Below are 56067 nucleotides of genomic sequence, written 5' to 3' on the forward strand. Positions count from 1 at the left end.
GTAGTTCGGTGCCATGGGGCGCGGCCGCGCCCCATGGCACCGAACTACCCCGTCCCCCTTGGAGACAGCCCTCCAGATCGCTACGAGAGAATGGTGTTGAGACGGGCGGTGAGATCCTTCACGGTCTGGGCGGTCTCAGTGCAGGAGAACTCGCCCGAGGGGGCAGCGTCAACGGCGGCCTCCTGCGTGAGACCCGAGCTCTCCATCAGGTAGCGGGACACCCGCGGCCAAGTGTCGACACCCTGGGCGGGAAGCTCGGCGAAATTCCCGGAATCGCTCACGCCAAAGCAGCTGCGGGCGCGCGAGCCGTTCACGTCGGTCCCGCCGACGTACAGGCACGTCGCGCCGGTCTCCGGATCGCTCACGTACTCGATAAACGGCCAACCATCATCTGTTGTCGCGGGCCGGGTCTGGCACACGAGCGAGGCCGCGTCGGCCTCCTCGTCGTACTCCCACACCTCGACGCGATAGCTCTGCACGGTCGGACCGACGTCACCGTCGCCGGCAGAAGCCTCGACGGCATCGGCGGACGCGAGGTCCCTGTCGGTGCAGTACGCGACGACCAGGCGCTCGACGCCGTCGCCGAAATCGACCAGCTCCGCGTAGCTCACGCCGGCAGTCCATGCCAGATAGCGATCGTCGTCCGCCTTCAGCACAGTCAGCGAAGCGTCGCCGAACGAGTCAATCAGACCCTGGAGCTTATCGCGAAAGCACCGGTACTTGCCGGACACGGAGAGGGCATCGGGGTCGGTCACCCCGGGCGCCGGCTCCACGGTGATGCGGCCCGCCGCGTTGGCTTCGTCGGTACGGCCGACGACCACGGGCGGCAGGTCGCGCTCGACGCCGTCCCCGTCCACCACGGTGAACAGGTAGGTGCCCGCCGCAAGCGTACCGAAATCCCCGATCGCGAAGCCATCGGACCCCGTGACCTCGAGACGAGGGACATCGACGATGTCGATTGGTTCATCGGCAGCGGAATCGGCCTGCTTGGGACGCACGATATAGCCCTCGAGCGGGTCGTCTTCCCCGCGCAGGGGCACGATACGGGTCGCGCCATCGACCGCGATCGGCGTGTCGTCCAGATACGAGGCGGTCACGGCCCTGCCGCCGAACAGCGACGCGATGCGGGCGAAACCGCCGGTGGACCCAATGGCTGCCGCGATGATGAGCACGACCGCGACGACAGCGACCGAGGCGACGGTGCGCCCGATACCGCGACGGCGCGGCTCGCGCTCAGCTGCGCGGCGGCGCCTGACGGCAGCGGGCGATGCGGACAGGGCGGAAGACCTTGTGCACCGACCCGCGGGCAGCGGCGGCTCGATACGCGCGCCGGTTGCGGACGCGGTGGCATCGGGCGCGGCCTGCGTGGAGGGCATGACGGTCGTCGGCAAGGGAGCCTCCGGCGCCGGAGATTCCGGGGCGAAGGGCGCGGACTCGACGGCGCGCCCGGCCTCGGGAGCAGATGGCGCGAGCTCGTCTGCGCATGCGGTCCCGGAAACATCGGACGCGGCAGACGGCTCCTCTTGCTCGGAAGAAACGACCGGCTGCGGCTGCGGCATCTGGTGGTCAACCTCAGCTTCCGGCGAACGCTCCGGCTCGCCGTCGAAATCGGGCTCCTGCCCGGGAATCGATGCGAACGCCGCCTCGGGTGCCAACGCTGGCACAGGCTCACATTCAGGTTCCGGCGCGGGTGTGAACGCGTCGCCCGCCGCCGGACTGGACTCCGCATCAGCATCGGACTCGGACGTCGGCTCAGGCTCGGCAAAGGACGCTTTCGATGCGGAATCAGCCTCCAGCATGGATTCAGCCGTACCGGCAACCTCAGCTTCCGCCCACGCCGGGACAACCGGCTGCGTGAACAGCGCTGCCGCGCCATCGCCGAAGGACTCCGGCCCATCCGGCAGATCGTTAGCAGGCTCGGGCGCCACCGCGCTCAAAGGAGCCCCGCAGGATGTGCAGAACGCCTGGTCGGCCTCCACCGATGCGCCGCATACGGGGCACACATCGGCAACGGGCACTGCAGAGGCTTCCGGCCCGGGCTCGAAGCCCAACTGCTCCACCTCAGTGCCGCAGCACGTGCAGAACCGTGCACCATCGGGCAGCTCGGCCCCGCACCGCGTACAGAACATAATTCCCCCTTCACCCATCGCGCGGCACACGCCGGCGAGCTCCTTCGGTCTTTGCGCCCGTACCTTACCGATCGTGCAGGAAATACGATGCGCTCACGTCGGTCCCCACGAGCGACTCGTCGTTAAACGCCCACACTACGATCTCCTTCGCGCCCGACGAGTACGGATATCCCATCGCGTACTCCGGCAGAAACAGCGTGATGCCTTCGGGCACCAGCAGATAGGTGGCGTCTCGCACGATCTCTTCGGCCGCTTGCCGCAGCTCGTCATCGCTCGCATAGGTCACCCCGCTGGGATGGGCCCGCACGTACGCCACGAGGGCATCGACCGCCGCCGCATCCAGGCGCTCCTCACTCGTATCGGCGACCTCCCAGATGGGAATGGGATCGCCGGTCTCGAGCTCGAAAACCACACTGCTCATAGACAGCATAGCGCGACCCGTCCACGACGTGCGTCGCATCTCTACGCGCGTACCGAGCACGCTCCCCTTGTTGTACGTCAGGGCCGAACGGTATGACAGGCACTCGGCCGCGCTCGCCCCGGGTTCCCACGAGAGCGTGGCGCGCTTCTCGTCATCGTAGGCCGCGCGAAGCCTCTCGTTCACGCGCGTGACGATATCGGCGTCCACAGCATCGGGATCGGCCGTGAGCTCCAGGCACCCCCAGGTGTAATCCGCCGACCCGGCGGCGCCGTCCGTCCCGTCCTCGTAGGTGGGCACCGACACGGTCTCGCACACCTCCGAGCCGCTCACGCCCGCAACATCCTGCTGGCCGTCGACGGCACCCGGCCGCGCAGCACCCAGCGCATCGACGCACCCCTGCAGCTCCTCAACCGTGCGAGAAGCCCAGTCGACCGCGGCGCGCGGATAGTACGTGCCGTCGCCGCTAACCGCAATGCCCGGCGAATCGCTCGGCTCGCCGCGCTCCGCCTCTGCGCGGCTCGCGAACGCGTTCGTGAAGCTGATGTAGCGTCCGCCCACCTGGTAGGAGTTCGTGAACATGCCGTCCCAGATGTCGTCGGGATCGGCCGGACCGATATCCTCGCCGTCGAGGATCATCGTGTGGCCCGGGTCGTTGGTGCTCACGAGTGTATGCAGCAGACGGAAGGTGCCGGCATCGTCCAGCCCGTAGTAGGTCATCTGGGTTCCGCCGTCGACGAGCCGCTCGAACCACATGATGTTGGTGCCGTTCGCGAGCGAGGAGATCGAGATCGTGTCCGTCACGCTCGGATGCAACAGCGGGTCGGCGCCCACACAGCAGACGAGGGCGTCGGCTTCGGCATCATAGCGCCACACCTCGATGTTGTAGCTCTCCGGGTTGGGCACGCCATACGCGTCGTAGTTGTCGCCGCTGTTGTAGGCGACGAGCAGGCGCTCGACGCCGTCGCCGAAGTCCATGAGCTCAGCGTAGCTGAGGCCCGTGGCGGACAGGTGCACCTCGGAGCCGACGTTCTGGAGCTCCGTATCCGGCGCACCGTACGCGTCCTCCACCTCGCGCAACTTGGCGAGAAACAGCGTATCGGCACCGAGCGGAGCCGTTGGATCACGCACGACGCCAAGGGCGTCAGCGGACGCGTCGGAGGCGACCTCGAGGGGCGGCAGCGCCAGCTGGACGCGGTCGTCGCGCTCGATAACGAGGTAGTAGGTGCCCGGGACGGGGTTGTCGCCCAGCAGGCCCTGTACGGTGAACCCATCGGTAGAGCCGATCTCGAGTGCCGCCACGGACGACACGTCGATGCCGGCGCTCTCGCCGTCGATGGCATCCTTCACGCGCACCGTATAGTGCGCAAGGGGCCTGCCATCGTCACCTGCCGGAATGATGGGAGCTGACGGGGCCACGCGCTGCGTCTCCTGCGTCAGATACGCAGCGGCACGCGGGGCAACATCGACGGACAGCTTGGGCTCCGGCTCGGCCGTCTGGGCTGCCGAACCGGCTGCCACGGGAGCGGCGAGCTTCGTGAAGCCGCCGCTGACGGTGAAGATGCCCGCTGCCCCGCAGCCCACGACGAGCACGCCCGCCACAGCAAGCACGACGCGGCGGCGAGCAGTGCGGTGGTGCTCCCGAGGACGCACTGCAGCGTGGGTGGGCGCGTAGGGCACGGTATCGCGGTCGGCGGCGACAGCGTCGGGAGACGCGCTCGCGGTCGACTCGGGCGCGGCGTCGCCCTCAGCGGAGGCCTCGGGGTCTCCGTCCGCAATGGCATCTGCGTCACGATCGGGTGCGGCGAGGTATTCATTCACAGAAGTATCGAGAGCATCGCCGGACACGGACCCTTCCTCCCGGGGCGCTCCCGCGGCGTCGCCGTCGAAGCGGGCGGCGAGCATCACGGGAGCCTCGGACGCCCATACTTCGCACGGGTCGGCCGCCGTATCGACCGTCGGCATGGTCTCCGACGCCGGCGCAGCAGGCGAGGCCGCCGGAACAGATGTCGCATCCGGCTGCCGCACCGGGGCACCACAGACCGTGCAGAACCGTGCGCCCTCATCAATCTTGCTTCCGCAACGCGTGCAATACATCCTTGCCCTCCCAAGCGCCCGCCCGTATCGGCCAGCGCCCTCAGTTTCTCGTGTGAGTCCATCCTACCGTGCGCGCAGGGCGCTCTATTGCGCAACTGTTGCAAGCGCCGCGCGCATAGCATCGGCCCCGGTCAGACCGCCCACCGCGCTATACTGGTGCAATCGGCCGACCCCCACCGCGGGCAGCGCGAACGCGTGAGCGCATGATCGGGAGAGATGCATTGGAACCCATGACACCGAGCGCGTATCTGTACGCGGATCTCAAGATATTCGGCGGCATCAAGAACCAGGAGGCCGCGCAGATTCTGCTTACCGACCGGCCCGTCGCCAACGGCGAGTCACCGCGCGAGCGCGCCCGTGAGCGCACCAGGCTCTCGCGCGAGTACGTCAAGAGCGCCCCGGGCGACCTCCCCGCCTCGTTTTTCGCAGACTTCGCGGTGAGCGCGCTGCGCATCGCGAACCACATGATCGCGCACCTCGACACGGCGGACGCCCATGAGCGCATCTGCCGCCACTACCGTGAGGACACCGTTTCCGGCATGGTCTCCGCACTCGACGCCTATGGGCGCCGCGGCCAGCTCTACTCCAACGCCGTCGGCCATGTCGCCACCATGCCGCTCGCCAACGAGCGCAGCCGCTGCTCGGTCTTCATCCTGCTCTTCATCGTCACCGGGTGCCTGGGCGACCCCGCCTTCGCCGCGGCAGAGGCGGAGCGCTTCGCCGAAAGCAAGCTCAACGGGTCGTTCCGCACGCAAACCGCGCAGACGATTCCGAGCCTGACCGAGCCTAAGGCCGAACCCGATGGCGACAACCTACTAGGCCTGCAGCGTGTCGTGGGCGGCAAACTCAAACCGACGGTCCACCCGCTCGACCCCGCAGGAACCGTCGTGGGCGCGCTGGCGGACGGCATCGCCGACATCACCGATGTTGACCCGGACGTCTCCCGCCGCCACCTGCGCATCTGGCGCGACCGCAACCGGTGGCTCTGCGAGGGGCTCTCCTCCACCAACGGCACCGCCATCATCTCGGGCGCCGACAAGCGCGTGCACGTGGTCGAGCCGCCGCGCTCCACGCGCCGCGTCGACTGGATCGCGCACCCCTGCGAGATCGCCCCGGCAGACACGCTCTGCCTCGGCGCCACCACGCGCTTCATGGTCATCCCCATCGTCAAATAGCGCGAGGTGGGAGAAGATCATGGCGGGAACGGACCTGCCCGGCGCTGCGTCGGGCGATGAGTTCGACATCATCGAATTCGACGACTTCACCCCGGCGGCACCCATCGCCCCGCGGGAGAAGGACCGTTCCGCACGCCGCTTCATGACGCTGTTCGTGTCAGAACGCTCGGCGCGCGCCGTCGGGAGCTCAGGAGTCGTGTATCGCGCCAAGAATGTCTTGGGCGAGCAGTTCGCCTTAAAGCGCCTGCGCCCATCGTGGGACACCCCGGCGGGCGCCGCGCCGGATGAGAGCCGGGACGCAGGCCGCATCGAGGCGTTTCGCGAGGAGTACCGCACGCAGTTCGCCCTCTCCAACCTACCGGGATTCCCGCAGCTCTTTGGGTACGGAACCATCGGCAGCTGGCCCGCCATCCTGATGGAGTGGGTCGAGGGCGAGACGCTCACGCGCGCCCGCGCCGAGCTTGCTGTCGAGCGCGACGAACAGGGGCGCCTCCGCATTCCCGCCCGCGCCGTGGCTGGCATCGGCGTGGCTGCGCTCGACGCCCTGTTGCTCGCCGGCCGCGCACAACGCAAACTCGTGCACCGCGACCTCTCCCCCAACAACATCATGCTGCGCACCTCCGCGCGCCCGATCGCCGACCAGCTGCTCGACGGCACGTTCGACGTCTGCCTGATCGATTTCGGCAGCGCAACCCTGGTGGAATCGGCATCGGCGCGCTCGTTTACGGTCGCCACGAGCATGTGGCGCGGCGGCACGCCCGAATACGCCGCGCCCGAGATGCTCACGAATGACATCGCCGGCGTGGCCGCCCTCCGCTCGTCTGCGAGCATCGACGTCTACGCCCTGTGCAGCGTGCTGTACGAACTGTATGCAGGCCATACGCCGTTCGGCATCGGGCAGCGAGGCAACGAATCGCCCTACCTCATCAAGACAACGCAGGCGCCGTATCCCCTGGTGCCGCGTACCGAACAGGACCGTCCGCTTGTAGAGGCACTATGCGCCGGCATTCGGCCTGCGCAGGCAGATCGTATCTCGGCGGCGGACCTGCGCCGCGCCCTGGAACGCTGGTTGGAAAGCGCGGCGCTCATCAAGCCTGCCGCCGATGAACGTGCCGCGCATATCGACACGGCGGACGAGCCGAGCGGCGACCCGCTTTCCGGCGCTGCCGGTACCCCGCTGACCATGGTCTCCGTGGAACATGGCGGCGGGCGAGCCGCCGGAGCGGAAACGGCCCAGGTGCCCGCCGGCACGCCGACGAGGGAAAGCACGACCACGCCGGTCGCCACCCCGGGCGACGGGGCGGCGGGAAAGCATGCGGCCCGCGGACGGACCCATACCCGCCGCGCCGTTGTTCTGGCCGCCTGCGCGCTCGGCGGGCTTGCCGCAATCGGCGGTGTGGTCGGTGTGCGTGCGCTGCTTACCGGTGACCCTGATGGCGGGGATGCCGAGGAACCCGGCATCGACCTTTCCGAACTCCCCGTGGGCGAAGGCTCGCTGCCTTTCTTTAAAGCGCAGGACCAGCAAAGCGAGCGCTGGGGATACCTGACAGCGGAAGGGTCCTGGTGGCTCCAACCCGTGCTCGACCATAAGCCGGGACCGTTTGCACAAGGACTCGCCGCCGTTGCCGACAACGGGGACGATGCGCTCATCGGCTTCGTCAGCGCCCAAGGCACCTGGGCCATTGAGCCGCGCTTCGCCGAGGCGCTCCCCTTCTCGGAAAACCTCGCTGCCGCGCGTGAGCCCGACGGCTCCTGGGGCTTTATCGACACCGAGGGCGCTTGGGCGGTATCGCCCATGTTCGCCGCCGTAGGGCCATTCTCCCAAGGCCGCGCCGCAGCCCGCATGGGAGAGGACGGCGCCTGGGGATACATCGATGCGAGCGGCGCATGGATGCTTGCGCCCACGTGGATCCGGGCGTGCGCGTTCGCCGAGGGTGTCGCCGCCGTCGAAGCGACCGATGGGGGCACCTGGTCACTTATCGACCAGGCCGGCACCGAGGTTGCCTCTGGGTTCGCCTGGAGCTACGCACGTCGGGCGAGCGAGGGGCTGCTTGCAACACAGGATGCCGCCACCGGCCTCTGGGGATTCTTCGACACGGCGGGCGCCACAGCCGTACCTCCGACGTTTCGAGCCTGCCTATCGTTCTCAGGCGGTCGCGTGCCCGCGCAGGATGACGCAAGCGGCCTGTGGGGCCTTATCGATACGAACGGCGCATGGATCGTGGCCCCCACGTTCGAGGAAGTCGGCCCGACGCAAAGCTCCCTGTTCGCCGCGCGCGACGCCGAGAGCAATCTCTGCGGCTACCTCAACGCAGACGGATCCTGGGCGATCGCACCGGAATATCTCGGGGCTGAGTTCTCAGACGCGGAGTAGCGGGCGCGCGCTTTCAATGGAACGCTCGCGACTGGCGTCGGCATGCACGTCTTTCCGACGTCGCAGCTCCATTCGGCCCCCGGCCTTCCGCTTCCACATAATTGCGCAACAACTGAGCAATCGCCGCACGGACCATAAGCTCATGGTAGTCCGCTGCGATTGGAGACCCATGAACGTCGATGAGCTCACATCTGCCTTCTTTTCCGCGCGCGATGACGCCGAGCGCCGCGCGGTGGCGCTCGAGCTCGCCGACCATTGTCGCGACCACGCGGAGCCGGTTGTCTACTTCGGACAAAACACATCCGAGGGCGACTGGATCGCCTCGGCATACTCATACACCGATCCTGACGACCGGCCCGAACGCTATCGCCTGGCGCGGCGCGCAGCAGCCTGGTGCTGCAGCAACGGCGAGCAGATCCGCTATCGCGGAACATGGCTTGATGAGGGCGCCTGGCTCGCTCTCGCCTACCGCTCCTGCGACGACGACACGGGGGCGCGCGAGCTCGCCTTGCGCCTTGCAGACCTCTGCCTGGGCGGGGCGGTATCCTACCGCGTCGGGGGATCGTGGCTGAATGCCGGCGACTGGCTGGCGCGCGCCTACGAGCACGCCCAGGGCGGCGAGGCTACGCGCATTGCCGGCCGCATTGCGGACTGGTGCGATGCCAACGGCTGCGCCGTCCAGCTCTGGGGCATCTGGCACGACGCCGCGTGGTGGCGCAACGCCAGTAGATAGAACTACCCCGTCCCCAATGGAGACACCGCGGCCCGTCATGTAACCAAATGTGTACAAGCAGATTTTCGGGAACTCCTTCTAACCAAAGCGCTATGGTGGGGTGCGTACGCTGGTCCATAAGTCCGCGGAAGAAAGAAGGAATACCCATGTCTAACGGAATCACCAGCCCGGATATGCCCCTTTACCAGCGCGAAGGGGACTACATCCCGCGTGTCGCCGCCGTGCACGACCTGTGCGGCTACGGCAAGTGCTCGCTTGGCGTCGCCATCCCCGTCCTGTCGGCGGCCGGTTGCGACGTCTGCCCTGTGCCCACCTCGCTTTTCAGCTCGCACACGGCATTCCCCGGTTGGTACATGCACGATACGACCGAGATGCTGGCCGATTATCTGAAGGCATGGGGAAACATCGGTGTCGAGATCGATGCCATCTACTCCGGCTTCCTCGGTGCGCCCGAGCAGGTCGATCGCATTCGCGACCTGTACCAGATGTATCCGAAGGCCCTGCGCGTGGTCGACCCCGTCATGGCGGACCACGGCCAGATGTACGCCACCTATACGCAAGAGCTCTGCAACGCTATGGCCGAGCTCGCTCAGGGCGCTGATATCCTGACGCCGAACCTAACCGAGGCCGCCATCATCCTCAAAGAGCCGATCGGCGGCGCCTGGGTGGGTGAGAACATCTCCGATGATGAAGCGCATCGTCTGGTCGATGCGCTGCTCGCCAAGGGCACCCACACCGTTGTCCTCAAGGGTATCCAGCGCGAGGACGGGCAGATCCGCAACTTCGTGGGCACCGACGGCGGCGCCTTCTTCGAGGTCAAAAACGAGCTGCTTCCCTACATGCTCCACGGCACCGGCGACCTGTACTGCTCGTGTTTGCTCGCCGCGGTCATGGCGGGCCGCACGCTACGCGAGTCCGTGGAGTTCGCCGGCGACTTCGTCCACGACGCCATGATCGTCTCCTCCAAGCAGCCGCAGTTCCAAAACCGCGGCGTGTCGTTCGAAACCATGCTCGGCCGCATCGCCGACCTGCTGAAGTAGGCTTGCGGCACACAGCGGACAGCCAGTCCGTTCCATAGCAAACAGATAATCGCCCCACATCATCATGTGGGGCGATTGCTTTATCGCGGGGGCCAGATAGGCCTGCTTTGAGGGGCTGTATCAGAAGTCGTTCTGAGAAAAGCCCGTGGAGGCGGCCTTGAGCTGACCGTTGCCCATCGGGTCGTCCTTCATGCGCATGAACGTGGCGTCCCGGTCGGTCTTGGAGAGGGAGTTGCGCTCCCCCATGTCGGCGAGGCCGCGCTCGTAGCGCTCCATGCGGGGGACCCAGTCGCGCGCGGCCTCGCGGGACGCCTCCCGCAGGGCCCTGCCCTCCTCGTCGCGCGGGCGCCTCCCGATCCCCTTGCGCGCGATCCGCTCGTCGATCCTCGCCGCCGCCTCGCGGACGGCCTCCGCGTCGAGCTCTGCGGGGTCCGCGGGTGCGGGCGCCTCCTCGCCCTCGCAGATCCGGTCTATCTCGGCGAGGTGCGCCCCGACCTTCTCGCGCAGCCTGTCGCGGTACTTGAGGGTGCCCTTCCTCCAGGTGAAGCTGAACCTGTTGGCGTCGGCCTCGACCTTGGTGCCGTCGAGGAAGTAGGTCTCCAGCGTGACGTGGCCCGCCTCGGCCGGCACGGCGATGACCTCGGCGAACACGTCCTCGAAGACGGGGCGGACGCGCTCGGTGCGGAAGCGGTTGACCGTGTTGTGGTCGAGCGGCTCCATGCCGGTGAGCCACATGAGGTTGACGTTCTCGCGGGTCGCCGCGGCTATCTTCCGGCTCGAGTAGATGCCGCTCGCGTAGCAGAAGGGCACGACCTTGAGCATCATCGCCGGGTCGCGGGCGGGCGCCCCGCCCCCGGGGTAGAGCGACTCGAGCGGCCGGCGGTCCATGCGCCCCACGACGGCGTCGACGAGCCTCGCCATCGCGTTCGCGGGGATCAGGTCGGAGATGTCGGGCGGCAGCAGCATCGGCTGGTTCTGGCGGCAGGGGCGGAACCTGGGCTCTGGCATGGCGTCCTCCACTCTCCGGTTGACGCCTTCGATTTTACCATAACCGCAGGTAGATACCCATATCGGTACCGATCTCACCGCCGCTCGGACCCTTCAGGGAGACGGCGAAGGGCCCGCGCCGGAGCGCGGACCCCTCGTTCGTTAGGGACCTTTTGATACAGCCCCCCGCACCCATCTATCCGGACGGTGGAGATATGGCACACAACTTTTATTCTTTATTTAATCTTTTATACTGCCTCTATCAGTCCCGGCAACCTCGACCCCCTACTTTCAGTACTTTTTCGGCAGCCCGCCAAGTAGACGGTCTCTCCGCCGTCATTGGACAACGCGTCTACCTGCTGTTTTATTGAGCGGCAGTTTTGACAATCAGCGGGCTTCAGACCGTACCCCTCCAAAAAGTACTGAAAGTAGGCCCTCCTCGATTCGGGGGGCTCGCCTACGGTCCCGCAAGGATGATGTTGGCCGTTTTGCCCTCTTGTAAACCAGCGCAGGAAGGCCGTCCGTCTCATTTCTTGCGCTAGCGCCGCCCTCGCTTCGATGCCGGCATCATCCCGAGCCTGTTCCACTCGCAGAACAGCTCTGCCCGCAGGTCAATCTCCTTCTTGAGCAGGAACTCGGTTTTGTCACGATAGGGCACACCCATCTTTTCTGCCAGCAAGTGCACCATCTGGTGGCAGGCAGCTGCGTTGCTAATCATGTCATAGGTAATCGACAGCACGCGGTACCCCATGGCCTCGAGCGCCGCCACGCGGCGCACGTCTTTGACGGCTTGCCCGGACGTCCCATGCACCGAGCGGCCTTGGCACTCCACGGCTACGCCAGGGCACCCTTCCGGACCGGAAAACAGCAGGTCGATATAGCAGCGCTCCTGATCCAAAATCTCACGGGCCCTCTTGCTCAAGGTGACCGGGACGTTCATGCCCTGAAGCTCGAACCCCTCCCCGCCTCGATTGCGCGGCAAAGTCAGCAGAATCGCAGTTTGCACCTCAAACGGCGAACGCGCCCCCTCGACAGCATCGTCTAACGCGCGGGTAAAACGCTCAATGCCCTGCACGCCCGCATGGCGCTTTGCACAAGTGCGCAGCTTATCCCTGCTGGTCAACGCATCGCGCTGCCACAGGTCGGAAAGCACGCTACCTGCAGCTGCGCGAGTATCGGGCATTCCGCGCTCATTCGTGAACAGCGGAGCCCATCCTGCATATGCAAACACGCCCTGCTGCACGCCCATGCGGACCGCCTCGGCATCCTCCTCGCTGAGGTGAACGGATGAGAATCCGCCGCACATCTCGCTCATCATCAGCGCAAGATGCAACGCGCTCACCTTCGAGGCCAGCATGAGCAGCGTCAACTCCGGCGAGGTCACCGCAAGATCGGAACCAACACCCTCCAGCTCTCCGGGCAGCAGCTCCGCGCTCCAGTAACGAAACGCAACGCCCTTCACGCGATGCATAGAGCCTCGATTGCTTGCAAGAAGCGAGACGGGTGCATCAAGATAACCCAGCCGTGACAGGCGTCCCGCCGCGCGCGGGGCCAGACCAATACCATCATCTAGGGTCTCCCGAACAAAGGGCGGGATGCGAAACCATTGATATGCGGATGCACCACAAAGAACGGCGCCAGAGCTGAAGATATCCATGGCGCCAGCGTACCGCCCACGCGGCGCCGACGCCCCAACCGCCCAAATTGCGGCAAGCGGCTCCAACAGGCACCTTGTCCTCATCCAACCGCACGGTCGGACCCAGGACAGAGCTAGCGGGACCGGCCCCGCAAATACAACCTACTCCGCGCTTCCGGCAGACGCCTCGTCCGCATCGGGCTGCACGTCGTCGAGCGACTTCTCGGAATCGCCGCCGGTGAAGATCTCGCCGCCGTGCAGGGCGCTTTCGAGCTGCTGCTCGGCGCGCTCCTCGTTGATGTCGTCCTGCGTGAGCTCATCGCTCTCGGCGAGCGACGACACGGAGTTCACCTGTTCCTGGATCTTCGCGGCGGTCTCGTCGTCCATGCCGACGATGCGCAGCTCCCAGTCGATGTTGCTCGTGCCGGCGGCGATCTCCTTGGTCCAGATGAACGTCAGCATGGCGCGCTGCGTGCCCTGGCCCTTGATGAAGCCGAAGAAGCTGTCATGCACGAAGTTGCCGTCGTCGTCCACGCGCACGAAGACGTTGTACATGACGCGGTTGATCTTGTCGTTGAGCAGGGCGTTCGTGGCGAGTGCCGCCGCCTGGATCTGCGAGTTGGACAGCAGCTCGAGCTCGTTTTTGGACGTCGTGTCCACCACGGAGACCTCGACCACGCCCGTGCGCTCGTCGGCCTCCTCCACGGTGAACTCCTCGGGGAACTGCGTGAAGCCGTTACCCCATTCCACGCCGCTCTCCATGGCATGCTCGACCGTCTCGACCGTCGTGCGCTCGGAGAGGTTCGCGGTGTTCAGGCGGCGTCCCACACCGTAGACGATCTGCATGCCGAGCACGAACACGAGCACGCCGATGATGCAGATCAGCGCCGTGCGCGTGATGGTCTCGCCCACCTTGGAGCCCGACGGGTCGTCCATCGACAGCGGGTCCACTTTCTGGTGCGTCCGGCGGCTGCGTCGGCGCTCGTCGCCCTCTAGCTGACTGAAGGCCTCCTCGCCGCCCTCCTTGCGCGCCTTGTCGCGCAAGGCACGGCGACGGGACGCATCGCGAGCGCGCAAGGGGTCGACGACACCGGAGTCATCCAGCTCGGAAAAAAGCTCTGTCGCTTCATCAGCTGTGAGAGGTCGCCTCTTTGCCATCACGTGCCCTTAATATGCGAGCGCCGGGTGTGGCCCCGGCGCGTCTCAATCAACTCTCGTGCCGTAGTCGGGCGGAAGCGCCCCTACGCGACGCCAGCATCGCCGGCGTCTTTGGCGCGCACGCCCTCGAACTGCATTCGATAGTAGCGGGCATAGGTGCCCCCACGTGCGAGAAGCTCCTCATGCGTGCCACGTTCCACGACCTGACCACGTTCGACCGTGGCAATCTCGTCGGCGCCCTTAATGGTGGACAGGCGGTGCGCGATAATGATGGTCGTTCGATCCTGCGCGAGCTCCTCGAGCGCCTCCTGGACGGCCTCCTCGCTCTCGTTGTCGAGCGCGCTGGTCGCCTCGTCGAGGATGAGGATCTTCGGGTTCTTGAGGAACACGCGGGCGATGGCCACGCGCTGCTTCTGGCCGCCGGACAGACGGCCGCCGCGCTCGCCCACTACGGTATCGTAGCCGTCGGGCAGCGAGCAGATGAAGTCGTGGATGTTCGCGCGGCGGGCTGCGTCCTCGATCTCCTCATCGGTGGCGCCAGGGCGACCGTAGGCGATGTTCTCGCGGATGGTGCCGTCGAACAGGTAGACGTCCTGCTGGACGAGGCCGATGGCGCGACGCAGGCTCTCCTGCGTGACCGAGCGCACGTCCTGGCCGTCGATGGTGATGGAGCCGGCGTCGATGTCGTAGAAGCGCGGCAGCAGCGAGCAGGTGGTGGACTTGCCGCCGCCGGAGGGACCCACGAGCGCGATGGTCTCGCCGGGGCGGATGGCAAGGTTCAGGTGGTCGATAACCGGACGGCCCTCGGCGGCCGCGCCCAGCTCGACATCCTTGTAGGAGAAGCACACGTCGCGATACTCGATGGCGCCGCTCGTGACCTCGAGCGGGCGCGCGTCCGGCGCGTCCTCGATGTCCGGCACGGTGGCGAGCACCTCGTCCATGCGCTTGAAGCCGGCGATAGCCTTCTGGAACGTCTCGGTGGAGTTGACGAGCGTCTCGATGGGCGTGGCGAACAGGCTGATGTAGAGCGCGAAGGTGGCAAGGTCCGCGGCGGTCATGTTGCCCTGCGCGATGAGGTAGCCGCCGAGCACCACAATCGTGGTGTAGAGCACGCCGGTCATGAGCGCGCTCGTGGCCTGATAGGCACCCATGGCGTGGTACTGGTCGACCTTGGAGTCCAGGTAGGCGGCGTTCGAGCGGCGGAACTTCGTGCGCTCGGTGGCCTCGTTGGCGAACGACTTCACGACGCGGATACCAGACAGGGAGTCCTGCAGCTGGGAGTTCACGCCGGAGATCTTCTTGCGGTTGTCCGCGTAGACGGCGCGCATGGCGAAGTTCTGGCGCACCATGATGGCGACGAAGATGGCCGTGATGATGGCCATGACGCCGGCGAGCACCGGCGCGATAGTGAACAGGATGACGAAGGCGCCGATGATCTCGATGCCGCAGATGATGATCCATTCGGGCAGATGGTGCGCGCCCTCGCAGATGTCGAACAGGTCGTTCACCACGCGGCTCATCATGTCGCCGGAGTTCACGCGGTCGAAGTAGGCGAAGCAGAAGCGCTCGTACTGGTCGAACAGGTCCTCGCGCATCTTGGACTCCATGCGCGCGCCCATGATGTGACCCTGTGCCGCGACGAAGTACTTGCAGGCCGTGCGCACCGCGTACATGGCTACCAGGCCGATGGCGATCATGGCAAGCGAGCCCATGATGGCCTGAGAGCCCTCGGTGAAGAGGCCTCCAGTGAGGTTGCGCAGGATGATGGGGAACGCGAGGTCGATGCCGGCAAGCACCAGGGCGCACACGGTATCGGCGATGAACAGATGCTTTTGCGGTCCGTAGTACGCCACGAAACGGCGGAACATGCTGGGATGCTTGGCTTTGGTCACGATGGGTTTTCCTTTACTGGTAGTCCCGTTGGCCTCCTTGTCCTCTGGGGGGACGGGGCGCGGTCTTACAGACGGTGGGCGATAGCGTCGCAGGCCAGGGCGCCGACAACAGTCTTGGCGTCTTGGATCTTGCCGTCGAGCACGGCGTCGATGAGCTCGCCGAGCGGCACGAGGTCGACGTTCAGGAACTCATCCTCATCCGGGCAGGCCTGGTCGAACTCGAGCTGCGTGGCCATGTAGATGTTGATGAGTTCGTCGGAGAAGCCGCAGGAACTGGCGATGGTGGTGAGATGGCGCAGGCGATGCGCAATGAAGCCGGTCTCCTCGTGGAGCTCGCGGCGGGCGCACTCCTCCGGGTCCTCACCCGGGTCGAGCTTGCCGGCGGGAATCTCGACGGTCACGCGATCGAGCGCGGTGCGGTACTGGCGCACGAGCGCGATCTTGCCGGACTCGGTCAGCGCCACGATGGCGGCGGCGCCGCAGTGGCGGACGATATCGCGACGCGAGGTGTGGCCGTTCGGCAGCTCTACCTGCAGGGTGTTGACGTCGAAGATCTTGCCATGCCAGGCGAGGTCCTCGGAGAGGATGCGCTCGTGCAGGCCCGGATCGCGCTCGTCATCGTCGCCAAGTACGAGCGTAGGCACGTACTCCTCCTGCTCGACCTCCTCAGCGGTCACGGTCTCGCCCTGGCCCTCGGCGGGCTGCTCGTCTATATCTTGCTCAAGGTTCTTCTCATCCATGCAAGCTCACCTTCCCTAGCAGCGGCAACGCCGCATTTGCCCATGTTTAGCGACGCCTATTGTAGCGCCGGTGCACGACGAATCCGCATCGGCGTGCATTTCCTCGGAGGAAAAGCGCGCCGCCGCAGCCCTCCCGCCGCCGCCGAAAACGGGAAGCGGGCCCGCTCGAAGGCAGGCCCGCTTCCCGGACAGCTATGAGAAGTAGCGTGAAAAACAAAGGTTAGTTCCAGGCATCGCGCCCGCGCAACGCGCGCAGGCCGATGTCGTGGCGCAGCGTCTTGCCCTCGAAGTCAATCTTCTCGCAAGCTTCGTAGGCAAGGTTGCGCGCAGCCTCGAACGTGGGCGCAAGCGCCGTCACGTTGAGCACTCGGCCGCCGTTGGTGAGCACATTCCCTTCATCGTCAACACGCGTACCAGCATGATACACGGTGACGTTCTCCATAGCATCGGCATTCTCGATACCGGTGATGATTTTGCCCTTCTCGTACGAGCCCGGATACCCCGCACTCGTCAGGACAACGGAAACGGCGTACTCGGGGCGCCAGCTCAGCTCGACCTCGTCCAGATGCTGCTCGGCGCACGCCAGCATGACCTCGACCAGATCGTTCTCCAGACGCGGCAGGATCACCTGGGTCTCGGGGTCGCCAAAGCGCGCGTTGAACTCCAGCACCTTCGGGCCCGCAGGAGTGAGCATGAAGCCGCCGTAGAGGCAGCCGCGGTAATCAATGCCCTCGGCCGCAAGCTCCGCCACGACGGCATCCATGATCTGCTCCATCTGGGCGTGCTCCTCATCGGTCACGATGGGCACCGGGCTGTAGACGCCCATGCCTCCCGTGTTGGGACCCTTGTCGCCCTCGAGGGCGCGCTTGTGGTCCTGCGAGGTGGCCATCGGGCGGACGGCCTTGCCATCGGTGAACGCCAACAGCGAGCACTCGGGGCCGGTGAGCATCTCCTCGATCACGACGGTGGAGCCGGCGTCGCCGAACGCGCCGGCGAAGCACTCGCGCACGGCCGCCTCGGCCTCAGCGAGCTCCGTGGCCACCACGACGCCCTTGCCGGCAGCGAGGCCGTCGGCCTTCACCACGAGAGGCGCGCCCTGCTCGCGCACGTACGCAAGCGCGCTCTCCTCGTCGGTAAACGAGCCGTACGCAGCGGTGGGAACGCCCGCGCGCTCCATGACCTGCTTGGAGAAGAGCTTGGAGCCCTCCATCTGGGCGCCGGCGGCACCCGGACCGAAGCAGGGGATGCCCGCCTCGCGCACCGCATCGGCAACGCCTACGACAAGCGGGGCCTCCGGGCCGATGACAACCAGACCGCAGCCCGTCTCGCGCGCGAAATCCGCAACCGCGGCGGGATCGTTCTCGTCGAGGACGACGTTCTCGCCGCACGCGAGCGTACCGCCGTTGCCCGGCGCGATGTAGAGCGTGCCGCAGCGCGGGGACTCAGACAGCTTCTTGGCCAGCGCGTGCTCTCGGCCGCCGCTTCCCAGCAGCAGGATATCGATGGTTTCTGCGTTCATGGGTCCTCCCTAGATGTCCGCTTTGAGGAACATGTCGACGCCATCGAGCAGCGGGCTGTGCAGCGCGCTCGGATAGCTGAGCAGGCCGACGGCGCCTTCGCCCACATGCGTGGCGATGCAGGGGCCGATCGTGGCGATACCGCCGCAGACGCCGTTGAGCTCGTTGGTCTCGAGCGGCTTCTCGAGCATCTTGATCGCCTTGGGGCTGCGCGTGTGCAGCTTGTAGTAGGTGAGTTCGCCGAGCTCCTGCGAGCGGCGCGTGAGCTGGCGCACCATGAAGGCGATGGCGTTGCGCAGGCCCTTGGCCTTGTGCGCCACCTCGATGCAACCGTGCTCGCCCACCTCGATGACCACCTTCACGTTGAGGATGGAGGTCGCAAGGTGCTGGGCGCGCGTGGCGCGACCGCCCTTCACGAGGTTCGAAAGGTTATCGGGAATGAAATGGATCTTCGCCGTGTCGCGGATGGCGAGCACGCGCTCGATGGCCTCATCCATGGTGCCGCCCGCCTCGGCGATCGCGGCGGCCTCGAGCACCATGGCGCCCTGGCCGACCGTGGCCGAGTAGCTGTCGATGACCTCGATGCGGACGCCCGCAGGCATCTGCTTGGCCAAAAAGCGCGGCGTCTCGATAGTCGACGACAGCTCGCGGGCGATATGGATGGACAGGATGTCCGTGTACCCCTCGTCCACGAGCGTGCGGTAGGTCTCGACGAAATCGGCCGGCGCCGGCTGCGAGGTCTGGGGAAGCTCCTTCACCTCGCGCAGCAGATCGAGGTACTCGTCGATCTGGATATCGACGCCGTCGCGGTAATCGTGCCCGTCGGCGACGATGTGCAGCGGCACGACGCGGATGTCGAAACGCTCGATGGCGGCGCGGTTGAGGTCCGACGCGCTATCGGTAACGATGGCGAACTTGCGCATGGCTTAGTTCCAATACCTGTTGATGGTCTGCTCGCGGTCGGGCCCGACGGACACGAAGGACACGCGGGTGTGGGCGAGCTTCTCGATATAGGCGACGTAGTCCTGGGCGGCCTGGGGCAGCTCGTCGAAGCTGCGGCAGGCGGAGATGTCGCACTTCCAGCCGGGCAGCTCCTCGTAGACGGGCTTCGCGGCCGCGAACACGCTCTCGTGCTCAGGGACCGTGGTGTAGCGCACGCCGTCGCACTCGTAGGCGACGCACACCTTGATGGTATCGAAGGCAGACAGCACGTCGAGCTTGGTAAGTGCGATGTCGGTCAGGCCGTTCACGCGGGCGGCGTAGTTGGCGATCACGCCGTCGAACCAGCCGCAGCGACGGCGACGGCCGGTGACGACGCCGTACTCGTAGCCGTTCTCGGTGAGGGTGTGGCCCTCTTCGGTCTCATAAGCGAGCTCGGTGGGCATGGGGCCCTCACCCACGCGGGTGATGTAGGCCTTCATAATGCCGAGCACGCGGTCGATGTTCTTCATGCCCACGCCGGAGCCCGTCACGGCGCCGCCGGCAGTGCAGTTGGAAGACGTCACGTACGGATACGTGCCGTGGTCGATGTCGAGCAGCGTCGCCTGGGCGCCCTCGAACAGGATGGACTTGCCCTCCTCAACCATCTCGTTGAGCAAAAGGCCGCTCTCGCAGATGTAGGGGCGCAGGCGCTCGGCGTAGGCCAGGTACTCCTCGCAGATCTGGTCCACGGTGTAGGTGGGCAGGCCGAAAATCTTCTCGAGCTGCGGGTTCACGCGATCGAGCGCGCGGCCGAGCTTCTCGCGGAAGACGGACTCGTCGAGCATGTCCTGCATGCGCAGGCCGATGCGCGCCATCTTGTCCTGGTAGCACGGGCCGATGCCGCGCTTCGTCGTACCGATGTTGTGGTCGCCGAGCAGCTGCTCATAGGCGCCGTCGAGATCCATGTGGTACGGCATGATGATATGGGCGTTGCCGGAAACCTTGAGGTTCGCCGTGGAGATGCCGTCATGCTCGAACATGTCGATCTCCTCGAGCAGCACCTTGGGGTTCACGACGCATCCGTTGCCGATCACCGACACGCACTCGGGATACATGATGCCCGAGGGCACCTGGTGCAGACCGTACTTGCGATCCCCCACCACGATGGTATGACCGGCGTTGTTACCGCCCTGATAGCGAACGACGCAGTCGAAATTCCCGGCGATCAGGTCGCAGATCTTGCCCTTGCCCTCATCGCCCCACTGGGTACCGACCAACACTGTCGACGGCATGTTGTCTCCTAACGTAAGGCACCAGCTGTGCCAAATGACGCTCAAACATCAGTATTATACGGCGTATCCGCGTCGCCATTGTGGGAGCCGCATGACAATTCATGGGGACGAACACGGACCCCAGCCGGATTCGGGCGCAGAGCGACCGAGGCCGGTTCCTCTGGAGGAGCGGTTCGCCGCGCGCGCCTATGGGCACATGAACAAGCGAAGGGCCACAAGCGAAAACGCAAGCGGCCCTAAACTAAGCAAGGCGCTGTCTAACTTGCTCAAACGTAGGCTGCCGTCGAGCACATTGCATCGCATCGTTGCCGAGCTAGATGGGGGATTCGAAACGAGAGCGCCCTGCGAAGAGCGCCGCACGTTTCCTCCCGGGAAGTGTGCGGCGCTCGAAGAGGCGCTATTCGTCTGCGTGCTCGTTCAGCTCGTAGAACTTCGTCGACGCCGGCAGGAAGACGAGGTCGACGTCGCCGATCGGGCCCGAACGGTTCTTCGCCACGATGACGCGCGTGATGCCCTCAGGCGGACGGTCATCGCGCCCCGCCTCCTGCTCAGAGCTCGAACGGTCCAGGAACATAACGATGTCGGCGTCCTGCTCGATGGAGCCCGATTCACGCAGGTCGGAAAGCTGCGGGCGCTTGCCGGTACGCGACTCGACCGCACGGGAGAGCTGCGACAGGGCGATGAGCGGCACGCCGAGCTCTTTGGCCATGATCTTGAGGCCACGCGACATCTCGGAAACCTCGACGGCACGGTTCTCGGCGCGGCGACCCGCCGGCGGATTCACCAGCTGCAGGTAGTCGAGAATGATAACGGCTTTCTCCTTGTTGTGGAGCATGCGGCGCGCCTTGGCGCGGATCTCGGTCACCGTCGTGCCCGGCGTGTCGTCGATCAGGATGTCGAGGCGCGACAGGTCCTGCGTCGCTTCGTTGATGTTTGCCCACTCCTGCGGAGAGATGCGGCCGGTGCGGAAGTTCGACATGTTGATCTGGGCGTGCGCGCAGATGAAGCGCTGGGCGATTTCCTTACCCGACATCTCGAGCGAGAAGAACGCGACCGTGTAGCCCTCCGATGCGGCGTTGAGCGCCAGGTTCAACGCGAACGACGTCTTACCGACGGCCGGGCGCGCACCGATAATGATGAGCTGACCCTCGCGCAGGCCCATGAGCATGCGGTCGAGACTCGGATAGCCCGTGGGCGCGCCGTGGACGTCGCCGCCCGCCGCGCAGACCTCCTCGGCCTCGTTGTAGGCCTCGATCATGAACTCGGTGAGTGACTTGTAGGAGCTGCGCACCTCGCGCGAGGTGACGGACAGCAGCATCGACTCGGCGCGCTCGATGACCTCCTTGGTGTCGGAGGGAGCGTTGTAGGCGAGCGCGTTGATCTGGTTCGTGGCACCGATGATCTCGCGCAACATGGAGTCGCGGCGCACGATGCTCGCATGATGCTGCCAGTTGACGAGCGAAAGGGTACGTCCCATGAGCTCGAGGATGTAGGCCTCGCCGCCGACGGCCTCGAGCTTGCTCTGAGAGTTCAGGTAGTCGATCAACGAGATGGAATCGATCGGCAGGTTGCGATCGTACATCTCGTGCATCGCCACGAAGAGCGTCTTGTGCGCCGGACGGTAGAAGTCATCGGGCAGAAGCTCGACGAGCGCCTCCTCGACCACCTCAGAGGAGAGGAGCATAGCCGCCAGCACATTCGCTTCGGCCTCGACGTTGTTGGGCAGCCCCATGCGTGCGCCACGGTCCGTGACGCCCGTGGGCGACCAGGAGTAATCCTCCGAAGAAGATGATGGCATGGGCACTTCCTCTCAAACTCGACCTGACCGCACGCACGTCCCGCAGGGCGCAGGGGCGCCGTGCTGCGCGCGTGGGCTTACATGGTAAAGCATCCCAACTTGTCAAATCGTGGGCATCTTGCAGCCTACCTGCGCAAACAGCGCTATCCACATAGGTATGTGGAAAACACAAGCCCGCTTCCCTTGGGGAATAGCGATTATCAACGTTTTCAACATTTTTGGTGGGAATGAATATCGAGTTTTCCACCGCTCGCCGCTTACCTGCGACTATACAGTTTGCACGCACGTTTTACGGCATATTTATGAGACCTTTACGTGATGGTTTCGTGAACTTGCAGGTAGATGCATATGCAATATACATTCCGCAGGAAATAAGGCGTGCCGGACTATGCAATCGAACACGTGAACGTATCCAAAAACAGACACGCCCAACGCGTGGCGCGACGGGCATTTCTGACCTTACCTGTGGATTTCCCGCCTGGTATGAGGATTGAGAACCACCGTGGGGAAAACCGCCCGTTGTCGTCCTCCGGGTGTCCTCCGTGGCGCCAAACTACCCCGTCCCCACGGAGGACACCCGGAGGCCACACACAAAAACAGCCCGGATGCCGAGGTGGCATCCGGGCTGTGCAAAGCCGTGTGATCCGGCAAGGTTACTCGGCGGCAGCCTCGGTCTCGACGACCTCGACAGCCTCCTCGACAACCTCGACCTCTTCGACCTCCGGCTCCTCGGTCACGCCGACGAGCACGGTCACGGTAGCGCGGATGTCGCGGTACAGCGAGATGGTCACGAGGTGAGCGCCGGCAACCTTGATGGGCTTACCGAGCTCGACGCGCTTGCGGTCGACCTCGAGACCAAGCTGATCCTTGATGGCATCAGCGATCATGGCACCGGTCACGGAGCCGAAGAGGACGCCCTCGTCGCCGACCTTGGCGTCGACGGTGACGGACTTGCCCTCCAGGGCCTCCTTCAGGCTGTTGGCATCGGCGATGCGAACGGCCTCGCGCTTGGCGATGTTGTTGCGGCGCTCCTCGAGCTGCCTCAGGTTGCCCTTGGTAGCCGCAACGGCGAGCTTCTTAGGGAAGAGATAGTTCTCGGCGTAGCCCTGAGCGACATCGATGACGTCGCCCTCGCCGCCCTTGCCCCTGATCTCACCAAGAAGAATGACTTTCATGAGATCTCCTTGCGAATAGCACCGCGCATGCGGTGCAGTGGTTACTGTTGGGCCTGTGCGTGCGAGCCGTCGCGCCTCAGGTGGCGGAAGTCAGCCCACACGTCGATCAGACCGACGATGCTCATAAGGAAGAACATCGCCTCGGACCAGAATAGAAGGAAGATGCACAGCGTCCTGGTGAGACATCCGAGCTTCTTGCGGTTCATCAGCGCACTGACGACGCCGAATCCCTGAATCGCGAAGATGAAGCGGACGCTCATGAGCGCCGTGAAGCTCACGGTGCGCAGGACCTCGGCCTCGGGAAAGCCGGTAAAGGAAGCGCCGAGGCACACGATCGATACCGCCAGCACGCCGACGCTCCACATGGGCGCATCGAAGGCTGCGACCGAAGGCGCCTTCGGGTTCTGCCGGACGCGCGCGCCCGCCAGAAACGAACCGACACCGGCCATAAGGCCGTCCATCATGGCACTCAAGATGTATATGAGCGGCCAGATGATCCTGATCAGGGGCTCCAGCTGCACCGAGACGATCTCGGCGGCAACGCCCGTCCCCACCGACTCCTGAACGCCTTCCGTGAGGTAGGCGACGGCAGTTTCGAAAACCGATGTACCGGCAGCCGCCGCGATGATCGCGTCGGCGCCGAAGCTCACCAGTCCGGTGAGGACAATCGCCACGGACACGTTCGTGACCGTGGCCGTACGCCACATGCAGGCAGAGATTGCCCAGCAGCATACGATGATGGGCACGAGCAGGAACCCCAGGCCGGGACCCACCGCCAGCGAGACGACAAGCAGCCCTGCGCTCTCGAGAAGCGAGAGAACAAGCCCGCGCGCGCCTTTGGCTTCGGCAAGCTCACGCATGCCGTAGGCGGTGAGCAGGATCCCGACGAACGGAATGAACAGCGATCCGATAAGCCCTATGGCGAGCACGATGGCCCCGTGCGACGCGCGGGGCGCTACGGCCGGCCGATTCGAGCCAAACGGTACGATCGTACGCGTCTGCGGATCGGAGCTTCCGTCCTGCATCTCCTAGATCCTCGTCCCTCGCCTAGCCGCGGTTGCGCTCGCCGCGGGAAGACACCACGGGAACGGCGTAGGGCAGGAGAGCCATCTCACGAGCGCGCTTGATGGCGTTCGCGATGTCGTGCTGGTGCTGCGTGCAAGCGCCAGTGACGCGACGGGGCTTGATCTTGCCGCGGTCGGTCATGTACTTACGGAGAAGCTGAGTATCCTTGTAATCGATGTACTCGGTGTTCTCCTTGCAGAACTGGCAGTACTTACGACGCGGCTGACGTGCTGAATAATCATTAGCCATGTCAAAATACCTTTCGTTTGGCGCCGTATTCGCAGCGCCGCTCACTGAATAATCGAAGACGCCCGTCTAGATGACCTAGAACGGAATGTCCTCATCGTAGACGTCGACTGCCGGCGGAGCCTGCACGGGTGCAGGCGCGGGCGCCGGCTGGTGCGCGGGCGCGGCATAGCCGCCACCATAGGAGCCTGCGGCCTCCTGGCCGTAACCTCCCTGGTTGTTGCCGCGGCTCATGAACTCGATCTCATCGACGATGACCTCGAGCTTGCTGCGACGCTGACCGTCGCGCTCCCACGAGCTGTAGCGCAGCTTGCCCTCGATCGCGACCTTCGACCCCTTCTGGAGGTAGCGGCTCACAGCCTCGGCGCGCGTACCAAACATCGTGCAGTCGACGAAGTTCGGGTAATCCTCCCAATCGCCGGTCTGGGGATTGCGGCGACGGTCGTTGACCGCCACGCCGAAGCTCAGGACCTGCGTGCCGCTCGCGGTTGCGCGCAGCTCGGGATCACGGGTGAGATTGCCGGAGATGTTGACTCGATTGATGCTCATGTCTGACTCACTACCTCTCGTGCGACCGCCGCGGGTGCGGCGAGCCGACTTCCAAAACGATGCTTACTCCATGTCGTCGCGACGAACGATCATGTGACGAACCACGGCATCAGTGATGCGCAGGACGCGGTCGAGCTCGGCGATCTGGGAAGGATCTGCGTGGAAGTTGATGAGGGTGTAGTCACCTTCGGTGAGCTTGTTGATCTCGTAGGCGAGCTTGCGCTTGCCCCACTCGTCAACGTTGTCGACCTTACCGTTGCCGGCGGCGATCGTGGTATCGATGCGCTTCATCACGGCGAGACGGGTCTCGGGATCGAGAGCAGGGTCGACGAAGAACAGCAGTTCATAGGCCTTCATGTGGTCACCTCCTCTGGGCTAAAAGGCTCCAGGTCGTGAAGGTGCGCCCGGAGCAGGAAAGGACTGGCTAACTGTAGACCAAACGCCATGCGACCTCAAGTTCCCGCTGGTACACCCTCATGACCTCTCCACAACCCACGCAGATGCGGAGCCGGCGCCGAGCGGGCCCAGTTTACCGGCGCGCCCCGACATGAAACGCGTTGCTGCGGACCGGGTGCCGACAGCGCACCCGCCCTCTTCCCGTCACCCGTCCGACTGACAGCAAAAGCGCGCCGCTCACGCATGGTGGGCGGCGCGCTTGAAGACAGGCGCGCGTTGGTCCCGCAGGAGCGCGTGCACGCCCTGCGTCTACAGAATGCGCGCGGCTGCACACCCGCGCAGGATGGCATTCGCCTACGGGACGGGCGTGATGGGAGAGTCGACCTTCCCCTCCGTATCGTCATCGGCGACCACCGGGCCCTCATCCGGCTGGGCGGCGAGCTGCTCTCCCTCCGGCTGCGCTGCTGGCGCGGGCGCATCCTGCACACCGGCGTCCTCTGCTGCGGGCGGCGGCGTGATGATGGGAGACGCTGCGGGCTGCTCGGTCAGCGCGGCGGGTGCAGGCGCATCAGCGGGCTCAGCTGCGGGCTCGGATACGTCGGTAGGCGTCTCAGCGGCCGCCGGCTGCGCAGGCGCTGCGGGCTGCTGGGGTGCGACGGGCTGCTCGCCCTCTGGTTGCCGGGTCGCCTCCGGGGCGGCAGCGGGCACGTCGCGGTAGGAGAAATCCTGCGGGGCCTGTTCGGGCGCGGCGGTCTGGCCGGCAGGCTGCTGCGGCACCGCCTGACCCTGGCCCTCGGGCTCATCTGTCGGCATCTCGGGCTGCACGGGCATGCCCTGGTTCTTCGAGCCGCCCCATCCTGCGCCGCCCGCAGGCACGCCGTCGGGAAGCGGCGCCGAGGAGACACCCCAGCGCGCCACGTCGAAGCGGCAGAACCACTGGCCCATGGCGTTGATGGCGATCAGCTGCATAGCCGTGGAGATAACGCTGCCGACGAAGGCCGCGAGCACGATCAGAACCACGACAAGCACCACGATGCCCGGGCCCATGCCCGACAAGAAGGTCCCGATGTAGCGCTCGCCCGCCATACCGACGCCGAGAGCGAGGCCGAAAAAGCCGCTGAAGGCGAACATGCCGCCGATGAGCGTCATGACGATCCCGTAGGCCGCGCTCACCGCGCCGCCGATCAGGGTGACGGCGTAGGCGTGCAGAAAGCCGCCGAGGTCGCGGGCGATCATCTGGAACAGGCGGTCGAGACGCCAGCCGGCGCCGAAGCTGTCGTAGATCGTGGCGCGCATCATGGCCGCCGTGGTGAACGAGCCGAGCAGCAGGTTCACCACCACCATCGCCAGCGCGACGATGACCGAGACGTCCCGCACCGCATCGAGCACGGAGCCGGATAGAGCGCTGATGCCCATGGGAAAGGCCGCGATGGGATACCATCCGCCGAATAGCACGACATCGATGACGCCGAGCACGAGACCCATGGTCACCATGATCAGAAACGCGATACCGCCCGTCGAGAGCACCTTGCCGTAAGCGACCCCGCGCTGCTTGGGCGCAGAGTCCACGCCCCAGGCGGTCAGACGCGCCCACTCGAGCCCGTACCCCATGATGGCGATCTGCCCCAAGATGGGAATCCACCCGACGAGCGTGAGAACGAGGACCGGCTTGATCCAGCCCTTGTCGCGCGTGAGCATCTTCCACGAGGTGCCGAATCCCAGTTGCTGTGAATACATGGCGACCCCTTTCTTTAATTCATAGAGACGTCGGGGGCCGCAGCATCGCACGCCGACCCGTCCGCCGTCGCCCTCTCGTTCGCATCGCCCGCCTCGCGCTGCCGCGCCGCCCGGCGCTCCTCTTCAAGCGCCATGAGGCCCGAGACGATCGGTTTCGTACCGATCGGATAGAGCTGGCGCGCCGTGCCGACCGACACATACGCCTCGTCAAACGCGATGCCGTCTTCGCCTGTGCGATAGAGCTGCGCCAGCAGGTACGCCGTCGCGTCACCGCGCTTGGCGGCCTCGCAGATCAGCGCGTCGCGGCGCCCCTCGTCGGTGTCCACGAAGCCGTCGTACACGAACGTGTAGGCCTCGGGCATCTCGCGGGCGATCAGCGTCTTGACCGACTCGTAGATATCAGATGCCGAGGTGCCCGGGTGGTCGGCGATGTCGTATCCGTCGGACGTGCAGATGATGGTGAACGGAACGAGCGCGCCGTCCTCGGCAAGGCACGTCCTCCCCTCGCGAAACGCATGGTCGATGGCAACGCGCAGCGATTTGGTGAGCATGAGCTCGGCTGTCGGCGATTCGGCTTGCGCCATGACTTCCTCCTTCTGTACTTGTTCCATCAGAAAGTGTATCCGCAGGCGCAGGCGATATGCCCATGCATCGCCACTATTAAGCGGTCCTTAAGCCGTATGCGACCACGGCTTGCACACGAGCCGCCCAGATTTCGGCAGGATTGAGCTGGGTTTCGACCAGATTTTTCAACAGAGTTGAAATTACCCCTTGCGCAGCCGGAGCATTTCGGTAGAATTACCTTTGCATTTCACGGAGAGTTGTCCGAGTGGCCGAAGGAGCACGATTGGAAATCGTGTAGGCGCCAAAAGCGTCTCCAGGGTTCAAATCCCTGACTCTCCGCCAGCATCCTCTCATGGCGCGCCCCTGTGACGCGCCATGTTTCACTCCATGCGGAGGAGTGGCAGAGTGGTTGAATGCGGCGGTCTCGAAAACCGTTTACCCGGTGTTCCCGGGTACGAGGGTTCGAATCCCTCCTCCTCCGCCAGCTTTTCTTCAGCATCACAATGAAATATTCCGCCATATGAATTCGCTGCTCGCAGGCCTTGGGTCACCTCCGCACGCATAGGGCGGCGCCCTTTCGCCGCAACGCGGCTTGCGATTTCGACCCCGATACGCGAGGCACGGGCGCTGCGGCTCCCTTATGTGAAACGCAAGGGAACGGCGCCCGGCCCCGTTACGCGCGGCGTGGTGGGTATACTTGATGAGACTAGACGGGACCCGGGAATGGAGCATACATGATCCCGATCATCATCAGCATCGTTGTCGTCATCATCGTCATCTGCGCGATTGCCGCTATCTACAACAACATGGTCACGCTGCGCAATCGCATCGACAACGCGTGGCAGAACATCGATACGCAGCTGCAGCGCCGCCTGGACCTCATCCCCAATCTCGTCGAGACCGTCAAGGGCTACGCATCGCATGAGAAGGAGGCGCTCGCCGCCGTCACGAACGCGCGCAACGCCACGGTCGCTGCCAGCTCCCCGGAGGACAAGATGGCCGCCGACAGCGTGCTCACCGGAGCGCTCCGCCAGCTGTTCGCCGTCGCCGAGGCCTACCCCGACCTGAAGGCCAACACGAACTTCATGCAGCTGCAGACCGCGCTCGAGGACACCGAGAACAAGATCTCCTACGCGCGCCAGAGCTACAACGACTGCGTGCTGAACTACAACAACGCGATCGAGACCTTCCCCGGCGTCATCTTCGCCGGCATCTTCCAGTTCAAGAAGCGCTGCGGCTTCGAGGCGGAACACGCGGCTCAGACGGCGCCGACCGTCAAGTTCTAGCACGAGCCGAAAGCCCGCGACGAGCGCCCGCACCGGGGCGCTTTTCGTTTGCGGGGCCACCGCGGGCACAGCCGTGCCTGGCGGATGGCGAACGCGCAGGGCGAAGCCCCCTGAAGGCTTGGCGCGAGCAGCGGGCGGCGCGGGCCCGCACGCTACCATCGACGAACCCCGCGCGCCGGCGGCGCCGGCATGACACTATCAGACACACGATCGAACGGACTTCATCGGCACTTATGGTTTTCCAGCACATCACCTCTCGCGCACCGCACGACTCTGCCGAACGGACCGATTCCCCCTCTAAAACCACGCGCGCCGAGGCAGCGGGTGCGCCCGCACGTCCGCGCTCGCGCTACATCCCCGCGCTCGACGGCATCCGCACGCTCGCCGTGGAGGCGGTGGTCGTCTACCATCTGCAGACGGCCTGGATGCCCGGCGGCCTGCAGGGCGTCACCGTGTTCTTCGTGCTCTCCGGCTTCCTCATCACGCGCCTGCTGCTCGTGGAGTACACGGCAACCGGTCGCATCGACCTGAAGGGCTTCTGGCTGCGGCGCATCCGCCGCCTGCTGCCCGCCATCGTCATCGTCATGCTCGCATGCGCCGCGCTCTGCGCGGTGTTCAACCACGTGATGCTCACGAAGATGCGCCCAGACATCGTGCCGTCGCTTCTGTTCTTCAACAACTGGTGGCAGATCCTGCGCAACGTGTCGTACTTCGACGCGCTGGGCGACCCCTCGCCGCTCACGCACTTCTGGTCGCTCGCCATCGAGGCGCAGTTCTACCTCGTGTGGCCGCTCATCCTGATCGGCGCGTTTCACCTCGGTGCGAAGCGCCGCAGCCTGCGCCGTTTCGCCCTCGTGGCCGCAGCGGTGTCGGCCCTCGCGATGGCCCTGCTCTACAACCCCGCCGTCGACCCGAGCCGCGTCTACTACGGCACCGACACCCGCGTGTTCTCGCTGCTGCTCGGCGCCTGGCTCGCCTTCATCCCCGAGCGTGCCATGCGCCCGCAGGCCATCGTCGGACGGTATCGCCGGTGGCGCGCCCGCCGCGCGCAGCACGCAGGCGCTACCGAGGCGAGCTCGATGGCGGCGCCCCAGCACAGGCGCGGCACCTGGACATGCGACCTTGTGGGGCTCGTCGGCCTGATCGGCCTTGCCCTCATCATGGTCTTCTCGAACGGGTACACGGCGTTCCAGTATCAGGGCGGCACGGTGCTCACCTCCGTGTTCGCGCTCATGCTCATCGCCGCCTGCGTGCAGCGCGACACCTTGCTTGCCCGCGTGTTCTCCGCCACGCCCCTCGTGTGGCTCGGCAAGCGCTCCTACAGCATCTACCTGTGGCACTATCCGCTGCTGCTCCTCATGAACCCGGCGAGCCACATCAGCGCGAAGCCCTGGTGGATCTACGTTGTGCAGGTGGCCATCGTGGTCGCCGTAGCCGCGCTCTCCTACCGCTTCGTGGAGGAGCCCTGCCGCCGCGGTGCCATCGGGCGCGCACTGCGGAGCCTGCGCGACCGCGCCATCACGCCCTGCGCCTTCGTGCGCGCGCACGCGGTCTACCTCGTTGCGGGCTGCGCCCTGATCGCTGCAGCCGGCATCGGCATCGCCGCCGTGCCCGACGCCTCCGCCATCTCCGAAGAGGGTGCGGCCCTGCTGGAGGAGGGCGGCCAGACCGGCTCAGGCAACACGGCGACGCCGCCCGCGCCCGCCAAGGGCGACGAGACGAACGGTGAGTATCCCGCCGGTTCCTACGACATCGTGATGATCGGCGACTCCGTGTCAGTGCGAACCGTGCCCGCCTTTCAGGAGCGCTTCCCCCACGGCTATATCGACGCCCTGAAGAACCGCCAGTTCAGCGCCGGTATCGACATCTACCGCGACCTGATTGACCGAAACCTTGCCGGTAACATCCTCGTGTTCGCTCTCGGCACGAACGGCCCCATGAGCGACGGGCAGATCGACGAGCTCATGAGTCTTGCGGGCGACAAGCGTACCGTCGTGTTCATGAATACGCGCAGCCCGCGCCCGTGGGTCGGCCCCACCAACGAGACGCTCGCGCGCGCCGCCGAGCGCTACGACAACGTGCGCGTAGTCGATTGGTACGGTTTCAGCGAGGGCAAAGACGAGCTGTTCGAAGGTGACGGCACGCACCTGAATGACGAGGGGGCACGCACCTACATCGACCTCGTGTACGACGCGGTGAGCGACGTGCTGCCGATCCATCTGGACGACGAGAAGACGAAGCAGATGATCGACGACCAGGTGAACGCCATCCAGCAGGCGCTCGCCGGACCGATAGACGAGCTTGCGAAGTCCGAGTTCTCCGGGCGCGCCCTCAAGGCGAAAGACGAGGCGTAAGGGCACGCCCGACCCGCCTCGCTGCGCGAACCTCGGAAGGCTTTCGCATCTGAGGGGAGCACGGCCAATACGGGCACAGCCCCGCCGGGACTGGTGAACTCGGTAGTTCTAGTAGCCCAACGCCTGCAGCACGAACATGATGACCGTGAGCACGGTGATGATGACGATCGTCGCCCAGGTGAGCGCGTTCCACACGCGTCCGTTGCGGTAATCTCCCATGATGTGACGGTCCTGCGCGATAAACAGCAGGAAGACGAGGAGCACGGGCAGCAGCACGCCGTTGATGACCTGCGCACTCATCATGATCTGGAACAGGTTCACGCCGGGCATGATGACGAGCAGGGCGGACGCCACGATGACGGCGGTGATGATGCCGCGGTAGACCGGCGCCTCCTCCCAGCTGCGGTCGGCGCCGCGCTCCCAGCCAAATGCCTCGCAGATGGCGCTCGACGTCACGCCAGGCAGCACGCAGGCGGCCAAAAAGCTCGCGGCCACGAGGCCGGAGGCGAACAGGATGGTCGAGAACTCGCCGGCGATGGGCTCGAGGGCGAGCGCAGCGTCGGCGGCGTCGGACACCTGCACGCCCGCCGGATAGAGGACGGCACCGGTCGTCACGACGATGAACCAGGCGATGGCGCACGCGATGATCGAGCCGCTCGTGGTGTCGATGCGCTGCAAGATGATGCCGCTCTCGTCGACGTTCTTGTCGACCACGTTGTTCTGCGCGAGGAAGATCATCCACGGCGCAATGGTCGTGCCGATCGTGGCCACCAGCAGGCTCACGTACTCCGGCTCGGGCACGATGTGCGGCGACACCGTGGCGGCGGCGACCTCGCCCCAATCGGGGCCAGCGAGAAACGCCGCGACGATATAGGTCACGAACACGCAGCTCACCATCAGCAGGATCTTCTCGATGCGCTGGAAGCTGCCCGACATGGTGAGCAGCCAGATGGCAAGACCCACCAGCGGGACGGACACCGTGGCGGGCACGCCGAACAGCGCAAGGCCGCTCGCGATGCCCGCGAACTCAGAGATCGTGACCGCCGTGTTCGCGATCAGGAGCGCCCCCATGGCCAAAGCGCTTTTGCGCACGCCGAACTTCTCGCGGATGAGCGAGGCGAAACCCTTGCCCGTCACGCACCCGCAGCGCGCCGCGGTCTCCTGCACCACGATGAGCAGCACCGCCATGAGCGGCAGCATCCACAGCGTACCGTAGCCATAGCTCGCGCCCGCGCTCGAATACGTGGCGATACCACCCGCGTCGTTGCCCGACAGGGCGGCAAGCAGGCCGGGACCCATGGCGCCGAGCACGGCCCCGACCGTCAGTTTTTGTCGTGTCCCTCTCCCCATCTCGCGCCACCTTCACCTAGGCCGCAACGAGGAAGACGGCAAGCGTCGAGAGGGCAGAATACAGCACGCAGGCGATGAGCACGGCTGAGACGCTGAGTGCGATGCCCGAGGTGTTGAGGTCGTGCTCGTCGCGCCAGAACAAAAGCTTCAGGTAGATGACCGAGAACGCGCAGCTCACAAACGTCACACCCGCGGCGCAGGCGAAGCAGGCGGAGAGCATGCGCGCCGCCCCGATGGCCGCATTGAGCGCACCGTCGGGATCTGCCGCAGCGCTCATCCATTCGCCGGCCGCGGCGCTCGCCAGCACGTCATCGGAGTAGGCGGCGCCCAGCACGAGCTGGCCGCACAGGTAGATGACGGCCGCCAAGACGATGCCGACGCCGGCGGTCTGCAAAAAGAACGCCAGGTAGGGCCTGTCCTCGTCGTCCGCCTCGTCATATTCCAGATAGTAGTTGCGCACGAACGACACGACGCGGCTCGCCGCCAGCAGCACGACCGGCATGACGCACATGGGATAGATGAACTGATGGCCGAGACCGCCGAGCGCCTCGAGCGCCGCGGCGACGATGCCCGACGCGATGGCCCAGATGAGCAGCCAGTACTGGCGGCGCGCAAACCACGACAGGACGTGCATCGACTCGCCCGTGCCGCCCTCGGAGCCGCTCATTCCCGCAATCTGCAGGTCCTCCTGGTGCTCCTCGTTCATGACCTCCATGGCGTCGTCGACCGTGACGATACCCAGGATGTGGCGGTCCTCGTCGCATACCGGCATGGCGGCCAGGTTGTACTTCGTCATCTCCTCGGCCACGTCCTCCTGGTCCTCGTCAGGCGAGACCCAGACGACGTCGCGGTACGCCAGGCTGTTCAGACGCGCATCGCGGTCGGCCACGATCAGGGTGCGCAGCGACAGCACGCCGGTGAGCGAGCCCGCCGGGTCGGTCGTGTAGACGTAGTAGACGCTCTCGAAGTCCTCGTCGAGCTTCTTCAAGCCCTCGATAGCATCGTTCACCGTCGATGTGGCGGACAGGGCCACGAACTCGCTGGTCATGATACGGCCGGCGGTGTTCTCCTCGTAGCCGAGCAGCGTACGGATGGCGCGCTCCTCCTTCACGCCCATGAGGCGCAGGAGCTTCTCGGCCTTCTCGTAATCCAGCTCCTCGATGAGCGCCGCCGCGTCGTCGGGGTCCATGAGGGCGAGCATCGAGGACGCGTCGCGATCGGACAGGCCCTCGAGCATCTCGGCCACGAGCTCGTCGTCATCGAGCTCGCTGATGGCCTCGGCCGCCTGGGCCGTGTCGAGCTGGGCGAAGACCTGGCCGCGCAGGCGGGGGTCGAGCTGCTCGATGATGTCGGCGATGTCAGCCGGGTGGAGTTCGCCCAGGGTCTTGTGCGACACGGACAGCTTGATGTTTTGGGTGGAACGCTCGAGCAGGTCCATGTAGGACCACGCGATGATGTCCTCGGCGAGCGGCTTGCCGATAGCGGCGGAAGCCTTCACGGCAACGCGCTCGAGCGCGGGGTGCAGCGAGCGCAGAAGACCGCGGATGCCCACCTCGGCGCCCAGCAGACGAAGCTGGTTTTCGCCCGAGGCCGACAGCTTGATGTCGTTCACGCGCACGACCTTCATGCCCTGCGTGTCGACGATCTGCTTGTTCATAATGTCGCGCGCGAGCAGGACCTCGTCGGGCTGCAGGTAGGAGAAGCGGATGTCGGTGGCGGGAACCTTGAGATAGACGCCGTCGTCATCCACGCGTTCGACGTACTTGCGCCACGAGATCATAAACGGGGTCTTGCCAGGCCCCTGGAAGGCCAGCGACGTCACGTGGGGGAAAACCTCGCCGGTGGCGATGCCCATATCGTTCACGATGCCGATGCGCTCGCCCGTCGAGTCGACGACCGGCAGCCTGAGCATCTCGGAAAGGTAGTTCATGGTGCTCCTTCTGAGGCGGAAAGAGGTCTAAGGCATAGGCGAACCCCGACGCGCGCCATGCCACAGGGCAGAAGGGCACCCGCAGGGTCAGCTACTGTGTGGTCGAGGTTTAGGTTTCACCTGCATCCTTTTCTCGCGCGGTCGCAAAAAAGAGCCCGACGCTAATCGGGCTCCTCACATTCTATACCAAGGGCACCGCCGACGATACGGCGCGCCGCTCGCGTCACACTTCGGGCAGGTCGGCGTCCTCGGGCATCTTCACCGTGCCGTTGATGACGTCTTCGGGGAAGCGCCCGTCGGTCTTCATGAGCTCGGACACCGTCACGAGCTCGTAGCCCGCGGCCTGCAGCCCCTCGATGATACCCGGCAGCGCCTCGACGTCCTGCGCGCGGTTGCCGCCGCCGTCGTGCATAAGGACGATGGCGCCGTTGTAGGCGTTCGAGAGCACCTCATCGGTGATGGCGGAGGCGCCGGGCAGCTTCCAGTCGAGCGTGTCGATGTTCCACAGCACGTTGCAGCTGATGAGGTCGCCGGTGCGCGCCCACTCGGCCGACGTGAACGCGCCATAGGGGGCGCGCATCATCTGCGGGCGGAACTCGGCGGCGCCCTCGATGGCGTCGAAGGCGCTCGTGATCTCGGAGCGCAGCGTGTCGCGGTCGCAGTCCGGCAGGTTCATATGCTGGTTCGTATGGCTCGCCAGCTCGCAGCCTGCATCGAGCACCGCCTTGCTGTCCTCGTCGACCTGCGTGCCGAGGTTGAAGAAGGTCGCCTTCGCCCCATAGCGCTGAAGAATCGCGAGGATATCTTTCGTATAGCTGCTCGGACCGTCGTCGAACGTGAGCGCGATGTACTTCTTGGATCCCTGCGGCCGGGCGTTGTAGGCGGACACGACCATGTCGACCGCCGGCTCGAGCACCTCGTGGTCGACCGTCTCGCCAGACTGCGCGCCGGTCCACACGAGCTTCTTGCCCGCGCGCCCCCACTGCGAGACGAACTGGATGGCGCCGGAGCCGTCCATCTGGATACCGGGCGCCTGCGCCACGGTCTCCTCCGTGTACTCCTCGGTCACGTCGGCTCCGTTAGCGACCGTCAGGTCGACGGCATCGATCGCCTTCATCGTGGAGAGATCGTCGGCGCTGACCGGAGCGCCGTCGCTTGTCACCGTGCAGCGCTCTCCCCCGTCCTCATCGATCACGTTGCCGCCGACGGACATCAGACGCCCCGCTTTCACCTGGAAGTAGTCGTTGTCGTCCAGCAGCTGCTGGATCGTGGCGGAGATGGGCGTCGCGTAGGTGCGGCCGTTAACCGTGACGTCGACGCTGCGCCAGAAGAACTGGTAGCCGACGGCAAGAGCCAGTACGCCCACGACGACAACCGCGGCGGCGATGGGGATGAGCTTCTGGGCGGGCGTCGCGCGCACGCGGCGAACGGTCGGATGGGGACGACGGGGTACCTGGACCTTCGCCTGCGCGGGATGATGCGGCACCGCCGATGCGGAGGCGCGCTGCTGGGAGGCTGTCTTCTGATGGCGCGTCGATCCCTGCCCGTGCGAGTTCGCACCCGCGTGCGGGCGCGCAGCTTGGGAACCGTCGTGCCGCTCGGCGGGCCTACGGAAGGACGATGTCGCGTGCGGGGAGCTCCCGTGGTTCGCCGGTGCCTTGCGCATCGTCGGGTGCTCGATGCGCCCGAATGACTGCGTGGAGTACGGGGGGATCTTGATCTTTCCGGTCCCGTGCGGAGCCTGACGTGGCGCAGACGACGTCGCGGACGCGCCCGCCGCGCGCTTTTGCGATGTCGCTTGGCGATTCGCGGCAGGATGAGCCTCGGGGCGCTTGCCGGCCCCCTGCGACGCCGCTGGACGCTTGTCCCGCTGCTGCTGTCCGTGCGTTTTGGAGCTCTCCATCAAACCATCCGGATTCATCTTCGCATGCAATCGGCCGCCCGCATGCTCGCACGCATGATTTCGGCAGCACTGTGTTTGATTCTACCTATCTTTGCGCGATGCTATTCCTCATTCGTCGCCTCATCAGGGGAAAGTTGAGGCAGCACCGCTCCTTCCGGCATTTTCACCTTCGAGAGGTCGAGCGCCTCCGCAAGTTCTTCATCGGTGTCAACGAGTTCGGACAGGCTCACGATCTCGTAGCCCTCAGCCTGGAGCTGATCGATGATCTGCGGCAGCGCCTCGAGCATCTGCTCTCCGCACTCGTCGTTATCCGTCATGAACACGATGTTGCCGTTGCTGACGGACCCCACGACGCTCTCCACGACCGCATCGGCACCCGGCAACAGGTAGTCGCCCGAGTCGAGATTCCATGTGACGACCGCGCTCACGAGGTCCATCGCCTGGGCCCAGTCCGCATCGGAGAACAGGCCGTACGGCGGGCGCAGCAGGGCCACGGTTTCGCCCGTGGCGTTCGCGATGGTCTCGAAACCCTGCGTGAGCTGCTGGCGCAACTCGTCGCCGGAAAGCTCCGACAGGTCGACATCCGAGGCGGAGTTCGAGCCGATCTCACAGCCTGCGTCGGCGATCTGGCGCGCAGCAGCTTGGTTGGCCTCAACGCGATCGCCCTGCAGGAAGAACGTCGCCGTCACGCCCTTTTCCTGCAGGATCTGGAGGATCTGGCTCGTGTAGCTGCTCGGCGCCTCGTCGAACGTCAGCGCGACGTACTTGCCGTCCTTGGGCGACACGGACGTCTTGCGCACCACGCAGTTCTGGACTTCCTGCACCACGCCGCGGTCCGCGGTCTTGCCGGACACCGTGCCCGTCCATACCTCGGAGCGCCCCGGGATGCCCCAGGTCTCCACGTAGGCGATGGCCCCGGTGCCCTTGATCTCAAGTGTGGGCTGAATCTCGGTCGCGGCCACCTCGTGCTCTTCGTACTCATCGCGACCGCCGGAGATCTCAAGCTCCTCGCCGCCGGTAAGCTCCGTCGTCGCCAGGTCGTCGTTATCGATCTGCTCGCCGTTCAGCACCACAGAATAGCGCTCGCCGCCGCGCTTCTCGAGCACGGAGTCATCGACCGCCAACAGGTCGCCGGCGCGGTAATCGAGCTGCTGGTCAGCAATCAGCTGCTCGACGCTCGAATGGATGCGCACCGAGACATCCGATCCGTTGAGGGATACCGTCACGCCGCGGTTGATGTACCACACGACGCTCGCTACGAACAGCAGACCCGCGCACGCGATGGCGATGATGGCGTAGGGGCGGCGCTGCTTGTTGCGGCGCGAACGGAGGTTCATTCCGTTGCGGCCAAACCCCTGGGAATGATGCAGGTATTGGGCACCCGGCTTGCGCTGCGTGCGGCGCCTGGCCGACGGCAGATGGTTGTCGTCGCGGCGCATGTGCGGCTTGCGGGGCTTTTTGGAATAGGAGGTGGTGTAGTTCGGCAATGGTTCTCCCTTATCCGTATGGTAGGAAGACTGTACCACAAGGCGCCCTCAACTGGGCGAACCTGCCGTTGAGCGGAAACGGGGCGGGCGCGGCACACAACCTGTCCACGCGTGCCACGCTACGCCGTCGGGCACGCGGTACGACGCCGGCGCAGCGCGGTGCCGGCAGCAGCCGGCGGCGGCCCACGATTACCCACGGCGGCAGGCCCTTGCTAGCCAGTAACTTCCGGAACATCATGATGTTCCGAACCTCGAGATTGCGTTTCCCCAGATAAATGTGTTTATCACTGACGGAACATCATGATGTTCCGTCAGCGGGAACGCGCGCACCATGCCGAGCCGCCCACCCTACGCCAAAACAAAGCGGGCGCGCATGCCCGCTCTGGAGCATGCGCGCCCGCCGCAACCGTCAACTGAGCGTACGGCTATTTCTTCTTCTTGGAGGTTCCTGCCGCCTTGCGGTACTCGCTGGCGAATGCGGAGAACATCCCGCGGGTCTTGCCGAGCTGCTTGCCGAGCGCGCGGCTTCCCTTGTCGAGCGCCTTCGATCCGTGCTCGTCGAGCTTGGCGGCACCCTTCTTTACCTTGTCGCCGATCACCACGGAGGCCTCCGCGGCCTTTGCCGCGGCACCGCCCGTCAGCTCGAGCGACAACACGTCGTCGGAAACGATCATCGCCCCGTCCCGGTAGCCGAGAAGATAGCTCACCGGCATCTCGATATTGCCCACCAGAAGCGACGAGGCGCTGCCGCCGTCGAGCACGAAGCGCGTGACCTCGCCGGTCGTGCTGTTGAACATGGCGTCGGAGCAGTAGCCGACCTTCTTGCCGGATTTCGTCACGACGTCCATGCCCGTCCAGATCAGACAGCGGTCCAAATCGATACCCAGGCGCTTGGCGGCGGCATCGTCGTAGTTCTCCTTGCCGTCGGCGACCGTGAGCACGCCCTCGTACACATCGAGCGCGTCAAGCGCCACGAAGCAGTCGGGCTGCTTGATCATGCCCACGACATCAGGGCGTTTCACCATGAAGCCGACCACGCGACGACCCGTGGGGTCGAACACCGGGAAGTGAACCTTCCCGAGTCGGCGCGGCTCGGCGGGCATGCCGTCCTTGTTGGTGGCCTTACGAGCAGAGGGCGCGCGATAGATTCGCACACCCTGGATATCGGCTACGAGCATCTACGCCTCGCTGGCGGGCGCGGCGCCGGCATCGGCGCTGGCGTCAGCGCTGGTATCGGCGGCCTCGGGCGCCACGGACTCGACAACGACATCGGCGGCGGGCGTCACGTTGCCGCCGGCGATGGCGTCGTTCAGCTGCTCACGCAGCTGGTCCATGCGCTCGCGGGCAAGGTCGACCTTGGCGCGCAGCTCATCGGTCTTGGCGTCAACCATGGGGCCGAAGTCGCTCGCGGCGGTGCGGGCCTGGTCCATGCCCTGTTCATACATGTCGCGCGCGTTGTCCCACGCGTCGTTGGCCATGTCGGCGGCCATGGCGCGCGTCTCGGCGCCGGAGCGCGGGGCCACCAGGATGCCGATGATGGTACCGGCTGCGGCGCCGATCACGGCACCCGCGACAAAACTGAATCCCTTACCCATGTTGCTCCTCCCATAGAGTGAACTTGTTCGGTGGAACCATCATTATACCCACGCCGTCCGGTGCCATATCCATGCCGCCGGACGGTAGGCGAACCGTTACGCGTCGGTGCCGCCGGAGGTGGAACCCCCGCCGAAGACGGAGCCGAACACGTCGGCGATGCGCTTGGCGGGCGCGTGCTCCGCGGTCTTGGCGCGGCGGCGGATGCCCATCGGGTCGATCTCGCGACGGCGACGGGGCTCAGGCTCCGGCTCAGGCTCGGGAGCGGGCATGGGCTCGGGCGCACGTTCATCCATCTGGACCGACACGTCGGCGGCATCAGCGCCCTGCGACGTCATCTCGCCGTCGGCGGGCAGACCTTCCGCCTCCCCGTCGGCAGCGGGAGCCTCAGAGGTGTCCTCGGAGTCCTCCTCGCCGCGCAGATTCAGCACGAGCTTGCGCAGGCCGGACACCGTGCCGGCGAAATCGGGCGAGGTCGCCTCGTGGTGCAGAAACGCCCAGTCTATCATGAAGGCCGCCGAGGAGAGCGCGCCCACGGTGAGCGCGTCGTCGGGGCAGGAGAGCTCGACGTCGAACAGGCGCTCGTCGCCCGGAACCTGACGGGTGCGACCGCAGGACACCTTGCCCGCAAGACCCGTCTCGTTCATGATCTCGACGCTCAGGTGCTCGAGCAGATGCGGCAGCTCCGTGTCGCCCATGCACTCCTGGAACTCGCGGCCCGTATCGCCCAGGCACAGATGCTTGGCGATGGCCGGGGCGAGATAGTACACGCGCGCCGTCGCCTCGATATCCTCCGAGGTCCGAAGCGGCATGCCCGGGTTCACCAGCACGCGCGCGCAGAGCTTGTCGGCGCCCACGGTGATCTTCAGGATGTTGAACAGCGTAGCCATGGTCTTCTTCCGCCTTCTCGATGCCGGTCGCGCCCGCGCGGTGCGCAGACGCTATGCGTTCTCGTGCTCGTCGTCGGCCTCGGGGGCGACCTTCGCATCCGGGTCGGGCCCGGTCACGCGCACCAGGGAGATGCGCTGCCCGCGCATGGACTGCACCTTGAATTTGTACCCGTCCTGCTCGAACACCTCGCCGATGTCCGGCACGGAATCGCACAGATCCAAAATCCAGCCCGCCAGGGTCTCGTAGTCGTCGCTTTCCTCGATCGGCCAACCGAGTTCAATAGCATCATCGCACGAAAAGCGTCCGTCTACCAACCATTCGCGGCGCGAAAGGCGCGTGAGGTACTTGTTGTCGGGGTCGAACTCGTCCTCAATCTCGCCCACGAACTCCTCGACGATATCCTCGATAGTGATGATACCTGCGGTTCCGCCGTACTCGTCAACCACCACAACCATCTGCTCATGCGCGGTCTGCATCTCGGAGAGCAGCGGCAGGATGTCCTTCGTGTCCGGCACGAACGTCGGGTCGCGCAGAAAATCGCCCACCGGCGCGTCGCCGGCGCCGCCGAGCGCGGGCTTGATGAGGTCCTTGATGTGCGCGATGCCCACGATGCAGTCCTGGTCCTCGCGATAGATGGGCACGCGGGAGTAGCCGGTCTCGCGCATGATGGAGAGGACCGACATGATGTCGTCGCTCTCCTCGCACATCGTCACATCCACGCGCGGCACCATGACCTCGCGCGCGACGGCGTCGCCCAGGTCGAACACCTCGTGGATAATGCGCTTCTCCTCGTCGAGCAGGGTGTCCTGCTCGCTGATCATGTACTTAATCTCCTCCTCGGAGACGTTCTGGCGATCGTCGGCGCTCTTGATGCCGAGCAGCTTCGACAGGCCGTTCGCGGAGGCCTGGGTGAGCCAGACGAGGGGCTTCGCGAGCTTGCGGAACGTGGAGATGGGGCCGGCGACCGCCTTCGCCATGCCCTCAGCGTCGGCAAGACCGATGCGCTTGGGCACGAGCTCGCCGATGACGATGGACAGGTAGGACACGACAAGCGTGATGATGATCGGCGCGGCGACGCGGGCGACGGCGGTGAGCGGCGCCACGCCGAACGACTCGAGCCAGGTCGCAAGCGGGTCGGACAGCGTGTTGGAGGACACGGTGGCCGAGAAGAAGCCGACGAGCGTGATGGCTACCTGGATGGTGGCAAGAAAATCGGTGGAGTCCGTCGAGAGCTCGAGGGCGCGGGCGGCGCGCCGGTCGCCCTCCTCGGCATCGTGCTCGAGACTCGCGCGCTTGGCGGTGGTGAGGGCCATCTCCGACATGGAGAAGTAGCCGTTCAAGATGGTCAGAAGCAGAGTGGCTATGATGGAAATCGCTATGCCCATGAGCGTGTGTTCAAACCTCCGGAATTGGAAAACGTGGCAATCGGTCTCAGACCGCGAGGACGGTGCGCGGCACCCGGTTATCAGATCACGAAGAGGATCACCACCATGTAGATGAAGATGCTGCCGGCAAGCACCCACAGGTGCCAGACGCTGTGCATGTAGCGCACCTGCTTCATGAGGTAGAACGCGGTGCCGATCGTATAGCACAGGCCGCCGACCACGAGCAGCGCGAGCGCCAGCGGGTCGAGGGCAGCCACGAGCTGGGGCAGGCGGAAGACCACGAGCCAGCCCATGATGAGGTAGATGAGGATACTCACCCAGCGCGGTTGGCGCTGACGGCCGATAATCTCGAACGAGATGCCCGCGAAGGTGAGCGCCCAGATGATCACGAACATGACGATGCCGCCATACGGCTCGAGCGTGACGAGCAGAAACGGCGTGTAGGAACCCGCGATGAGCAGGTAGATGCAGCTGTGGTCGATGATGCGGAAGATGCGCTTGGCCGCCGGCACCTGGATGGCGTGGTAGAGGGTCGAGGCGAGGTACTCCAAGATGATGGAGATGCCGAACACGATGGCGCTTGCCATGTGCGCCGGCTCTGCCCCGCCGAGTGCGGCCTTCACGATCAGCAGCACAAGCCCGGCGATACCGAGTAGCACGCCGATGCCGTGGGTGATGGAGTTTGCGATTTCCTCCCCCACCGTGTAGTGCGGGGGCTCTTTGGTCTGCGCGCTCTTCGTGCGCTCGTGTGGATACTTGGGACAGGAGCGACGGCGCTTTGGGCACGTCGCGTACACATCGTCAGCCGTCGTCGACGGCGAGGATTCATCAGATTCAGGCACCGGCACGGACTCGCCGCCCGGCACCGTGGTACTTCGGGATGTGGAACTGTCGCTGGATGCGGACATGTTGCTGAGCAATCCTCCAAATATAGACTGCTCGAAACTATAGCAAACAGCCACCCTGCAGCACAAGTTTCGCGGCGACAAGAGGATGGCACCAAAGGGGACGGGGCAGTTTGGTGCCATGGCACCAAACTGCCCCGTCCCCGATGAGGACATTACTTGACGGTGATGAGCTCGTAGTGGCTCGTGCCCAGACCGATCTTCTCGGCGTGCTCAATCATGGAGCGCCAGTTCGTGTCGGGGTGCGTCATGTTGAAGTGGTCATGCTCGCAGCGCTCGGGCACGCCACCTTCCGCCTCGAGCTTGGCGCGCATGTCGGTCAGCTCGGTGTTCGGCAGCGCGGGCGCGGCGAGCGCCATGTCGATGGCGGCCTGATCGATGGCGACCGGGTCGAAGCTCGCGAACATGCCCAGGTCCGGCACGATGGGCGTGTCGTTCTCCGCATGACAATCGCAGTTCGGCGAGATGTCGATGGCCAGCGAGATGTGGAAGCTCGGGCGATCCTGGACGATAGCCTGCGTGTACTCGGCGATCTTGTAGTTCAGCACGTCGACGGCGGCGTCGTAATCGGGCTTGACGGCATCCTGGTTGCACGCGCCGACGCAACGGCCGCAGCCCACGCAGCGGTCGTGGTCGATATGCGCCACGGGCACGGTCACGGTCTTGCCGCTCTTGAGCTCGCGCTCGCGCGTCTCGTCGAAGCTGATGGCGCCGTGCGCGCAGATGCGCTCGCAGGCGTGGCAGCCGATGCACTCCTCGGTGTGCACGGAGGGCTTGCCCGCAGCGTGCTGCTCCATCTTGCCGGCGCGACTGCCGCCGCCCATGCCGAGGTTCTTCATGCAGCCGCCGAAGCCGGCCTGCTCATGGCCCTTGAAATGCGTGAGCGAGATGACGATGTCGGCGTCCATGAGGGCATGGCCGATCTTGGCTTCCTTCACGTACTCGCCGTTCTTCACCGGCACGAGGGTCTCGTCGGTACCCTTGAGGCCGTCGGCGATGATCACGTGGCAGCCGGTGGCGTAGGGCGTGAAGCCGTTCTGGTAGGCGCAGTCGATGTGCTCGAGCGCGTTTTTGCGACTGCCCACATACAGCGTGTTGCAGTCGGTGAGGAACGGCTTGCCGCCGAGCTCCTTGACCACGTCGGCTACGGCGCGCGCGTAGTTGGGGCGCAGGAAGCTGAGGTTGCCCAGCTCGCCGAAATGGATCTTGATGGCGACGAACTTGTTCTCGAAGTCGATTTGGTCGATGCCGGCGGTGCGGATCAGGCGCTTGAGCTTGTCAACTCGGCTCTCGCGGCCGTGACTGCGCAGATCGCAGAAGTACACTTTGGCGGGTGCGGTGGTGTCGGTCATAAGGTCCCTCTCCTTCGGCGATGATGCGATTATGTAGAGAGCATTGTACACGACGGACCGCCGCGACCGCGCCCAGCGACCCTGGACGCTATGTATCCTTACGCCGCTGTGACCTGCGCGCTTGCCGTGCCTCTGCCTTCTTCTCGGCTGCGCGTTCGGCCTGGTATGCCCGGCGCGCCGCCCGGTCGCGCTCGCGCGCCTCGCGGTCGTGCTCGAAGACGGTCTCGGCAGCATGGCCGCCCCGGCGGCCCATCTCGTCGCGGGTGTATTCCTGCACATAGGCCTCGCCCTGCGCGAACCGCCAGATCCAATCGGGCACCTGGGAGACCTCGCCCTCGTGGGCGGTCACACCGCGCAGCTCGTGGCGCGCCGCGAGCAGCAACCCTAGGCGCACGAGGAAGAACAGCGCGCCGACGATGCCCGCCACTCCCGGCGCACTCGAGGGCCCGCAGGCGACGGGGAGCAGCCACAGCAGCTGCATGGCGGCGCAAAACACCAGGTTCGACCTCGTTGCGAGGTACGCCTGGGCGATGCAGCCGTCGCAGATCGGCAGGTCGCGCTGCTCGCTGTCGACATAGATCTCAACTGAGCGCTGCGCCGGAGCACCGCACAGGGCGCACACGGGACCCTTGTGCACGTGCGGTGTTGCGCCCGCCCTACGCCGTCCCGATCTCCCGCGGCTCATCAGACCACCATCCTCAACCGAGTTGATATACCAAAATGTCGCTTCAGGTTCCTGCTACTATTGCTAGATGAACGTATTTGAACTCATGTTTCTATCAACCAAGAAAGCCGTCGCGATGCCAGAACTCAAAGACGTACGAATCCCACTCTATCAGCAGCTCATGGAGGAGCTCAAGGCGATCATCTCCACCGGTCTGTACACGGCCGGGCAGAAGATTCCCTCGGAGTCCGAGCTTTCCACAGCGTACAACGTGAGCCGCATCACCGTGCGGCGCGCCATCGAGGAGCTGTGCCACGAGGGGTATCTGACCAAGTTCCAGGGCAAGGGCACGTTCGTCAACGAGAACCGCGCGACGCACAAGATCGTTCACGACCAGACGCTCTCGTTCACGGAGACCTGTCGCAACAACCACGTCACGGCCGATGCGCACGTCCTCGGCTTGGAGCGCGTCGACGCACGAGGAGAAGACCGCAAGTTTTTCGGACTCGAAGAGGGTGAGCAGCTGTTCCACCTCACGCGTCTGCGCACGGCAGACGGCACGCCCGTCCTGATCGAGAACACCTACTTCCCCTGCAAGCATCATGAAGCGATCACCCCGGAAGACGTCGAGCATGTGTCGCTCATCGAGAAGATCGAGCAAACGAGCGGACGTCGCATCGCCCGGAAGCCCGCCGCGTCAATCGAAATCATCAAGGCGCGCGCCGAACAGGCCTCGCTGCTCGACGTGCTGACCGGTGACCCGCTGTTCTACGTGCAAACCTACCTCACAGACATCTCGGGAAAGCCGCTCGCGGTGGGATACCACTACATCGTGGGAAGACGATTCATGTTCAAGCTCCAGACGGGGCAGAACGCCTCTGACGACGAAGGCGAACCTGTATCGAACTAGCCGCTCCGGTCGCATCAAACCTGCCGAAAGGCCGTTTCGCGCTGAAGAATCTCGCCGGGGAGGTGCGAGATCGGCATATGCATTTCCTCGACCCCCTACTTTCAGTACTTTTTCACAGCCACTTGGACCCAAGCGCTTCGGTTGCAGAGCAAAATGCCTGGATTCACAACTTGCCAGCAGCTGCGCGGAGCCCGTTGTACTCAGACTCCGCGCAAACAAGTACTGAAAGTGGACCCTCCTCAACAGGAGTCCTACGATTACTTACAATGTATTGAATAGAACAGTTATTTTATTCAATACTCTGCAAGTCATACGTTAGAGCGTACCGGCTTCGAGGTCCGCCAGCGCGCGCTCGAGCAGAGGGCCGTCCGCTTCGCAAGGTTCGGCGCCATATTTGCGCAGCATGCGCGTCTCGTGGCCCTTACCGGTCACGATGACCACCGCCGGACGCGTCGTCTCGCGCACGCAGGTGCGGATAGCCTCGGGACGGTCGAGCACGATCTGCCAGTTGTGGTTGCCCTGCGCCTCGACGGCACGCGCGATGGCATCGCAGATGTCGGCCGGGTCCTCCGGACCCGGGTCGTCCTCGGTGATGACGATGCGATCGGCGTACTTGCCCGCCGCCTCGCCCATGGTGTCACGGCGGTCGACGCCCTTGCCGCCCGTGGCGCCGAACACGACGGCGAGCTCGCGGTCGGGATAGTTCTCGCGCAGGTCGACGAGCATCGTCTCCAGGCTCATGCCGTTATGCGCGAAGTCGACCACACCCACGATGGAGCCGGAGGTTGTTCCGTACAGCTCCATACGCCCCGGCACGCGCAGGCGCTCAAACCCGTGCACGATGGCCTCGGGCTCGATCTCCAGCGCCTCGGCGCACGCGATGGCGCCGAGCGCATTGGACACGTTGAACTTGACCGGCGTGGCGATGAGCACGTCGTCCTCGAAGCGCGGCGTGTGCACGTGCGCGACGATGCCGCGCGGGGTGTGGGTAAGCCCCGTCGCGTACACATCGGCCCTCGGATCGTCGAGCGCGTAGGTGATCGTCCGCTCACTGGCCTCGGCAGCAGCAAGCACCTGCTCGACATGGTCCATGTCGAGATTGACCACCGCCACGCGGCTTTGCGCGAACAGTTTGAGCTTGCTGGCGAAATAGTCCTCGAACGTCGGGTGCTCGATGGGCGAGATGTGGTCCTCGCCGATATTCGTAAACGCGCCGACCGCAAACTCCACGCATGCCGTGCGCTGGTACTTGAGGGCTTGGCTCGAGGCCTCCATCACCACGTGCTCAAGCCCTGCGCTCACGGCGTTTGCCAGCTGCTGCTCCAACTGGAACGACTCGGGCGTCGTCAGCTTGGAGATGCCGTGCTCGACGCCGTCGTCGAACTCGACGCTCGAGAACAGGCCGCACGGGCGCCCGCCCGCGAGACGGGCGTGCTCGTCGAGCACCGCCTTCAAGTAGTAGGCGCTCGTCGTCTTGCCCTTGGTGCCCGTGAAGGCGCAGACCTTCGTCTTGCCCGAGGGGTGATCATAGGCCGCATCGGCGAGAACGGCGAGCGCCATGCGAATGTCGCTCACCAGCACGCAGGGCACGTCCACCTCGTAATCGGTCTCGGACACATAGGCGACCGCCCCCGCCCCGATGGCGCCCAGCAGGTACTCGCGCCGAAACGCCGCGCCCTTGCAGACGAACAGCGTGTCCGGGCGCGCGGCGCGCGAGTCGTCGGTCGCGAAAGCGATCCGGAGCTCGTCGGCGCCTTGCGGCGCGCTCGCGAGCGCGCCGACCCGCTCGAGCGTGGCGATGTAGTGGGACAGGGGGTATACCATCTGGGCAGCCTGCGGCATGTCGTGCGCTCCTTATCGGTATCGATACGGGCGCGCGGCGCCCGTATGCAGTTCACCTCATTATGCCTGCGCGCCTTCCTGCACGCGAACGCCTACGTTACAACTTGACGCAATTTCTATGCACGCGCGCCCTTGCACCCGGCGCCCCACTATCCTAACTGTGTTGACATACGTCACGACGGAGGGGCACCGCATGCCTGAATCACACCACGCTCTCCCTCGCCGCGCGCTCGCGACCGTCCTGTGCCTTATCGCCTGCGCGCTCGCATGTTGCGCGATCGTCGGCTGCAGCAGCACCGCGGCGGCATCCGATGACTATACCCTCGTCGAGGACGGGAAACTCACCGTCGCGAGCGATCTCGCCACGCCCCCGTTCGAATACGCTGACGAATCCGGCAACCCGCAGGGGTTCACCTACGAGCTGATGGGCATGGTCGCCGACGAGCTCGGCCTCACCCTCAACTACCTGCCCGCCCAGAAGTTCGACAGCATCATCCCCATGGTCAAGCAGGGCGTCAAAACCGACGTGGGCGCCTGCAACATCACCATCACCGACGAGCGCTCAGAGGAGGTCGACTTCACCGACTCCTACATGGACTCCAACCAGGGCGTGGCCACCGTTGCGGGCAGCGGGTATGACAGCGTCGAGGCGCTGAACGCGGCAGGGGTGCGTATCGCCGTGCAGGCGGGCACGACCTCCGAGGAGTGGGCGATCGAGAACGTCCCGAACGCCACGACAGTGAACTTCGACGACTGGACGGCGGCGTTCACCGCCGTGATGAGCGGACAATGCCAGGGCGTGGTGTGCGACCTGCCCGTCGAGCAATGGATGGTCTCCAACTCGTTCACAAGTATGCAGATCATCGAGGAGGTCCCCACCGGCGAGCAGTTCGGCATCGCCGTGAGCAAGGACAATCCCGGCCTCACCGAGGCGATCAACGAGGCGCTTGCCACCATCCGCGCCGACGGCCGCTACGACGCGCTCTATGAGCAGTGGTTCGGCATGGCGCCGAGCAGCTCGTCGGCAGATGGGACTGCGGTCGCAGACGCCGCACGTGCAGACACCGATGAGATACCTGCGACCCTCGAGGTCACGAAGGCGACGGCACAGGCGAACGAGGACGGTGGCACGGCGGTGCTCGGCGGTATCGCCACGCGTCTCACCTGGGAGGCGGTCGTCGGCGCGGACGGCGACGTGGGCTCCCTGTCGCTGACGCTGCCCGATGGCGGTTCATTCGAGGATTCGGACGCGCATGTCTACCTCGTCGACGGCCTCACCCGCACCGAACTTGCCGCCACCGCGCGCATCGAGAACTCGACGCTCGTCCTCGAGCTCAGCGAGCCGGCTGCCGCGGGAACGAGCATCTCCGTCGAGGTCGACGGCGTGCTCTTCCCGAGCCAAGCGGGTGCCTACAGCGTCGACGGCACCTACACGACCGCAGATGGAGCGGTGCGCGACCTGCCGGAGAGCCCCACCATCACCGTAAGCGAGAGCACGTTCGTGCAGCATGCCGTGCAGTGGCTGGATGAGCAGGGCTGGGTCGCCGCGTGGAACGAGAACCCGTTTTTGGGCATGTTCCTGCGCCCGCAGCACATCGTCACGTCGCTAGCGTCACTCTCGCAGGGCTGGGGCGTGGCCCTGCTCGTCACCGTCATCGGGTTCCCGCTCGCCGTACCGCTCGCCTTCATCATCACGTTCATGAAGATCAGCCGGTCGCGTGCGCTGCGAGCCGTGGCCATCACCTACATCAACGTGCTGCGCGGCACCCCGCTCTTCCTGCAGATCTACATCGCGTTCTTCGGCCTGCCGATGCTCGGCTTCAATCCGCCGAGCCTGCCGCTCGGCATCTGCGTGCTTGCCATCAACTGCTCGGCCTACCTTGCCGAAATCTTCCGCGCGGGCATCGAGTCCATCCCACGCGGCCAGTTCGAGGCGGCGCAATCCCAGGGCTTTGGCTTCATGAGCACCATGTGGCTCATCATCCTGCCGCAGACCGTCCGCCGCGTCATCCCCACCATGACCAGCGAGCTTGTGATGCTCTACAAGGACACCTCGCTGCTGTCGAGCGTGGGCGTCATGGAGCTCATGATGTTCTCGAAGAACCTGACGGCGACGACCGGCAACATCACGCCCTACATCGTGGCCGCCCTGTACTACCTCGTCGTGACCATCCCGCTCATCCACGTGATCGGCCGCGTCGAGAAGAAGCTCGCCCTCGAGCAGGGGAAACGCTAGGGAAATGCCGATGAGGGGCTCTCGCGGCAGGGGTGGCGTAAGCGGGAGCGCGGGGGCCGTGCCGATGCGCCAGGCATCCCGCACGGCCGCTGCGCACGGCGGCGTGCTCGCCTGACGGCGTCCCAGCGGTCGCGTGACGCCAGCCTGTTGCCATATATCGCCGCTTTTAGGTCAGCGTACCCGCCGCCCCTCGTCCGAGCACTCCAGCACGGCACAAAACCCCAGTTGAAAAGCTCCCGCCATGACCGCTATTCTACGAGCCGAATTTTGGGGAACCTAATATCGGAAATGCGTAGCACCTGGTGGGCGCGGACCCTCCGCGCCCGTGTGCAAGCGGACGGGGCCGCATCGTCCACCGAGACGATGCGGCCCCGCACCTGACAGCTTACGTTTCCAGCTCGACCCTACTCGGCGGACTGCTCCTTGGCAGGCGCCGTGTCGGCGCCCTCCGCCGCCGCAGCGGCCTTGGCGGCCTTCTTCGCCGCAGCGGCCTTGCGTGCCGCCTCGACACGCGCCTGCTGCTCGGGCGTAAGCTCGCGCTTCGGCTTCGCCGCGGCGGCCCCGGCACCCGCGGCGGCACCGGCGGCCTTCGCCGGCTTCGCGGGCATGTCCTTGTGCATCGTCACCGTCGTGAGCTTCGTCGTCGGCTCGGTGTTGTACACATCCATGGACAGGCAGCTCTTCGGGCACTCGCGCACGCACGAGGCGCACTGGACGCACCGGTAGGGATCGATGGTCCAGTTGCCCGCCTTGCGGTCGACCGTGATGGCATCGACCGGGCACACGCGGGCGCACATGCCGCACATGATGCAGACCTCGACATCGTTCACCACGTGCCCGCGCATGTGCGGGAACAGCGTGGGGATGTCGCGCTTCTCATAGGGATAGCGCACCGTCGCCGGCTTCTTGAACAGCGAGGGCAGCGTCATCTTCGTGAAATTGAACGAACCCATGCGTCGCCTACCTTTCTGTGCAGCTGATGCACGGGTCGATCGTCAGGATGATCATCGGCACGTCGGCCAAATCGACACCCTGGAGCGCCCGCACCATGCCGGCCAGGTTCTGCGAGGTCGGGGTGCGCAGGCGGAAGCGGTCGAGATACTTCGTGCCGTTGCCGCGCACATAGTAGAACGCCTCGCCGCGCGGCTGCTCGATCAGCACGTGGGCGCGGCTGTTCTCAGGCGGCACGACCTTCGGGCCGGGCTTGCCGCCGATACCGTCGTGCGGGATCTTCGCCACGAGCTCCTCGATGATGTCGATGGCCTGGAAGACCTCCTCGCAGCGCACCTTGCAACGGGCGTAGCAGTCACCCTCGGTGGCGATGATGGGCTCGAAGTGCTCGAGGTCGGCGTAGGCACCGAACCCCGTCGTGCGCATGTCGTGCTCCACGCCGGAGCCCTTGGCGAACGGGCCGACCATCGATAGCTCGATGGCGTCCTCGAACGATATGGTGCCCACACCGCCCAGGCGGTTGCGCACCGACATGTCGTTCATCAGGGTGTCGACGATGATCTTGTAGTCGTGCTTCATGCCCTCGAGCTTCTCGCACACGTCGCGCAGCATGCTGTCATCGATGTCGTGCGCCATGCCGCCCACGATGCAGATCGACAGGATGATGCGGCCGCCGCAGGTCTGCTGGAAGATGTCGAGCACGGTCTCGCGCAGGCGCCAGCAGTGGTTGAACAGGCTCTCGAAGCCGAAGCCGTCGGCGAGCAGGCCCAGCCACAGCAGGTGGGAGTGGATGCGCGAGAGCTCCTCGAGGATGGCGCGCAGGTAGTCCACGCGACGCGGCACCTCGATACCGAGCAGCTTCTCCGCGGCGCTCGCGTAGCCGTAACCATGGCCGAAGCTGCAGATGCCGCAGACGCGCTCGGCGACGTAGACGAACTGGTTGTAGTCGCGCTTCTGGACGAGCTTCTCCAGGCCGCGGTGGACGAAACCGATCTGCGGAATCGCCTCGACGACGCGCTCGTCCTCGACGACAAGGTCCAGATGCACCGGCTCCGGCAGCACCGGGTGCTGTGGGCCGAAGGGAATGACGGTACGGGTCGCCATGCTCACTCACCATCCTTCTTGGTACGCGCGGCGAGCGCGGCACGGATCTTGGCCGCCTGCTCGGGGTCCATGGCGGCGAGCTTCGCTTCCATCTTGGCAGCGCGCTCGACCTCCGTGGGTTTCGCGGCGGCTTTGCCCGCTGCGGGCGCCAGCGCGTCAACGGCGGCGACGGCAGCCGCATCGGCGGTCGCGCGGTCCTCGGTCAGCGCGCGCTCGGCGCTCGCGGCCTCGGCTGCCTCGCGGGCGGCCTTGGCCTCTTTGGCCGCCTTTGCGGCGCGCAGCTTCGCAGCCTTCTCGCGCTCCGCCTTCATCTCCGGCGTGATGACCGTCATGGGCGCGGTCTCCGCCAGGTTGAAGAAGTGCCCGCCGAAGTCGAGCTTCATGTTCACGAAGTTCACATCGAACAGGTCGTGCGCCTCGTTCTCGTAGGAAAACGCCGCAAAGTACAGCCCCTGGATGGAGGGTACCTCGGCGTGCTCGGGCACGCTCACGCACAGGTTGAGCGCGTTGTCGCACGTCTCGTCGTAAAACGTATAGACGAGGTCGATGCCGCTCTCAGGGAACTCCGCGCACAGCTGGATGAAGCGCATGCCCTCATGCTTCAGGGTCTGGACGCGCGCAAGCAGGTCGGAGAGCGGCACGTCGACAAATTCAGTGGTGTACATCTACTCCTCCCTCGCCTTTATGGCCTTGAGGCGCGCGTTGACCGCCTCGTCGTCGAGCAGATCCTCCGGCTCCTGGAGCACCTCGCCGGCAGCGATGCGGCGGGCTTTCTCGTCCAGGATCTCGACGCCCTTCAGGACGGCGTCGATGATGGTCTCCGGGCGCACGGCGCAGCCCGGCGCGTAAACGTCGACCGGGATGGCCTTGTCCACGCCGCCGATGACGTTGTAGCAGTCGCGGAACACACCGCCGGTGCAGGCGCAGATGCCGCAGGCCACGACGACCTTCGGCTCGAGCATCTGGCTGTAGATATGGCGCACGACGCGGATGTTCTGCGCGTTGATGGACCCCGTCACGAGGAAGATGTCGGCGTGCTTGGGGTTGCCCGTGTTGATGATGCCGAACCGCTCGATGTCGTAGAGCGGCATGAGGGAATCGAGCACCTCGATGTCGCAGCCGTTGCAGCTCGATCCGTCGTAGTGGATGAGCCACGGCGATTTGGAGTTATATCCCATGTCACTCGCTCCTTAGATAAACGGCGTGATGAGCACGTAGAACAGGTTGACGACGCCCACCACGAGCGCGACGAGCCATGCCATCTTGAGGCAGGCCTGCCACTTCATGCGCGCGAAGTTGTTGTCGATGACCACCTCGATGAACCAGGTGACGGCCACGGCGACGATCGCGACGACGATGGAGACCGGGGAGTTCCAGATGAAGAACATGCCGACCCACATGAGGAACAGCACGCTCTCGCACCAGTGCATGATATCGAGCTTGGCGAGCGTGCGGCCGGTCATCTCGGTGGAGATGCCCTTCAGCAGCTCCTGGTGCGCATGATGGCTGTAGGACAGGTCGAACGGCGACTTGCGCAGCTTGATGGTCAGCACGAACAGCAAGCCGAGGAAGATCGGTCCGAGCATCGTAATGATGGGTGCATCGAGGGCGAACAGGCGCGCCACATCGAAGGACTGGGTAGCCGTGAAGAAGCCGACCGTCATGATCATGAGCATGGGCTCGTAGGACATGACCTGCAGGCACTCGCGGTCAGCGCCCGCATCGGCCCACGGGGAGCGCGAGGAGTAGGCCGCGATGATCACGAACAGCGTGGCGAGCGTCACGAGGAAGACGCACATGAGCAGGTTGGAGCCGGAGATGAACATGCCGCCGGCGAGGATCGCGAACACGAGCGCGCAGGTGATGTAGGCCTCGTCGATGGCGTTGACGCTCGTCTGCTCCTTGGCGAGGAGCTTGCGCACGTCGTAGTAGGGCTGCAGCAGGCGCGGCCCCACGCGACCCTGCATGCGCGCGCTCACCTTGCGGTCGAGGCCGTCGAGCAGGCATCCCGCGACAGGAGCCGCGATCGCGAACACCACGACACCTATGGCGATGCCGAGAAGGCCCGGGCCAACGAGCAGGACCTCACGCTCCACGAAGAACGTGCCGCCCGCGAGAATCGCCGGGTTGAAGATGAAGCATGCGGCGTAGGCCATAAGGATGACCGAGGTGCACACGATGATGCCGACGTTGGTGAGCGTGGTCTCCGGGAAAATGTCGTTCAAATACCAATTGCGCTTCGTGGAGCGCATCGTGCGGCCCATGGAGCCCAGGTAGGTGCGCGAGTCGGCGTCGAGGCAGACGCCGGACAGGTAGACGTGCTGGCGCGCCTTGCTGGAGCGGCCCCACGGGGTGAGCAGCACGATGGCGATGAACACGACGATGGCGACCATGATGATCATGTTGTCGATGTCGATCAGGCGCGGGACCTTGTGGTAGGTGAACTCGAGGTAGGGCCCGATCACGAACTGGGAGATGACGGGCAGCAGCACGCAGCACATGACGAGCAGGCCGGAGATGAAGCCGATGGCGCACCACTCCGTCTTGTGGACGCCGCCCTCGACGTTTTCAGCCTTCTGCGACACGCCGGCGAGCTTACCGAGCCACTTCGCCCAGAAGAAGAACGTGGCGGCCGAGCCGAACGCAAGCAGGATCAGAAAGACGACGTTGCCGGTCTCGGCGAACGACACGAGCGTCGCCCACTTGGAGATCAGCATGCCGAACGGCGCCACGAACATGCCCATGATGCCGAGCATCATGAAGCGGGTGAGGTGCGGCAGACGGCTGAAGAGGCCGTCCATGTCCTCGATGTTGCGGCTGCCGATGCGGTGCTCGACCGTGCCGACGCACAGGAACAGCACCGACTTGGACACGGTATGGAAGATGATGAGGAAGATAGCGGCCCACACGGCCTCGGACGTGCCGACGCCCGCGCAGGCGGAGATGAGGCCGAGGTTGGCGATCGTGGAGTAGGCGAGCACGCGCTTGGCGTTGCTCTGCGAGATGGCAAGGAACGAGCAGAGCACGAACGTGATGCCGCCGATGCCGACGACCATGGCCGAGGCAACCGGGTAGGCAAGGTAGAGCGGGGCCATCTTCACGAGCAGGAACACGCCCGCCTTGACCATCGTGGAGGAGTGCAGAAGCGCACTCGTGGGGGTCGGGGCGACCATGGCGCCGAGCAGCCAGCGATGGAACGGCATCTGCGCGGCCTTCGTGAGGCCGGCGATGGACAGCAGCATGAGCGGCAAGATCATGAGGGTCCCGAACGGGGTGTTCACGAAGTCGACCATGCCGTTGATGGACAGCGGGATACCCACGACGTGCATGTAGACGAGCGCGACGTGGAAGGCGAGACCGCCGATCATGTTGAGGTTGATCTGCAGGATGGCGCTCTTCTTGGCCTCGGGCGTGCGCGTGTAGCCGATCATGAGGAACGAGCAGACCGTCGTGATTTCCCAACCGGCCACGAGCCAGTCCATGTTGTCCGAGGTGACGATGATGAACATCGCCGAGAGGAACAGGAACATGAGGGCGATGAACTGATGGCGGCGGTCGGGAGCCTGCTCACCGCGGCGGGCGGCCGCCTCGTCCTCATGATGCTGGAAGTCCTTCATGTAACCGAGCGCGTAGATGCAGATGGCGCTGCCGACGAGACCGACGATCAAGATCATGATGACCGACAGGTTGTCGATGTACATGGGCTCGGCCATCGCATCCTCCGGGTGCAGGGCGAACGACCCGCACCAGATGGAGATGATGAGCTGCAGAAGCGACATGGGAAGCATGATCGCGTTGCGGTACATGATGGCGAACACGAACACCAGACCGCACAGGAACAGGTCGATGCCGACCGCGATGTAGTTGCCGACAAGCGAGAGCTCGGGCGTCATCGCGAACGTCGTCGGGTTTCCCATGTACACCACGGCGCAGGCGACGCTCGCTATCGCGATGATTGCGGCTGAGCCGATTACCAGGGGATCGCGCGCGCTGTCGGTGCGTAAAAACATCAACGCCACCGCAACAAGCAGGGGAAACGCGATCAGAAAGCCAAGCAAAGCCATAGGTCCCCCTCTAACATGAGCTTGTATAACGCTATAACGCTAGCACTAAACCCACCTGATTGGCATCCACTATCCGGCATACGGATATGGACATACCGGCCTTTGGTCCCATCCCGCCCAAAACGGGGGTGTCCTCATCGGGGACGGGGTAGTTTGGTGCCATCGGGGCGCGGTCGCGCCCCGATTGCACCAAACTACCCCGTCCCCGATGAGGACACCCC

Annotated in this window: 42 protein-coding genes, 2 tRNA genes and 2 pseudogenes; 10 read left to right on the forward strand and 36 right to left on the reverse strand. The window is 65.2% G+C overall.

The window, feature by feature from the left end; genetic code table 11:
- Positions 1 to 80: 80 nt before the first annotated feature.
- From H6A21_RS06570 to H6A21_RS11305, 3 genes and pseudogenes are all read right to left on the reverse strand, one after another.
- A complete protein-coding gene (locus tag H6A21_RS06570) occupies positions 81 to 2129 on the reverse strand; it encodes a zinc ribbon domain-containing protein (protein ID WP_204561580.1) in 2049 nt (682 codons plus the stop codon).
- 64 nt (positions 2130 to 2193) lie between these two features.
- Positions 2194 to 4512 (reverse strand): hypothetical protein, encoded by a 2319-nt coding sequence (locus H6A21_RS06575; RefSeq protein ID WP_239462711.1) that lies wholly within the window; start codon positions 4510 to 4512, stop codon positions 2194 to 2196.
- Positions 4513 to 4578: 66 nt separating this feature from the next.
- Positions 4579 to 4644, reverse strand: a pseudogene (locus H6A21_RS11305) (zinc-ribbon domain-containing protein); the annotation flags it as partial.
- Between the two features lie 230 nt (positions 4645 to 4874).
- Here H6A21_RS11305 and H6A21_RS06580 point away from each other — a divergent pair.
- The 4 genes from H6A21_RS06580 to H6A21_RS06595 all read left to right on the forward strand — a co-directional run bounded on the left by H6A21_RS06580 (position 4875) and on the right by H6A21_RS06595 (position 9966).
- A complete protein-coding gene (locus tag H6A21_RS06580; RefSeq protein ID WP_239462715.1) occupies positions 4875 to 5819 on the forward strand; it encodes an FHA domain-containing protein in 945 nt (314 codons plus the stop codon).
- Between the two features lie 19 nt (positions 5820 to 5838).
- Positions 5839 to 8193 (forward strand): WG repeat-containing protein, encoded by a 2355-nt coding sequence (locus H6A21_RS06585; RefSeq protein ID WP_204561591.1) that lies wholly within the window; start codon positions 5839 to 5841, stop codon positions 8191 to 8193.
- A 169-nt stretch (positions 8194 to 8362) separates the two neighbouring features.
- A complete protein-coding gene (locus tag H6A21_RS06590; RefSeq protein ID WP_204561593.1) occupies positions 8363 to 8926 on the forward strand; it encodes a hypothetical protein in 564 nt (187 codons plus the stop codon).
- 146 nt (positions 8927 to 9072) lie between these two features.
- Positions 9073 to 9966, forward strand: coding sequence for a bifunctional hydroxymethylpyrimidine kinase/phosphomethylpyrimidine kinase (locus H6A21_RS06595; protein ID WP_204561595.1), 894 nt, complete (start codon positions 9073 to 9075; stop codon positions 9964 to 9966).
- Between the two features lie 648 nt (positions 9967 to 10614).
- Here the strand turns inward: H6A21_RS06595 and H6A21_RS11310 are convergent.
- From H6A21_RS11310 to H6A21_RS06675, 16 genes and pseudogenes are all read right to left on the reverse strand, one after another.
- Positions 10615 to 10974 (reverse strand): annotated as a pseudogene (locus H6A21_RS11310) (transposase); the annotation flags it as partial.
- Positions 10975 to 11491: 517 nt separating this feature from the next.
- A complete protein-coding gene (locus tag H6A21_RS06605) occupies positions 11492 to 12610 on the reverse strand; it encodes a hypothetical protein (protein WP_204561599.1) in 1119 nt (372 codons plus the stop codon).
- Between the two features lie 141 nt (positions 12611 to 12751).
- Positions 12752 to 13747: a hypothetical protein gene (locus H6A21_RS06610; RefSeq protein ID WP_204561601.1), complete on the reverse strand. Its 996-nt coding sequence runs from the start codon at positions 13745 to 13747 to the stop codon at positions 12752 to 12754.
- Between the two features lie 83 nt (positions 13748 to 13830).
- Positions 13831 to 15615 carry an ABC transporter ATP-binding protein gene (locus H6A21_RS06615; protein WP_204561680.1) on the reverse strand — a complete coding sequence of 595 codons (1785 nt, stop codon included), beginning with the start codon at positions 15613 to 15615 and terminating at the stop codon, positions 13831 to 13833.
- Positions 15616 to 15704: 89 nt separating this feature from the next.
- Positions 15705 to 16379: an NUDIX domain-containing protein gene (locus tag H6A21_RS06620; protein WP_204561603.1), complete on the reverse strand. Its 675-nt coding sequence runs from the start codon at positions 16377 to 16379 to the stop codon at positions 15705 to 15707.
- 220 nt (positions 16380 to 16599) lie between these two features.
- Entirely contained in the window at positions 16600 to 17898 is a 1299-nt protein-coding gene (gene purD / locus H6A21_RS06625) for a phosphoribosylamine--glycine ligase (protein ID WP_204561606.1), read from the reverse strand.
- A gap of 9 nt (positions 17899 to 17907) precedes the next feature.
- On the reverse strand, positions 17908 to 18819 hold the full coding sequence (locus H6A21_RS06630; RefSeq protein ID WP_204561609.1) for a DegV family protein: 912 nt from the start codon (positions 18817 to 18819) through the stop codon (positions 17908 to 17910).
- 3 nt (positions 18820 to 18822) lie between these two features.
- Positions 18823 to 20109, reverse strand: coding sequence for an adenylosuccinate synthase (locus H6A21_RS06635; protein WP_204561612.1), 1287 nt, complete (start codon positions 20107 to 20109; stop codon positions 18823 to 18825).
- 397 nt (positions 20110 to 20506) lie between these two features.
- Entirely contained in the window at positions 20507 to 21907 is a 1401-nt protein-coding gene (gene dnaB, locus H6A21_RS06640; RefSeq protein WP_204561615.1) for a replicative DNA helicase, read from the reverse strand.
- A gap of 653 nt (positions 21908 to 22560) precedes the next feature.
- Positions 22561 to 23082, reverse strand: coding sequence for a 50S ribosomal protein L9 (gene rplI / locus H6A21_RS06645; RefSeq protein ID WP_204561617.1), 522 nt, complete (start codon positions 23080 to 23082; stop codon positions 22561 to 22563).
- Positions 23083 to 23123: 41 nt separating this feature from the next.
- Positions 23124 to 24107 (reverse strand): DUF2232 domain-containing protein, encoded by a 984-nt coding sequence (locus H6A21_RS06650; protein ID WP_204561619.1) that lies wholly within the window; start codon positions 24105 to 24107, stop codon positions 23124 to 23126.
- 22 nt (positions 24108 to 24129) lie between these two features.
- Positions 24130 to 24396, reverse strand: coding sequence for a 30S ribosomal protein S18 (gene rpsR / locus H6A21_RS06655; protein ID WP_022386306.1), 267 nt, complete (start codon positions 24394 to 24396; stop codon positions 24130 to 24132).
- 75 nt (positions 24397 to 24471) lie between these two features.
- Positions 24472 to 24942, reverse strand: a complete 471-nt coding sequence (locus tag H6A21_RS06660; RefSeq protein ID WP_204561621.1) for a single-stranded DNA-binding protein — start codon at positions 24940 to 24942, stop codon at positions 24472 to 24474.
- A 63-nt stretch (positions 24943 to 25005) separates the two neighbouring features.
- A complete protein-coding gene (gene rpsF / locus H6A21_RS06665) occupies positions 25006 to 25299 on the reverse strand; it encodes a 30S ribosomal protein S6 (protein WP_204561623.1) in 294 nt (97 codons plus the stop codon).
- A gap of 393 nt (positions 25300 to 25692) precedes the next feature.
- Positions 25693 to 27075, reverse strand: a complete 1383-nt coding sequence (locus H6A21_RS06670) for a DUF4013 domain-containing protein (RefSeq protein ID WP_204561625.1) — start codon at positions 27073 to 27075, stop codon at positions 25693 to 25695.
- Between the two features lie 14 nt (positions 27076 to 27089).
- Positions 27090 to 27659, reverse strand: a complete 570-nt coding sequence (locus H6A21_RS06675; protein WP_204561627.1) for a hypothetical protein — start codon at positions 27657 to 27659, stop codon at positions 27090 to 27092.
- A 231-nt stretch (positions 27660 to 27890) separates the two neighbouring features.
- Here H6A21_RS06675 and H6A21_RS06680 point away from each other — a divergent pair.
- From H6A21_RS06680 to H6A21_RS06695, 4 genes are all read left to right on the forward strand, one after another.
- Positions 27891 to 27981, forward strand: a tRNA-Ser gene (locus H6A21_RS06680).
- Between the two features lie 49 nt (positions 27982 to 28030).
- A tRNA-Ser gene (locus tag H6A21_RS06685) sits at positions 28031 to 28123 on the forward strand.
- Positions 28124 to 28373: 250 nt separating this feature from the next.
- Positions 28374 to 28925 carry a LemA family protein gene (locus tag H6A21_RS06690; protein WP_204561629.1) on the forward strand — a complete coding sequence of 184 codons (552 nt, stop codon included), beginning with the start codon at positions 28374 to 28376 and terminating at the stop codon, positions 28923 to 28925.
- Positions 28926 to 29158: 233 nt separating this feature from the next.
- Complete coding sequence (locus H6A21_RS06695) at positions 29159 to 31279, forward strand: acyltransferase family protein (RefSeq protein WP_204561631.1); 2121 nt, start codon at positions 29159 to 29161, stop codon at positions 31277 to 31279.
- A 108-nt stretch (positions 31280 to 31387) separates the two neighbouring features.
- Here the strand turns inward: H6A21_RS06695 and H6A21_RS06700 are convergent, their stop codons facing one another.
- The 11 genes from H6A21_RS06700 to H6A21_RS06750 form a co-directional block, all read right to left on the reverse strand.
- Entirely contained in the window at positions 31388 to 32629 is a 1242-nt protein-coding gene (locus H6A21_RS06700; RefSeq protein ID WP_204561634.1) for an NRAMP family divalent metal transporter, read from the reverse strand.
- 16 nt (positions 32630 to 32645) lie between these two features.
- Positions 32646 to 34559 carry a magnesium transporter gene (locus H6A21_RS06705; RefSeq protein ID WP_204561637.1) on the reverse strand — a complete coding sequence of 638 codons (1914 nt, stop codon included), beginning with the start codon at positions 34557 to 34559 and terminating at the stop codon, positions 32646 to 32648.
- Between the two features lie 223 nt (positions 34560 to 34782).
- On the reverse strand, positions 34783 to 36225 hold the full coding sequence (locus tag H6A21_RS06710; RefSeq protein WP_204561640.1) for a polysaccharide deacetylase family protein: 1443 nt from the start codon (positions 36223 to 36225) through the stop codon (positions 34783 to 34785).
- A 338-nt stretch (positions 36226 to 36563) separates the two neighbouring features.
- On the reverse strand, positions 36564 to 37949 hold the full coding sequence (locus H6A21_RS06715) for a polysaccharide deacetylase family protein (protein ID WP_204561643.1): 1386 nt from the start codon (positions 37947 to 37949) through the stop codon (positions 36564 to 36566).
- A gap of 425 nt (positions 37950 to 38374) precedes the next feature.
- Positions 38375 to 39127: a PRC-barrel domain-containing protein gene (locus H6A21_RS06720; protein WP_204561646.1), complete on the reverse strand. Its 753-nt coding sequence runs from the start codon at positions 39125 to 39127 to the stop codon at positions 38375 to 38377.
- Positions 39128 to 39544, reverse strand: coding sequence for a YtxH domain-containing protein (locus H6A21_RS06725; RefSeq protein ID WP_204561649.1), 417 nt, complete (start codon positions 39542 to 39544; stop codon positions 39128 to 39130).
- Positions 39545 to 39640: 96 nt separating this feature from the next.
- Entirely contained in the window at positions 39641 to 40432 is a 792-nt protein-coding gene (locus H6A21_RS10945) for a hypothetical protein (protein WP_239462712.1), read from the reverse strand.
- A gap of 51 nt (positions 40433 to 40483) precedes the next feature.
- Positions 40484 to 41818: a hemolysin family protein gene (locus tag H6A21_RS06735; protein WP_204561652.1), complete on the reverse strand. Its 1335-nt coding sequence runs from the start codon at positions 41816 to 41818 to the stop codon at positions 40484 to 40486.
- Between the two features lie 80 nt (positions 41819 to 41898).
- Positions 41899 to 42660, reverse strand: a complete 762-nt coding sequence (trhA, locus tag H6A21_RS06740; RefSeq protein WP_342636076.1) for a PAQR family membrane homeostasis protein TrhA — start codon at positions 42658 to 42660, stop codon at positions 41899 to 41901.
- A gap of 218 nt (positions 42661 to 42878) precedes the next feature.
- On the reverse strand, positions 42879 to 44075 hold the full coding sequence (locus H6A21_RS06745; RefSeq protein WP_204561655.1) for a DUF362 domain-containing protein: 1197 nt from the start codon (positions 44073 to 44075) through the stop codon (positions 42879 to 42881).
- A gap of 88 nt (positions 44076 to 44163) precedes the next feature.
- Complete coding sequence (locus H6A21_RS06750; protein ID WP_204561658.1) at positions 44164 to 44760, reverse strand: hypothetical protein; 597 nt, start codon at positions 44758 to 44760, stop codon at positions 44164 to 44166.
- Between the two features lie 115 nt (positions 44761 to 44875).
- Between H6A21_RS06750 and H6A21_RS06755 the strand changes: the two genes are divergently transcribed.
- The gene (locus tag H6A21_RS06755) at positions 44876 to 45649 is read left to right on the forward strand and encodes a GntR family transcriptional regulator (RefSeq protein WP_204561661.1); all 774 of its coding nucleotides are present in this window, start codon (positions 44876 to 44878) and stop codon (positions 45647 to 45649) included.
- Between the two features lie 315 nt (positions 45650 to 45964).
- Here H6A21_RS06755 and H6A21_RS06760 read toward each other — a convergent pair whose 3' ends face one another.
- The gene (locus tag H6A21_RS06760) at positions 45965 to 47491 is read right to left on the reverse strand and encodes a Mur ligase family protein (RefSeq protein ID WP_204561664.1); all 1527 of its coding nucleotides are present in this window, start codon (positions 47489 to 47491) and stop codon (positions 45965 to 45967) included.
- A 193-nt stretch (positions 47492 to 47684) separates the two neighbouring features.
- On the opposite strand from H6A21_RS06760, the gene H6A21_RS06765 reads away from it, so the two are divergent.
- Entirely contained in the window at positions 47685 to 49727 is a 2043-nt protein-coding gene (locus H6A21_RS06765; protein WP_204561667.1) for an ABC transporter substrate-binding protein/permease, read from the forward strand.
- Between the two features lie 404 nt (positions 49728 to 50131).
- On the opposite strand, the gene H6A21_RS06770 is transcribed toward H6A21_RS06765, so the two are convergent.
- From H6A21_RS06770 to H6A21_RS06790, 5 genes are read right to left on the reverse strand one after another with little or no spacing between them, the layout of a single operon-like run.
- Positions 50132 to 50680, reverse strand: coding sequence for a 4Fe-4S binding protein (locus tag H6A21_RS06770; protein ID WP_204561669.1), 549 nt, complete (start codon positions 50678 to 50680; stop codon positions 50132 to 50134).
- 7 nt (positions 50681 to 50687) lie between these two features.
- Positions 50688 to 51782 carry a nickel-dependent hydrogenase large subunit gene (locus tag H6A21_RS06775; protein WP_204561671.1) on the reverse strand — a complete coding sequence of 365 codons (1095 nt, stop codon included), beginning with the start codon at positions 51780 to 51782 and terminating at the stop codon, positions 50688 to 50690.
- 2 nt (positions 51783 to 51784) lie between these two features.
- Positions 51785 to 52447 carry an NADH-quinone oxidoreductase subunit C gene (locus H6A21_RS06780; protein WP_204561674.1) on the reverse strand — a complete coding sequence of 221 codons (663 nt, stop codon included), beginning with the start codon at positions 52445 to 52447 and terminating at the stop codon, positions 51785 to 51787.
- Positions 52448 to 52960, reverse strand: coding sequence for an NADH-quinone oxidoreductase subunit B family protein (locus H6A21_RS06785; RefSeq protein ID WP_239462714.1), 513 nt, complete (start codon positions 52958 to 52960; stop codon positions 52448 to 52450). It abuts the gene before it with no gap.
- A gap of 12 nt (positions 52961 to 52972) precedes the next feature.
- The gene (locus H6A21_RS06790) at positions 52973 to 55846 is read right to left on the reverse strand and encodes a proton-conducting transporter membrane subunit (RefSeq protein WP_204561677.1); all 2874 of its coding nucleotides are present in this window, start codon (positions 55844 to 55846) and stop codon (positions 52973 to 52975) included.
- Positions 55847 to 56067: the final 221 nt, after the last annotated feature.

The sequence above is a fragment of the Collinsella tanakaei genome (assembly GCF_016902615.1).
In the GTDB taxonomy this organism is placed as follows: Bacteria; Actinomycetota; Coriobacteriia; order Coriobacteriales; family Coriobacteriaceae; genus Collinsella; species Collinsella tanakaei_A.

Coding starts and splice junctions, on each gene's coding strand:
- H6A21_RS06610 (WP_204561601.1), bottom strand. CDS start 13,747: ATGGCAAAGAGGCGACCTCTCACAGCTGATGAAGCGACAGAGCTTTTT.
- dnaB (WP_204561615.1), bottom strand. CDS start 21,907: ATGCCATCATCTTCTTCGGAGGATTACTCCTGGTCGCCCACGGGCGTC.
- H6A21_RS06650 (WP_204561619.1), bottom strand. CDS start 24,107: ATGCAGGACGGAAGCTCCGATCCGCAGACGCGTACGATCGTACCGTTT.
- H6A21_RS06755 (WP_204561661.1), top strand. CDS start 44,876: ATGCCAGAACTCAAAGACGTACGAATCCCACTCTATCAGCAGCTCATG.
- H6A21_RS06690 (WP_204561629.1), top strand. CDS start 28,374: ATGATCCCGATCATCATCAGCATCGTTGTCGTCATCATCGTCATCTGC.
- H6A21_RS06590 (WP_204561593.1), top strand. CDS start 8,363: ATGAACGTCGATGAGCTCACATCTGCCTTCTTTTCCGCGCGCGATGAC.
- H6A21_RS06780 (WP_204561674.1), bottom strand. CDS start 52,447: ATGTACACCACTGAATTTGTCGACGTGCCGCTCTCCGACCTGCTTGCG.
- H6A21_RS06750 (WP_204561658.1), bottom strand. CDS start 44,760: ATGAGCCGCGGGAGATCGGGACGGCGTAGGGCGGGCGCAACACCGCAC.
- H6A21_RS06570 (WP_204561580.1), bottom strand. CDS start 2,129: ATGTTCTGTACGCGGTGCGGGGCCGAGCTGCCCGATGGTGCACGGTTC.
- H6A21_RS06660 (WP_204561621.1), bottom strand. CDS start 24,942: ATGAGCATCAATCGAGTCAACATCTCCGGCAATCTCACCCGTGATCCC.
- rpsR (WP_022386306.1), bottom strand. CDS start 24,396: ATGGCTAATGATTATTCAGCACGTCAGCCGCGTCGTAAGTACTGCCAG.
- rplI (WP_204561617.1), bottom strand. CDS start 23,082: ATGAAAGTCATTCTTCTTGGTGAGATCAGGGGCAAGGGCGGCGAGGGC.
- H6A21_RS06585 (WP_204561591.1), top strand. CDS start 5,839: ATGGCGGGAACGGACCTGCCCGGCGCTGCGTCGGGCGATGAGTTCGAC.
- H6A21_RS06620 (WP_204561603.1), bottom strand. CDS start 16,379: ATGGATGAGAAGAACCTTGAGCAAGATATAGACGAGCAGCCCGCCGAG.
- H6A21_RS06770 (WP_204561669.1), bottom strand. CDS start 50,680: ATGGGTTCGTTCAATTTCACGAAGATGACGCTGCCCTCGCTGTTCAAG.
- H6A21_RS06670 (WP_204561625.1), bottom strand. CDS start 27,075: ATGTATTCACAGCAACTGGGATTCGGCACCTCGTGGAAGATGCTCACG.
- H6A21_RS06615 (WP_204561680.1), bottom strand. CDS start 15,615: ATGTTCCGCCGTTTCGTGGCGTACTACGGACCGCAAAAGCATCTGTTC.
- H6A21_RS06675 (WP_204561627.1), bottom strand. CDS start 27,659: ATGGCGCAAGCCGAATCGCCGACAGCCGAGCTCATGCTCACCAAATCG.
- H6A21_RS06635 (WP_204561612.1), bottom strand. CDS start 20,109: ATGCCGTCGACAGTGTTGGTCGGTACCCAGTGGGGCGATGAGGGCAAG.
- H6A21_RS06790 (WP_204561677.1), bottom strand. CDS start 55,846: ATGGCTTTGCTTGGCTTTCTGATCGCGTTTCCCCTGCTTGTTGCGGTG.
- H6A21_RS10945 (WP_239462712.1), bottom strand. CDS start 40,432: ATGGCTACGCTGTTCAACATCCTGAAGATCACCGTGGGCGCCGACAAG.
- H6A21_RS06760 (WP_204561664.1), bottom strand. CDS start 47,491: ATGCCGCAGGCTGCCCAGATGGTATACCCCCTGTCCCACTACATCGCC.
- H6A21_RS06720 (WP_204561646.1), bottom strand. CDS start 39,127: ATGCTCGTAGCCGATATCCAGGGTGTGCGAATCTATCGCGCGCCCTCT.
- H6A21_RS06695 (WP_204561631.1), top strand. CDS start 29,159: ATGGTTTTCCAGCACATCACCTCTCGCGCACCGCACGACTCTGCCGAA.
- H6A21_RS06705 (WP_204561637.1), bottom strand. CDS start 34,559: ATGAACTACCTTTCCGAGATGCTCAGGCTGCCGGTCGTCGACTCGACG.
- H6A21_RS06575 (WP_239462711.1), bottom strand. CDS start 4,512: ATGCCGACGGTCGATACGGCGGCCGACCCGTGCGAAGTATGGGCGTCC.
- H6A21_RS06580 (WP_239462715.1), top strand. CDS start 4,875: ATGACACCGAGCGCGTATCTGTACGCGGATCTCAAGATATTCGGCGGC.
- purD (WP_204561606.1), bottom strand. CDS start 17,898: ATGAACGCAGAAACCATCGATATCCTGCTGCTGGGAAGCGGCGGCCGA.
- H6A21_RS06735 (WP_204561652.1), bottom strand. CDS start 41,818: ATGGGCATAGCGATTTCCATCATAGCCACTCTGCTTCTGACCATCTTG.
- rpsF (WP_204561623.1), bottom strand. CDS start 25,299: ATGAAGGCCTATGAACTGCTGTTCTTCGTCGACCCTGCTCTCGATCCC.
- H6A21_RS06765 (WP_204561667.1), top strand. CDS start 47,685: ATGCCTGAATCACACCACGCTCTCCCTCGCCGCGCGCTCGCGACCGTC.
- H6A21_RS06630 (WP_204561609.1), bottom strand. CDS start 18,819: ATGCGCAAGTTCGCCATCGTTACCGATAGCGCGTCGGACCTCAACCGC.
- H6A21_RS06710 (WP_204561640.1), bottom strand. CDS start 36,225: ATGCGCAAGGCACCGGCGAACCACGGGAGCTCCCCGCACGCGACATCG.
- H6A21_RS06605 (WP_204561599.1), bottom strand. CDS start 12,610: ATGGATATCTTCAGCTCTGGCGCCGTTCTTTGTGGTGCATCCGCATAT.
- H6A21_RS06785 (WP_239462714.1), bottom strand. CDS start 52,960: ATGGGATATAACTCCAAATCGCCGTGGCTCATCCACTACGACGGATCG.
- H6A21_RS06595 (WP_204561595.1), top strand. CDS start 9,073: ATGTCTAACGGAATCACCAGCCCGGATATGCCCCTTTACCAGCGCGAA.
- H6A21_RS06700 (WP_204561634.1), bottom strand. CDS start 32,629: ATGGGGAGAGGGACACGACAAAAACTGACGGTCGGGGCCGTGCTCGGC.
- H6A21_RS06725 (WP_204561649.1), bottom strand. CDS start 39,544: ATGGGTAAGGGATTCAGTTTTGTCGCGGGTGCCGTGATCGGCGCCGCA.
- H6A21_RS06745 (WP_204561655.1), bottom strand. CDS start 44,075: ATGACCGACACCACCGCACCCGCCAAAGTGTACTTCTGCGATCTGCGC.
- H6A21_RS06775 (WP_204561671.1), bottom strand. CDS start 51,782: ATGGCGACCCGTACCGTCATTCCCTTCGGCCCACAGCACCCGGTGCTG.